Consider the following 41,369-nt stretch of genomic DNA (forward strand, 5'->3'; position numbering starts at 1 on the left):
CTACTACCTCAAAGAAGGCCTCCGGCTGGTCTTCAAGCTGCCCCGCGACGAAGCCGCCGAGGCCCTGGACAAGTGGGTCGGATGGGCCCGCCGCAGCCGGATCCCGTCGTTCGTGAAACTTCAACGCTCCATCGTTAAGCACCGGGCCGCGATCCTTGCATCGATCGAGCACGGCCTCTCCAACGGCCGCATCGAATCCGTCAATACCAAGATCCGACTACTCACCCGAATCGCCTTCGGCTTCAAATCGCCCGACGCCCTCATCGCCCTCGCCATGCTCANGCCCGACGCCCTCATCGCCCTCGCCATGCTCAGCCTCGGCGGCCACAAACCCGCACTCCCCGGCCGGGTTTAACCCACAGAAGCAGCAGGAGAGCCAGAATCTCCGTCGATTTCGTTCAAGGAGAGTCGCTGTAAGGCCCCAAAAACCCCAATCGGCGAACCCTCATCGCCCACGGCGGCGGGACTCACACAGCGGGAAGCTAGAAGACGTCCGGGCTCGGCGTGCTCGATTGGCGGATCGACACGTCGGCGTGCCGGTCGAAGCGGTAGCCGACCCCGCGCACGGTGCGCACGATGTCTTCGTAGCGACCGAGCTTGGCGCGCAGGCGACGCACGTGCACGTCGATGGTGCGCTCATTCGGCGCGTCTTCCTCGTCGGAGGCGTTCCACAGCTTGGCGATCAGTTCGGCGCGCTCGATGGTGCGGCCTTCGCGGAGCACCAGGTACTGCAGCAGCTCGAATTCCTTGTAGGTGAGCGCCGCGGTCTCGCCGTCGAGGATGACTCGCTTACGGGAGATGTCCACCACGACGCCGCCGAGTGCGCGGTCGGGGTCGTCTGTCACAGTGCGGTGCCGGGCCAGCGCAGTCGGGTCCTGCAGGGCGAGGCGCACGACGTCGACGTCGCGTCCACCGGCTCCGGCGGGCGCCAGTGCGACGGCGGCATGAGTCTCCGCGGTCGGCGCGATGGTTCCGGTGAGGGCTTTGAGCGCCTCGACGATGCGGCTGAGGCTGGTCCCGGCCGCGGCGGCCGTGGCCTCGTCGATGCCGACGTAGAAAACGAAGCCGCGGGCCTGAGTGCCCTCGGGCACGGCGCGGATGCGGGGTGCGGCGGGCGTCGGAACGGCCTGGCGTACGAGGCGTGCGGCCTGGGCCGAGCGGGCGGTGTCAATGTGGGCAAGCGACATGAGAGTAATCCTTGGCTGGGGTACTGCAGGTGAACCCGACGCTGAGGAGCTGTTCCGGGTTCGAAAAAGTGCGGCCGGTGAGGCCTGGAGGGAGCGAGAGAGGCTCCGGAATTCAACCAGCCGGCCGCGTGAAGTCAGCGGGGCGGGAACTCGGCGAGGTGTTCGCTGCTTAGCGGGACATTCGGCAACACGCACAGCAGCTGCCGGGCATCATCATGCCGGCAGTCCCGGGGGCCTCGAAGGAGGTCTGGGGGCGTGCGCTCGTTGTCATAGTTGCGAGTAAAGCCCACTGTTACGGCGTGTGTCAATTCTGCAACCAAGGATGACGCCGTGTGACACGCATCACGTTCGGTGGCTCCGCGGCGGATCGGAGAATCCACTGCGGATCGCGAAAGCATGAAAGTTTCCATGATGAAATTCAATTTCATCAAAGATTCTTGAATATGCCGGGTACTGGCGCCCGGCATGTCGCAGGACCTGCGGTGTCCGCCGCCCGGCGGAATTGGTGCTCGCTAGAGCTAGACCAAACCGTAGAGGCGGTCGCCGGCGTCACCGAGGCCGGGAACGATGTATCCGTGCTCGTCAAGCTTGTCGTCGACGGCACCGAGAACGATGGTCACTTCGCGGCCCTCGAGGGCCTTCTCGACCGCGGCGAGCCCCTCAGGCGCGGCGAGGATGCAGATGGCCGTGACATCGACGGCGCCGCGGTCGAAGAGGAACTGGATGGCTGCGATCAGCGAACCGCCCGTGGCCAGCATCGGGTCGAGCACGAAGCACTGGCGGTCGGAGAGGTCGTCGGGCAGGCGCTCCGCGTAGGTGGCGGGCTGAAGGGTCTCCTCGTTGCGGGCCATGCCGAGGAAGCCGACCTCTGCCGTCGGTAGCAGTTTGACCATGCCCTCGAGCATGCCCAGGCCGGCGCGGAGGATCGGCACGACGAGCGGCTTGGGGTCGCTGATCTGCACGCCGCGGGCCTCGGAGACCGGGGTCTGCACGGTCACGTCTTCGACTCGCACGCCGCGGGTCCCCTCATAGGCGAGGAGGGTCATCAGCTCTTCGACAAGTGACCGGAAGATCGGCGACGGCGTGTTCTTGTCTCGGAGTACCGTGAGTTTGTGGGTGATCAGGGGGTGGTCGGCTACGTGGACTCGCATAGGCTCAATCTACTAGTCGGGAAGGGAACGTAGATGGGCGAGGTCGATCGCCGGCACAGCGAATGGATGCGGCTCGCGCTCTGCGAGGCCCGCGCTGCCCTCGAAACGGGGGATGTGCCCGTCGGTGCGGTGGTGCTGGACCCGTCCGGCCGTGTGATCGGCCGCGGACGCAACGAGCGCGAAGCGCTGCAGGATCCCACCGGCCACGCCGAGATCGTCGCCATCCGTCTCGCTGCCGCGTCCCTGGGGGACTGGCACCTGACCGGCTGCACCCTGGTGGTGACGTTGGAGCCCTGTGTGATGTGCGCGGGCGCGATCCTGGCCGCACGGGTGCCGGTCGTGGTTTTCGGAGCGTGGGACGAGAAGGCCGGCGCCTCCGGATCGGTCTACGACGTGCTGCGTGACCGCCGGCTCAATCACCGCGCTGAGGTCTACGCCGAGGTCGACGCTGACGAATGCGGGGAACTGCTCAGGGCGTTCTTCGCGGACCCAGCCCGTCGAGCCATTCGCTGAACATGGACCGGGAAGCGTTCTGCATACCGCTGGAGTAACGTTCGCGTTCGCGGCGCAGGTCGCCCACGTCGAAGCCCTCGGCGGCCACCTCCGCCTCCGAGGCCGCCAGCCACACCTCGTGCATCTCCTCGGTGACCTCCGGGTGGAACTGCACGGCCAGCGCCCAGTCTCCGATCCCGAAGGCCTCATTGCCGTACTGGGGGGACCCGGCGAGCCGTGTCACCCCGTCGGGCAGGTCGAACGTGTCGCTGTGCCACTGGAAGACGGGTACGCCGCTGACGTGCCGCAGCGGGGAGGTCGCCCCGGCCTTCGTGGGCTCCACGGAACGGTAGCCGATCTCGTTCGTCGGCCCGCGGTAGACGCGGGAGCCCAGGGCGCTCGCCATGAGCTGCGCACCCAGGCACACGCCGAAGACGGGCAGAGAGGCGCCGAGCCGCTGCGTGAGCAGGTCGATCTCGGCGTGCAGCGCGGGGAACTCGTCGGCCTCGTAGACCCCCATCTCGCCGCCGAGAACGACCAGCAGGTCGGCTTCCCGCGGGTCGAGGGCGCGCACATCCTCCTTGAGCGTGTCGACGTAGCGAATGGAGTAACCGTACTCCCGCAGCACCGGTTCGAGGTTGCCGAGGTGGATCGTGTCATCGTGGCGCAGGACGACCGCGGTGCGGGTCACTCGCTGCCTTTGATGACGATGGTGTCGGTGGGCGGCGTGCGGCGGTTGGGGTCGAAGAACAGGCCCGGCTCGAGGTAGATGACGCGGGCCGCCGGCACGGCCTCGCGGATGCGGGTTTCGACGGTGCTGATGCCCGCTGCCACATGGGAGAAATGGCTGTCGGCCTCGAAGGCGATCCTGGCGGCGACGAGCAGTTCGTCCGGGCCGAGGTAAAGGGTCTTGAGGTGGATGATCTTGCGCGTCTCCGGACCGGCCAGGATGGCACGCTCGATGGCCGCGGCATCCGTTTTACCGGCGCCTTCGCCGACGAGGAGGCTCTTGGTCTCTACGCCGAGGACCACGGCGACCAGGACGAGCAGTACGCCGATGAACAGGGTGCCGATGGCATCCCAGACGGGCTCGCCGGTGATGATGGTGAGGCCGACGGCGAGGAAGGCGAAGACCAGGCCGGCGAGAGCGGCGATGTCTTCGAGCAGCACGACGGGCAACTCGGGCGCCTTCGCGTGCCTTACGAACTGCACCCAGCTTTGGTTGCCGCGCACGAGGTTCGATTCCTGGATGGCGGTGCGAAGTGAGAAGGACTTGAGGCCCATGGCGACCAGCAGCACCGCGATGGGCAGCCACGGCACGTCGAGCGGGTGCGGGTCCTGCAGCTTCCGCACACCCTCGTAAAGGGAGGAGACGCCGCCGACGGAGAACAGGATGATCGACACCACGAACGCGTAGACGTAGCGTTCCCGGCCGTAGCCGAACGGATACTCCTTGTCGGCTTCCTGCTTGGCCTTGCGACCGCCGACGAGCAGAAGCACCTGATTTCCGGAGTCGGCCAGGGAGTGCACGCCCTCGGCGAGCATCGAGGAGGAACCGGAGAATGCCCAGGCCACGAATTTCGTGATCGCGATCCCCAGATTGGCGAGGAGTGCCGCCACGATTGCTTTTTTCCCGCCAGAAGTGCTCATGGGGCAATCCTAGAATGCACACCAGACGGACCCGGCACAGGGGGCGAAAGTAGACTCGTCGGATGACTTCGACTGCAACCACCACACTGCCCGCCATCGCGTTCCTCGGCGCCGGATCGATGGCGAGGGCCGTTCTGACCGGGCTGCTGAACCCGAATGTGACCGTTCTGGGCGGCATCCGGGCAACCAACCGCTCCACGGCGAAGGCCGACGAACTCGCAGGAATCCCCGGCGTCACCGCCTGGGCCACCGCCGACGAGCCCACGGCCAACCGCAAGGCCGTCGCCGGCGCGCGCATCGTGATCGTCGCCGTGAAGCCCGTCATGGTCCTCGACCTGCTGGCCGAGATCGCCGACAGTCTCGAACCGGGCACGCTCGTCATCAGTGTCGCCGCCGGCGTCACCATTGCCACGTTCGAGGCGTCGCTGCCCGAATCCGTGTCAGTCATCCGCTCGATGCCGAACACGCCGGCCCTCGTCGGCAAGGCCGTCACCGGGCTGAGCGCCGGCACGCGGTCCAGCGACACCGATCTCGAGCTCGCGAGGTCCCTCTTCGGCACCGTCGGCGACGTCCTGGTCGTGCCGGAGGAGAAGCTCGATGCCCTCAGCACCATCTCCGGGTCAGGTCCGGCCTACGTTTTCTACCTGATCGAGCAGCTCACCGCCACGGCGATCGCCAAGGGTTTCACCCCGGAGGAGGCCGCGGTCATGGTGAACGGCACCTTCCTCGGTGCGACGAGCCTGCTGGTGGCATCCGACCTGTCCCCGACGGAACTGCGCCGCCAGGTCACAAGCCCGAGCGGCACCACCGAGCGTGCCGTGTGGGAGCTGGAAAAGGGCGGGATCAAGGACCTGTTCGACCGGGCGACGGATGCCGCACTCGCCCGGGCCCGCGAACTCGCCGGCCACTAGACCTCCAGGCCACGAGAACTCCAGGCCCCTAGAACTCCAGCGACGCGAACCGCTCGATGTCGGACTCGGTGCCGGAGACGATGATCAGGTCCTGGTCGGTGATGACCGTCTTCTCGGTGGCGTAGGTGAAGGGGCGGTCGGGGCTCTTCACGCCGACCACGGTGACGTTGTACTTGCGGCGCAGCCCGGATTCGGTCAGGTTCAGGCCCCGGATCGGCTTGGGCGGGATCATCTTGACCAGGGCGAAGTCGTCGTCGAATTCGATGAAGTCGAGCAGGCGTCCGGAGACGAGGTGCGCCAGGCGTTCGCCTGCCTGTGCCTCCGGGAAGACGACGTGGTTCACCCCGATGCGCTCGAGGATCGTGCCGTGCGACTTGGAGATCGCTTTCGCCCAGATCTGCGGGATCCCGAGGTCGACCAGATTCGCCGCGATCAGCACACTGGCCTCGACGGACGAGCCGACGGCGCAGACGGCGATCGAGAATTGCTGCGCGCCGATCTGGCGAAGCGCTTCCAGGGAGGTGGCGTCGGCCTGCACCGCGTGCGTGACGCGTTCGGACCACTTCTGCACGAGGACCGCGCTGTCGTCGACGGCGAGCACATCCCGTCCGAGCCGGTCGAGTTGCCCCGCGGTGGCCGCGCCGAACCGGCCGAGGCCGATCACGAGCACCGGTGCGTCGTGTTTGAAGCGGTCAGCCAACGATGGGTCTCTCTTCCGGACGGGAGAACAACTGCCTGCTCTGGCTCGCGGCGAGGGCAGCCGCGAGGGTCACTGTACCAATCCTGCCCATGAACATGGTTGCCGCCAGCACATACACTCCGGCCGGAGGCAGTTCGCCGGTCAGGCCCGTCGACAGGCCGCAGGTGGCGAACGCGGAGATCACATCGAAGAGCACCTGGTCGAACGGCGCGTTGGAGATCTGCAGGATCAGGATGCTGGACACGGCAACCGTCGTGGCGCCCCACAGCACCACGCTGACCGCGAGCCTCAGGATGTCGCTGGGGATCCGGCGGCCGAACGCTTCCATCTGGCTTCGTCCGCTGGCCTCGGCGAAGGCGGCGAGGAAGAGGATGGCCAGGGTCGTCACCTTGATGCCGCCGGCGGTCGACGCGGAGCCGCCGCCGATGAACATCAGCATGTCTGTGGCGAGCAGGCTCGCCCCCTGCAGGTCGCTGATGTCGATGGTCGCGAAGCCCCCGGACCGGGTCATCATCGACAGGAAGAGCGACTGGAAGATCGTGTCGCCCACGTTCAGCGACCCGAACGTCTTCGGGTTGTCGAACTCGAGCGCGATGTACACGGCAACGCCGGCCACGAGCAGCACCACGGTCGTGAAGAGGGTCAGTTTCACGTGCAGCGACCAGCGTCTGGGGCTATGCCAGCCCCGGGCGAGGGCGTAGATCACCGGGAAACCCAGGCTGCCGAGGAAGGCGCCCACCATCAAGGCGCTGAGGAACCAGTAGTCGCTGGCGAACGGGGCCAAAGCTCCGACGTTGGGGGAGAAGCCGCTGTTGGTGAACGCCGTGGCCGCGTAGTACACGCTCTGCCAGAGCGCCTCGCCGACAGGTGTCCCGACCGCGAGGATACGCGGAAAGAGCAGGATAGCCACGACCAGCTCGATTACGAAGGCGCTGATCGCGACCGTCACGAGCAGGTTGCCGACCTCGCCCAGGCGAACGGCCTGTCCTTCATTGACCGGTCCGGCATGGATGCGGGAGGGGTTTGTGTCACTGGCGGCCATCAGCCGGGCGCGCAGGCCCAGGCGCCGGGAAATGACCATTCCCATCAGGGAGGCGAGGGTCAGCACGCCGACCCCGCCGATATTGACACCGACCACCACCAGGACATTGCCGAAGGCCGACCAGTGCGTGGCCATGTCCACCGTCGCTAGGCCGGTCACGCAGATCACCGACACCGCGGTGAAGAGGGCGTCGTGCAGCGGGGTGACGATGCGGTCTGCCGTGGCGATGGGCAGGGAGAATAGGAGGGTGAACACCAGGACCAGCGCGGTGAAAACGAGGATGGCGAATCGGGACGGCGAGCTGCGGACCAGACCGTCCACTGAGTCTCGCAACCAGGCGTACCAACTGGTGGGACGCGGTGCGAAGGCGGAGTCCGCCATCCGTGTCTGCACTGAAACCTCCGACTTGCTCGCGACGAACGGCCGTCGACATGGTATCCCCCACCGGGAATGAGTAGCCTTGAGGCATGGCAGACATCTTCGGCGTGGTGGCGGATTCGACCCGACGCGAAATTCTACGCATTCTCCTCGAGCGATACAACCAATCGAACACGGCCGGCGGAGAGCTGAGCGTGTCTGACATCGTCGACAAGCTCGGCCTGAGCCAGCCAACCATCTCGAAGCACCTGAAGGTGCTGCGCGAAGCGGGCCTGGTGGGCGTGAGAGAAGCCGGTCAGCACCGGTATTACCATCTTGACTACGCGCCGCTCGAGGAAATCGAAGACTGGCTGATTCCCTTCCTCAGCGTCGACTTCGATGCCACCGCCGAGGAGCCGACCGAGGAGACCGAGGGCTTGAAGGTGGAACAGCGGGCATTCGCCGCGGCCATCGGAAAGGCCTTTGCGGAGACATCATACCAAATGGCGCATGCGGTCAAAGATGCGAAGCCCCGAAAATGGCGGAGAATCGACTAGTCGGCGGCGCTTGAGCGCCCGAATGCGCACACCGCGTCGGAGAGTGTTGTTTTTCCGGTAGACTGGTATCTACCGTGTCTGTCGCGAATCCCGCGGCGAAACCAATTCTTTTGTGAGGTCCGTGTGGGTTCTGTAATCAAGAAGCGACGCAAGCGTATGGCGAAGAAGAAGCACCGCAAGCTGCTTCGTAAGACTCGCCACCAGCGTCGCAATAAGAAGTAGACGGTTCTCGACCGTTTGAAATAGCTACCGGCGTAAGCGCTAGGCCCCTGGGGTCTAGCGCTTTTTGCTTGCCCGGGTGGCGGCCGTGATGCTGCCGCGTTTGAGGATCATCACCGGCCAGTGGCGGGCTGCGGCATAGCGGCGGAGCGTGGCATCCGGATTCACGACCACCGGATTGCCGACCAGGTCCAGCAACGGAATGTCGTTGTGGGAGTCGGAGTAGGCCCAGCAGACGGCCAGGTCGACACCGCTGCGCTCTGCCTGAGCGTTGGCGGCGACGGCCTTGCTGACACCGTGGCAGACACCCTCGGTGAGGCGGCCGGTGAAAATTCCGTCGACGGCCTCGAGCCTGGTACCGAGCGCGCCAGTGAGGCCCAGCCGTTCGGCGATGACGTCGGCCACCTCCTGGGCGGTCGCGGAGACGAGCCAGACCTCGCGCCCGGCCTGAAGGTGCGCACGGGCGACGGCGACCGTTTCCGGCCAGAGCCGCTGCAAGAGGCGGGCGTCGAAGATCTCCGTGCTGAGCGCGACGAGTTCGTCCCGGCTGTAGCCCACGACCACTTCCAGCGCGCGCTCCCGGATGCTCGCCAGGTGCATCCTGTTTTCGCCGACGTAGAGGAATCGGGCCTGTTTCCAGGCGAAGGAGAGCAGGTCCCGGCCGGTGACCAGTCGTCGCCGCCAGGCACCCACACCGAGGTGGTACAGGCTGGCGCCGCGCAGGAGGGTGTTGTCCACGTCGAAGAACGCGATTGCGGGGGCGATGGTGTCTTCGGACATGTGTGCGGTCAAGTCTAGTTGCGTGTTGCGTCGGCGAGCCAGCATAGGCTGGAGCAATGGCTACTGCACTCCTCACCCTGGTCGGCAAGCCCGGCTGTCACCTCTGCGATGACGCCCGGGATCTGGTCGGCAGCGTCGTGACCAAACTCGCCGACGACCCGTCCGCCCCCGACATCGTGCTCGAAGAGCGCTCGATTCTCGACGACGCCGAGCTGCACGCCCTGTACGTCGAGGACATCCCGGTGCTCCTGCTCAACGGCAAGGTGCACAATTACTGGCGCATCGATCCACTGCGGCTGCGCACGGCGCTTCTGGCCGTGCAATGATCCGGCACATCGTCTCCTGGCAACTAGCCCCGGCCGACCCGGTCCAGAAGGCCGCCGCCGCGGCCGGGATCGCGGTCCGCCTGGAAGGGCTCGTGGGCGTCGTCGACGAGATCCGCTCGCTGCAGGTGGGTTTCGACGTAGCCGGCGGCTCCAACTGGGACGTCGTGCTGATCGCCGACTTTGACGACCTGGACGCCGTCAACCGCTACCAGGTGCACCCCGCCCACCAGGCGGCGGGAACCTTCATCCGTTCCGTCGTATCGTCGAGGATGGCCGTCGACGTCGCCGTCTGACCGTTCGGCTACGGCCCGTTCGGCTACGGCTCGAGGCGCGTCGGGCCGCGGAACAGGTAGGTGACCTCGCGGATGCTGGCCTGGTGCAGCATCAGCATGAGTACCCGGGCGAGGCCCATGCCGAACCCGCCGTGCGACGGAACGCCGTAGCGGAAGAAGTCGAGGTAGCCCTCGATCTCCTCGGGGTCGACGCCCTTCTCCTTGGCCTGCTCGACCAAAATGTCGATGCGGTGCTCGCGCTGCGCTCCAGTGGAGATCTCGGTGCCGTTGAAGATCAGGTCATAGCTCTTGGTGATGCTCGCGTCGCCCTCGTGGCGCATGTGGTAGAACGGCCGGATGCTTGAGGCGTAGTCGGTGAGGAAGACGAACTCGTGGCCGAAGGTCTCGAGCACGTAGGCGGCGATCCGGCGTTCGCCTTCGGGGTCCATGTCGTCGTCATCGCGCGGGACCTCGTAGCCGCGGGTCTTGACGATCTCCTTGGCCTCGGCCAGCGGGATGCGCGGGAACGGTGTACTGGGCACGGTGACCTCGACCCCGAAGAGGGCCAGGACCTCGTCGCCGTGCTTCTCCTTGACGGCCGTGAATCCGGCGACAAGCAGCTCTTCGTGCAGCTGCATGACGTCTTCGTGGCTGTCGATCCAGCTGATCTCGGAGTCGACGCTGGTGAACTCGGTGGAGTGACGGCTGGTGAACGACGGGTCGGCGCGGAACGCCGGTCCGACCTCGAAGATTTTGCCGAAGCCGGCGGCCTGGGCCATCTGCTTGAAGAACTGCGGGCTCTGCGCGAGGTAAGCCTTGGTGTCGAAGTACTCCACCTCGAACAGCTCGGCGCGGGACTCGCTCGCGCTGGCCATCAGCTTCGGGGTGTGCAGCTCAATGAAGTCATTGTCGATCCAGTACGTGCGCAGTGCGTGCTCGAACGTGGTCTGGAGGCGGAAGATCAGGTTCTGCTTGGGCTGGCGCAGATCGAGGAAGCGCCAGTCGAGGCGCTTGTCAAGATTGGAGTCGGCCGCGATCGGGGTCTCGGGGATGGCGACCGTGACGACCTCGAGGGTCGCGAGCTTGATTTCGATGCCGCCGAGCTTGACGCGCTCGTCGTGCTTGAGCTCACCGGTGACGGTGACGAAGCTGCCCTGCGACAGGGTGGAGATGGTGGTGGCCGGTTCGTCGGCGACGACAATGCCGTCGGCATCCGTGGTGCGCGGGTTCACGAGCTGCACCGCGCCGGATTCGTCGCGCAGCACGACGAACTGCACCTTCTTCTGGTCTCGGACGGTGTCGACCCACCCGGACACCGTCACGGGTCCGTTGTCGAGGGCGGCCAGGTTCTTGATCACTATGCGCTCAGTCACCGGTCAAGTTTAGCCGCACGGCTCTCGGCGTATTCGCGGGTGCCCCCTCCGTAGACTGGGAACGTGGTAGCCAGACAGGTACATCTCGTGCGGCACGGTGAGGTTTTCAATCCCGAGCGCGTTCTGTACGGACGCCTGCCCGGATTCCGCCTCTCCGATCTGGGGGCTCAGATGGCCGAGGCGGCTGCCGCCGATCTGGTGGAGCGCGGGCGCCCCGTCGCCCGCATCATCTCCTCACCGCTGCAGCGTGCGCAGGAGTCGGCCGCTCCGATCGCGGCTGCCTTCACCCTTCCGGTCGACATCGACCCGCGCATCATCGAGCCGACCAATTTCTTCGAGGGCAAACGGATGCGGGGCACGGGCGGGGCCTTGCGCGATCCCCGCAGCTGGCACGCGCTGATCAACCCGCTGCGTCCCAGCTGGGGCGAACCGTTCGACTCGATCGCGAAGCGCATGCTCGCCGCGATCGAGGATGCCCGCAACTCGGTCGACGAGGGCGACGTCGTGCTCGTCAGCCACCAGCTTCCGATCTGGATGGTGCACCGCGCCCTGGCCCGGCAGCGTTTGCCGCACGACCCGCGCAAACGCCGCTGCGACCTGTCGAGCATCACAACCCTGTCCTGGCCCGGCGGCTTCCCCGACGAGACCGGCTACTCCAACCCTGCCCTGTCGCTGCAGGTCGGCGCCTCGGACGTAGGAGCCGTATGAACCTTCGTCCCCGCGCCGCCGTCACCGCTCTGGTTGCCGTGGCGCTACTGCTGACCGGCTGCTCCGCCGACCCGCTCGCCGAACAGTACCGCGAGGGCAGCAGTAAGGGCTTCATCGCCGGTGACGGCAGCTGGACCGAGATCCCGGCCGCCGAGCGCGGCGATCCCATCTCCTGGAGCGGCGCCGACGAAAACGGCGACCCGCTCTCCAGCGAGGACTACGCCGGCGAGGTCGTCGTGGTCAACTTCTGGTACGCCAGCTGCGCGCCCTGCCGGGCGGAAGCCCCGGCCCTGCAAAAACTCAACGAGGAATTCGCCGGCACGGACGCCCACTGGGTCGGCGTCAACGTGCGGGACCAGGCCGCGAACGCGACCGCGTTCAACGAGAGCTTCGGCATCACCTACCCGTCGGTGATGGACGTCGACAACGGGAGCATGCAGCTCGCGTTCAGCGGCAGCATCCCGCCCAACGCCGTTCCCACCACGCTGGTGCTCGACCGGTCAGGCCGGGTCGCGGCCCGCATCCTCGGTGCGATCTCGGAGCCCTCCATCCTCGAAACTCTCGTGCGCGACGCGATCGCCGAGGATTCGTAGGCGTGGACAACCCCTTCGGCGAGATCGTCTTCAGCGGCCAGCTCTACCTGGCCATTCCCATCGCCGTGCTGGCCGGGCTCGTCTCGTTCGCCTCTCCCTGCATCCTCCCGCTCGTGCCCGGCTACCTGGCCTACATCGGCGGCTTCACCGACGGCAGCTCGACCGCCGCGCGCGGCGACCGCCGGGGCCGCAACCGTCTGCTGCTCGGGGTCCTGTTGTTCATCCTCGGCTTCACCCTCGTCTTCGTGCTCACCGGTGTCATTTTCGGGGTTGCCGGATTCTGGCTGAACCAGTATCGAGATGCGATCACCCGCATCGCCGGCGTCGTGGTAATCCTGCTCGGCCTGGTGTTCGTCGGCCAGTTCGGTTTCGCGCAGCGCAGCGTGAAGGCAACCTGGAGACCGGGGATGGGCCTGGCCGGCGCCCCTCTGCTCGGCGCGGTCTTCGCCGTGGGCTGGACCCCCTGCACCGGCCCCACGCTCACGGCCATCAACTCTCTCAGCCTGACCACGGGCTCTCCCTGGCAGGGGGGACTGCTGGCCCTGTTCTACGCGCTCGGGCTGGGCATCCCGTTCCTTCTCATCGCGCTCGGCCTCAGCTGGGCGACCGGAGCCGTTTCCTTCCTGAAACGGCACGTCAGGGCTATCAACCTGTTTGGCGGTCTCCTCCTCGTTCTCATCGGCGTGCTCATGGTCAGTGGCGTGTGGAACGCCTGGCTCCTCGACCTGCAAGGAACGATCGGAAGTTATGTCCCGGCCATCTGACCATTACGACGCCCCGGCCTCCGCGGGAATCGTGCAACCGCACCTCGGCTTCGCAGGCTGGCTGCGCTGGTTCTGGCGCCAGCTGACGAACATGCGCACCGCGCTGTTCCTTCTGCTGCTTCTCGCGATCGCCGCCGTGCCGGGATCCCTGGTACCCCAGCGCAGCTCCGACCCGAACGGGGTTACCCAGTACTTCGCCGACAACCCCGACCTCGCACCGCTGCTCGACACGGTTCAGGCGTTCGACGTCTACTCGTCGGCGTGGTTCTCGGCCATCTACCTGCTGCTGTTCATCTCGCTGATCGGGTGCGTCATCCCGCGCACCAGGCACCACTACCTCGCGCTGCGGGCCAAGCCGCCGCGCACCCCCGCCCGCCTGTCCCGGCTGGCCGGCTTCACGGCGCGCATCGCTCCGGCCGGCACGGATGCCCAGGCCGCCGTCGAGTCCGCCCGCAGGCTTCTGAAGACCAGCGGCTACCGGGCGGCCGTCTTCGAGAATCGCGGGGAGACCTCGGTCTCGGCCGAGCGCGGCTACCTGCGTGAAACCGGCAACCTGGTCTTCCACTTCGCCCTGGTCGGCATCCTGATCACCGTCGGTTTCGGTGGCGGCTTCGGGTTTAGCGGCCAACGTGTGCTGGTCGAAGGGCAGACCTTCGTGAACACCCTGCTGGCCTACGACTCGTTCAACCCCGGCCGGTTCTTCAACGACACCAGCCTCACGCCCTATAAACTCACCCTCGACAACTTCGACGTCACCTACGAGGAGGAGAACCTCAAGGCCTACGGCCAGCCGATCGACTTCACAGCAGAGGTCACCATCACCCCGCGGGGTGAGGCCGCAGAGGCCAGCCAGGTGAAGGTGAACGGGCCAGCCCGCACCGGCGGCACCGACGTCTACCTGCTCGGCAACGGCTACGCCCCCACCCTCACCGTAAAGGACCCGAACGGGGTGGTCGTCTTCACCGACTCTGTGCCGTTCCTGCCGCAGGATGCCAACCTCACCTCCCTCGGCGTGATCAAGGTTCCCGACGGGCTCGCCGAGCAACTCGGCATGATCGGCTTCTTCTACCCGACCCAGGCCACCGCGGATTCGGGGGCCTTCTTCTCCTCCTTCCCTGACCTCGAATACCCGCTGCTGACCCTCAACGTCTACTCGGGAGACCTGGGGCTCGACGCGGGCGTGCCGACGTCGGTCTACTCGCTCGACATCGACAAGATGACCCAGCTCACCGGGGGCAAGACCGGCGTGGAGTCGATCGAGTTGAAGCCGGGGGAAACCCGGGAACTGCCGAACGGCCTCGGGTCCGTCACTTTCGACGACGCCAACCCGGGGGCGCAGAACGGGGACTTCTCTGGTTCGGTGCTGCGGTTTGCCTCGTTCGACATCCACCACGACCCCACCCAGCTCTGGGTGCTGTCCTTCGCCGTTCTGGCCCTGCTCGGCCTGCTGACGTCACTGTTCGTGCCACGTCGGCGGGTCTGGGTGAAGGCCGTGCCGGAGCAGGACGGCTCGCTGCGCCTCGAATACGCGGGTCTAGCCCGGGGCGAGGACCCGACCCTGGAATCCGCCGTCAGCGACCTCGCCGATCGGCACACGGACCTGCTGTTATCCTCCCAATCGGCCACCCCGGCATCCGAACAGAAATAGGCTGTCATCGTGAATCTCAACGAGCTCTCCATTCTGAGCCTCTACTCGGCCATGGCGGTCTACGCCCTCGCGTTCATCGCCTTTTCCTTCGACCTGGCCAAGCGCTCCGCGGCGGTCACCTCCGCCACGGCGGCAGACGCACAGGTGCGCCGGGCCGCATCAGCGCGCGCGGAAGCGGCCGGCGCGGCGGGCGGAACCACCACCCTCACCCGCATCAGCGCTCGCATCGCGAACGACGCGGTCACCCCCTACGGCCGCTCGGCCAGCCTGCGGGTGGGCGTCTCGCTCACCGTGCTGGCGTGGCTGATCCACCTGGTGTCGGCGGTGCTCCGCGGCGTGGCCGCCGAGCGCGTCCCGTGGGCGAACATGTACGAGTTCGCGATGACGGGCACCCTGCTGATCGTCTCGGTGTTCCTGATTGTGCTGACCCGCGCCGACCTGCGCTTCCTCGGCACCTTCGTCACCGGCATGGTGCTGGTGCTTCTCGGCATCGCGGCGCTGCGCTTCTACGTCGAGGTCGCGCCCCTGCCGCCGGCCCTGCAGTCGGCTTGGTTGGTCATTCACGTCTTCGTCGCCTCGCTGGGCACGGGCTTCTTCGCACTCGGTTTCGCCCTCTCGACCGTGCAACTCCTCCAGTTCCGGCGTGAGTCGCTCCTCGCGTCCGCGAAGAGCGGTCGGCTGCGGTTCCTGGCCACCCTGCCGTCGGCGGCCACGCTGGAGAACCTGGCCTATCGGGTCACCATCATCGGCTTCATCCTGTGGACCTTCACCCTCATGGCCGGCTCGATCTGGGCCGAACAGGCCTGGGGCCGCTACTGGGGCTGGGATACCAAGGAGGTCTGGACGTTCATCATCTGGACCCTCTACGCGGGCTACATCCACGCCCGCGCGACCCGTGGCTGGCGCGGATCACGGTCCGCCTGGTTGTCGATCATCGGCTTCGCCGCCGTCATGTTCAACTTCGGCATCGTCAACGTCTTCTTCAAGGGCCTGCACTCCTACTCCGGCCTCTAGACCAGGGGTCCTCGCTCCTAACGAATTCGACGGAGATTTCGGCCGGATCGCCGCCAAACAGGCCGAAAACCCTCTTCTTGCGCAGAATCTCCGTCGAATTGGTTCAGTCGGCGAGTAGCGCGTAGCAGCGGGTCAGGCGGGCCAGCCACCAGTCACGCCGCTCGTCCGCGGCTGCGTAACGCTCCAGCAGCTGCGGGTCGGGGGTCACCCGACGCACCGGGATGCCGCCGTCGACCGGCAGCAGCGGGTCGGTGGTGACATCCGCGGCAAGGAGCGACGCCGTGCCGAGTCCGCAGTCGAAGTTGAGTTCCGGAATCGCGGCGGCCAGGTGGGCGCCCATCGAGATGCCGACCGAGGTGTCGAGGGCGCTTGAGACCACGGCGGGCAGCCCGGTCTGGTTGATCAGCGCCAGGGCGGCGCGGATTCCGCCGAGCGGCGCGGCCTTGATCACGAGGATGTCGGCCGAACCCGTGCGGGCCACCAGCAGCGGGTCCTTGGCGCGGCGTACGCTTTCGTCGGCGGCGACGCCGACGTCGAGGTAGCCGGTGCGGCGGCGGATCTCGGCGAGTTCCTTGATGGTGGCGCAGGGCTGCTCCACGTATTCGAGGTCGAACTCGTTGAGGGCGTGGATGGCGTGCTCCGCCTCATCGACGTTCCACAGACCGTTCGCGTCGACACGGATGCGCCCCTCCGGCCCGAGCACACGGCGAACCATGCGCACGCGTGCCACGTCGTCGGCGAGGGTCTGACCGGGGTCGGCGACCTTCACCTTGGCGGTGCGGCAGCCGGGGAACCGGGCGAGCACGCCGGCGACCTCGTCGGCGGTGACCGCCGGCACCGTCGCGTTCACGGGGATGCGTCCCCGAAGCAGGGGCGGCGTGGCCTGCCAACCGAAATCGAGGGCGGCCCGCAGCCAGGTGGCAGCCTCCGCGTCGTCGTATTCGGCGAACGGGGAGAATTCCGCCCAGCCTTCCGGTCCCTCCACGAGCAGGGCCTCGCGGGTGTCGAGTCCGCGAAACCGCGTCGCCAGGGGCAGGGCGACGACGCGGGCAGTTCTGAGCAACTCAGCAAGTGGTGGCAGCATGTTCCCAGTGTGCCAGCCGGGGAGTCTCCCGGGGAACGCCGGTCAGGTCAGAGCACGTCCTGGTTGAACGCCGCGTCCACCTCGAGATCGATGTCCGGGCCGTTGTGCGGCTTGACGTTGAGAATTGCGAAGGGGATGCCCGGCGCGATCAGCAGGTAGGCGTCTTCGAAGCGCCCGCCGCCACTGTTCACCCGCAGCCAGTAGGGCTTCCCGGCCAGGAACGCGGTCTCAACCTCGGTCTGAATGGACTCCAATGACCGGCCGCCTAACGAGTACTCCGCGCCGCCGTAGACAATATCGACTCGGATCACGCTTCGTCCTTCACCAGTACTGTCGCGGGTCAATGTGGTTCCGGCACGAGCTGGAGGCCCCCGGAGGAATTGGCCGAAAGCATGAGGGCTTCGATCCATTCGCGGTTGAGGCTGGGGGAGCGCCCGCCGAAATACTTATAGGCCAGGGGTATCGCGGGATGCAGCCAGATCGTGCTGCGGCCGTCGCCGCCCTGGGGGTCGTCTCGCCACGTGAAATAGAAACACTCGCCGCGTCGCAACTTCGCCCCGATGACGACCTGGATATGGGCGAGGACCCGGTCGTCGAAATCTGCTGTCAGAGACGAGTTGTACGTGAGCTTGCCCATATATCCCCCGATAACAAAGTTCTAAGTGAGAATAGCGTGAAGTCGCCAGCACCGCTACGCTCCGTTCAGGGGGGACGGCCGAGGTTCAGTCCCGCAGGTACCGCTCGAGTCGGAGGACCTTCAGCAGGGCCAGTGCGCGCTTCTCGATCTGGCGCACCCGTTCCCGGGTCACGCCCTGAACGACGGCGATCTGGTCCAGCGTTTGGGGCGCGCCCCCGTCGAGACCGAACCGGGACATCAGGATCGACCGCTCCCGCGGCGGCAGGGCACTCATGTAGAAAACGATGTCCGAAGCCCGCATGGTGAGCACGGCGTGCTCCTCGGGCTGGGCCATGCCGCGGTGGACGGCTTGGCGGATCCAGCGGGTGGCGTGAGTGGAGAATTTGTAGCCGGTCATGAAGTCATATTTTTCGACGGCGCGGACGAGGCCGATGTTGCCGTCCCGCACGAGGCCCATGATGGGCATTCCGCGTCCGGAGTAGTGCTTGGCGATGCTGTCCACCAGGCGCAGATTCGCTTCGATGAAGTGGTTCTTCGCGCGGCGGCCGTCATGGGCAATCCAGGCCAGCTCGCGGGCCAAGGACGGGTCGTCGACTCCGTGGAACAATTTTTCGACGGCGAACAGCCCGACCTCGATGCGCTGCGCGAGGGTCACCTCGTCGATGGCGGTGAGCAGGGGCCCCTGCCGATGCGGCGCAGGTAGTCGCCGAAGGCATCCGTCGATGTGCTGTAGCGGGAGGGAGCGGTCGACGGAGCGGAGGTGAAATTCGCTGACGCTGACGCTGACGCCGGGGTCGGGGGCTGATTCGTGGCCGGTGGCGGTCGGGAGCTTGAGTGCTCCGGGGGCTGGGTCTCTTGCGTGGCCGTGCTCATCGCAGTGCCGTTCCGCTGGGTGCCGGACGGAGGGCGAGACTGGCCGTGGCGCGGTCAAAGGATGAGAAGTACGCTCGCTCCCGGGGGCGGCCGAAATCCGTCACTTCGAAGGCGTCGTCCACGCGCTGGATGAAGCCGACCAAGGCGGCCGGATCGCCGTCCGCGATCATCCGGTCGCTGATGCGCCATTCCGTGGGGGAGAGTTCGTTGATCCCGATATTTCTCGCGGGTGGGGTGGGGATCGTTTTTCGTGTGCCATTCTCGGCCATCACTGCCTCCGAGTATTTTTAATAGCTCAGTACACAGGGTGGAAACGACGGCCTCAAGGGGCTTGACTTTGCCGCTCAAACGGGGATGCCAACCAGCTTCCGAGAGGCCCACGGCCAGCCGCATTCCGGGGCCGTAGGCCCGCGTAGGCTGGGTGCATGATCGAACAGGTTTCCGAAATCTTCGACCCGACCCAGTGGCAGGAAGTCGCGGGCTTCGACCGCCTCACCGACGTCACGTACCACCACGACGTGACTGGGAGGATCGCCCGGGTGGCGTTCAACCGGCCCGAGGTGCGGAACGCGTTCCGCCCGCACACCGTCGACGAACTGCACGCCGCCCTCGAGGACGCGCGCGTCAACCCGCGCATCGGGGTGGTGCTCCTGACCGGCAACGGACCCAGCCCGAAGGACGGCGGTTGGGCGTTCTGCTCGGGCGGGGACCAACGCATCCGAGGCCGGGATGGCTACAAGTACGCCGAGGGAGAGACCGCGTCCGGGATCGACACGGCACGCGGCGGCCGGCTGCACATCCTCGAGGTGCAGCGGCTGATCCGGTTCATGCCCAAGGTTGTCATCGCGGTCATCCCCGGCTGGGCGGCCGGCGGCGGGCACTCCCTGCATGTGGTCTGTGACCTCAGCATCGCCAGCGCCGAGCACGGCAAGTTCAAGCAGACGGATGCCGACGTCGGCTCCTTCGACGCCGGCTACGGCAGCGCCTACTTCGCCCGCCAGGTGGGGCAGAAGACCGCGAGGGAAGTGTTCTTCCTGGCCCGCGAGTACTCCGCGCAGCGCGCCTTCGAGATGGGGGCCGTGAACGCCGTGGTGCCGCACGGCGAACTCGAGGTGGAGGCGCTGGATTGGGCCCGCACGATCCTGACCAAGTCGCCCACCGCCATCCGGATGCTGAAATTCGCTTTCAACGCCGTGGACGACGGCCTGGTCGGCCAGCAGGTGTTCGCCGGGGAGGCCACCCGCCTGGCCTACGGCACCGACGAGGCGGTCGAGGGGCGTGACGCGTTCCTGGAGAAGCGCGACCCCGATTGGGGTCCCTACGACTGGCAGTTCTAGGCGACCATGTTCCGTCGGCTGAGGGTGGTGCCGGTCGGTGACCCGCTCGACCTGATGACCCCGTTGCGCCTCGCGCTGGCCGACACCGGCGACGCCGTGCTGCCGGTACCCGGCCGGCAGGAGGCCGCCGGGCGGCTGAGCCTGGTGCGCGTGCCCCGTCAGGTGGCCGTGGTGATCGAGACGTCCGGATCGACGGGTGTGCCCAAGCGCGTGATGCTCAGCACCGACGCCCTGCTGAGCAGCGCCGCCGCCTCCAGCGTGCGCCTCGGCGGCTCCGGTCAGTGGCTGCTGGCCCTGCCCGTGCACTACATCGCCGGGGTGCAGGTGCTCGTGCGCTCGATCGTGGCCGACACCGTCCCCGTCGTGCTGCCGAGCGGCCACTTCGACCCGGCCGTGTTCGCCGCCTCAGCCGGGCGCCTCACCGAGCCGCTGCGGTTCACCGCCCTGGTCCCGGTGCAGCTGGCCCGGCTGGTCGCCGCGGCCGCAGACGACCCTCATCTGCTGGCCGCGCTACGCCGCTTCGACGGCATTCTGGTCGGCGGCCAAGCGCTGCCGTCGCTGCTCGCCGAGCGGGCCGTCGACCTCGACCTGCACGTGTTCGCCACCTACGGCTCGTCGGAAACTTCCGGCGGTTGTGTCTACAACGGCACCCCGATCGGCAACTCCGAGGTGCGCGTGGTCGATGGGCAGCTGGAGATCGCGGGCTCCGTGCTCGCCGAGGGGTACCTCGGTGACCCCCCGCGCACCAGCGACCGCTTCCTCGAGGTGCACGGGGGACGCTGGTACCGCACGGGTGACCTGGGCGAGGTGGATGCCGCGACGGGCCTCGTGCGCGTGCTCGGGCGAGCCGACAACGTGATCATCTCCGGCGGCGAGAAGGTGTCGCTCGACGCGGTCGAGCGGGTCGTCCGGTCGCTGCCGGGCTTCGGCGAGGCCGTGGCGGTGGGGCGGCCCGACGTCACGTGGGGCCAGGTCCCGGTGCTGGTCGTGCCGGCGGAACCCGGTGCGGAACCCGGTGCGGCCGGCCTCCCCGAGGACTCCCTCGAGAGAATCGGGGAAGCCGTGGCATCCGTGCTGGGCAAGGCGGCCAGGCCCGCGTGCCTCGTGTGGGTCGCGTCGATCCCGCAGCTTTCCACCGGCAAACCCGACCGTCTTGCCCTGGGCCGGATGATCGCCGATCTCTGAGCTGCCGAGCTACCGAGCCACCGAGCCACCGAGCCACCGAGCCACCGGCACGTACTATGAAGGCGTGGCACACGGAGCGCGGCCGGTCAGGCCCTCACAACAGCGATTGAATCCCTCGGCAGCGACCTCTTCGGCGGCCCGGAACGGGAGGTCGGGCAACCCGGCCCGGCGGAACGCCCCCGCCGGCCGCGGCCCGGCGCGAACCGGACCGGCCACGGCAGGAGACTGGGTCTCCGGAGCACGCCTGCGCACCCTCCCGCTGGCTATCGCACCGGTGGCCCTCGGCACCGGTGCGGCGATCGTCGTGAGCGGCCCCGGCGTCTTCCATCCGGTACGAGCGGTGCTCGCCCTGATCGTGGCCCTGTGCCTGCAGATCGGCGTGAACTACGCCAACGACTATTCCGACGGTATCCGCGGCACTGACGCCAACCGGATCGGCCCGGCCCGGCTGACCGGCGGCGGAGCCGCCCAGCCCCGTGCCGTACTCACGGTGGCCCTCGCATTCTTCGCGCTCGCCGCGCTCGCCGGCCTCACCCTGGTGGTGCTGACCGGTCAGTGGTGGCTGCTGCTGGTGGGTGTCCTCGCCATCATTGCGGCCTGGTTCTACACCGGCGGACGCAAACCGTATGGCTACTTCGGTCTCGGCGAGGTCTTCGTCTTCGTGTTCTTCGGCCTTGTGGCCACCGTCGGTACCACGTATGTGCAGGTCGGCACCGTGAACACCGAAAGCTGGCTGAGCGGTGTCGGGATCGGCCTGATCGCCATGGCCGTGCTGATGGTCAACAACCTGCGCGACCTGGAGCCGGACCGGGCATCCGGCAAACGCACCCTCGCGGTGCTGATCGGGAGCATGGCGTCGCGCGTCGTGTTCTGCCTGTTCCTGCTGCTGGCGTTCGCGATCGTCGCCTTCTTCGCGGTCTTCTACCCGCTGGCCTGGCTGACGTTTTTCGTGCTGCTGCTGGCGGTGCCGGCCGGGTTGATCACGGTGACGGCGACGACCTCGACCGAACTGGTGCTGGCCCTCAAGCTGACCAGCGTCTCGGCGTTGGCCTACGGGCTGCTACTAGCTCTCGCGTTCGCGCTGTAGGTCGGCATCGGCCGCCCGCGCATCGGCCCGGTCGAGGGCAGCATCCTCGGACACGGCGTCGGGGTGCGCCGGCTCCGTATCGGGGTGCCGCGCCTGGTAGAGGCCCAGCGCGACCTTCTCGCGAGGCTTCCGCAAGAAGATGAAGGAGAGCGAGGCTCCGATCACAGCGGCGGCGATCGCGGCAAGCCACCACTCGATCCGGAGGAAGAGCATCACGGCGAGCGGAACGGCGAACAGGAGCACGCGGAAGACCGAATAGGACACCCAGGCGGGAACAACATTCATGGCCACAGTTTAGATCGCCGGGCTGTGCGCTCACTCACCGATCTCACGGGTGGGAGCCATACACTGTGGAAATGGTTCGCCTGTGGTTCGCTCTTGGAGTCGTCGTCGTCGTCCTCACCGTCTACGCGCTGGTGGATTGCGCGCTCCTGCAACGATCCCGGGTTCGCGGGCTACCACGCTGGGTGTGGATGTTCGTGATCGTGCTCATTCCCGTGATCGGGCCGGTACTGTGGCTGCTGATCGGCCGCGGCCGTGCCAGCACGGGCAAGATCGTGCGATCGTTCGCCCCCGACGACGACATCGACTTCCTCAAGGGTCTGGACCGGGCCACGTCCGACCAGGAACGACTTCGTGCTCTCGAGCAGGAGCTTGCCGACCTCGACGCTCCGGATCCCCGGGACCTCGGTGCGGCAGGAACCACCGACACGACAGGAACCTCCGGCACGACCGGTCAGGGCGGTAAGGGCAGTCAGGCCGGCCAGAACGGCCAAGCCGGGTTCGAGCCGAAAAAATCCGAGCCGGGCGAAGGCGACCTGCCTGGCCGGCGGGATGCCTGACATCGCGTCGAGCGGTAGCCCGGCCTCAGACTTCAGCTTCTCTCTCCTGGGTGAATTCGTGCGTCTGGGCGTGCGCGACCTGGTTCTCAGCCCGGGCGCCCGGTCGCAGGCCCTTGCTTTGGCCGCCGCCGAACTGGAGCGGATCGGGCTGATCCGGCTGCACGTGCGCCTCGACGAGCGCGGCGCGGGCTTCCTCGCTCTCGGCCTAGCCGTCGAGGCCGGCCGGCCGGCGCTGGTCGTCTGCACCTCGGGCACGGCCGTGGCGAACCTCCACCCCGCGGTGCTCGAGGCGCACCACTCGGGGGTGCCCATGATCCTGCTGACGGCCGACCGGCCGAGCGAGCTGCGCGGCATCCGTTCGAACCAGACCACCGTGCAGCCCGGTCTATTCGGTGTGGCGACGCGCCTGTGCGTGGATGCGCCCGCACCGGAGGGTGCGGCCGGCGAGCACGCCGACGCCATTGCCCTGGCCCGACGGGCGACGGATGCCGCCACCGGCGCCACCTCGCTCGATCCGGGCCCGGTGCAGCTCAACCTGGCGTTCCGGGAGCCGCTGTCGGCGCCGGTGGCGCTGACTCCCGAAGCGATCTCCGGCCCGGTCGGACTCGCCGAGTCGGCCGCGGTGCTCGCCGCGCCCGTCGTGGACGCTTCCCCGACCGAACCGGTCTTCCCGGTCACGGGCGGACCGCGTACCGTGGTCATCGCCGGCACGGGCGCCGGCCCCGAGGCCGAGGAATTCGCGCGTACCGGCGGCTGGCCGCTGCTGGCCGAGGTGTGCAGCGGCGCCCGGTTCGGCCCGAACCTCGTCTCCGCCTACCGCGAGTTGCTGCTGGCCTCCGACCTCGGCGGGCGGGTCGAGCGCGCTGTCGTGTTCGGTCACCCGACGCTCAGCCGTGAGGTGCCGGCCATGATCGTCCGCGAGGGTGTGGAGACCATTGTGGTGGCTCCCACCGGCACCGAATGGTTCAACCCCGGAAACCGGGTGCGCGTATTCGCCCGCGCCGCCGCCCCAGACGCCGTGGCCATCGCAGCGGCCGGCAGCCCCGAGGGGCGGGAATGGCTGGGCCGCTGGGTGATGTCCAGCCGGCACCTGTTGGCCGCGGGAGCCGCCCGCGAATCGATCCCGATCGGTGATCGCGGAATCACCCGCGAAGAGCTGGCCGCCATGCGCGCGCCGGTCACCCGGCCCATGCTCGTGGACGCCGTCTGGCGCGCCTCCTGGCCGCACGACCGTCTCGTTTTCGGTGCCTCCCGGTTGGTGCGGGTGGCCGACCGCCGCGTTCCCGGCAAGAAGATCTCCGTGCACTCCAACCGCGGCCTGGCCGGCATCGACGGCACGGTCGCCACGGCCGTCGGCATCGCCCTGGCCAGCCAGACCGGTCCGACGCCGCAGTCCACCGGCGTCACCCGCCTGGTGGTCGGCGACCTCACCCTGCTGCACGATGTCGGGTCGCTCTTGCTCACCCCGGGGGAGGCGCTGCCGCGGCTCCAGATCATCGTCGGCAACGACGGCGGCGGCACCATTTTCGACGGTCTGGAGGTGGCGGCATCCGCCCGCGCCGACGCCATCAACCGGGTTCTCTTCACCCCGCAGCAGGCCGACGTCGCCAACCTCGCCGCCGCCTACGGCTGGTCATACGGTCTGGCGGCCACCCGAAGTGACCTCGAGCGCGCGCTGACCGCGCCGCATGCGGGGCCGAGCATCCTCGAGGTTCCGCTGGTTCGCTAGGTTTGCCGGGGCGTCTGCGGGACACTGATTCTGCAACGAAGGGTGCACCGTGGCTGAACGCAGTGAGCAGGAATTCTGGGCCGGGGAACCGAGGGCGTTGCTGCGGGTGACGCCGGGGTTCCGGCTCGCGGGCGTGGACCCCGCCTCGACGCCCGGCTTCGACGGGGTGGAGAAGGACAGCGCGGATGAAGCGCTGGCCTCCGGGGCCGGCGTGCTGTCGGACCTGCAGGAGATGCTCTTCGCGAACAGCCGGTCCGGCGACCCGCGCCGCGTGCTCCTCGTGCTGCAGGCCATGGACACGGCCGGCAAAGGCGGCATCGTGCGCCACGTCGTCGGCGCTGTCGACCCCCAGGGCATCCGTCTGTACGCGTTCAAGGCGCCCACGGAGGTGGAACGGTCCCACGACTTCCTCTGGCGGGTGCGCAAACGGCTGCCCGACGCCGGCTTGATCGGGGTCTTCGACCGTTCACACTATGTGGATGTGCTGGTCGGCCGCGTACGCGCGCTGGCCCCGACGGCGGAGATCGAGGAGCGCTACGGCCTGATCACCCGGTTCGAGCAGGAACTCGTCGACGCCGGCACGACGATCGTCAAGGTCATGTTGCACATCGGCTCCGACGACCAGAAGGAGCGCCTGGCCGAGCGGCTGGAACGCGCGGACAAGCACTGGAAGTACAACCCGGGCGACATCGAGGAACGCATGCAGTGGGCCGCCTACCAGGAGGCGTACCAGCTCGCCCTCGAACGTACGTCGACCGTTGCCGCGCCCTGGTTCGTAGTGCCGGCCGAGAAGAAGTGGTACGCCCGCCTGGCCGTGCAGCACCTGTTGATCGACGCCCTGCAGCGCCTCGACCTGACCTGGCCGTCCGCGACCTTCGACGTCGAGGTCGAGAAGGCTCGCCTCGCCGCGACCTGAGTGTGTTCGTTCGGTCGAGACTGGCCCGCGGAGCGGCCACTCTCGACCGGAGCGGGGATCCTCGCTGAGCGGAGTCTGCGGAGGCTTCTCAGCCGAAGGCCTCCACGACGGGGCGGAACTTCATGCGGGTTTCGGCGAGCTCGCGCTCGGGCTCGGAGTCCAGCACGATGCCGCAGCCAGCGTAGGCCGTGACGCTGCCGGCGGGGCTGACCTGGGCGCAGCGCAGGGCGATTGCCCACTCGCCGTCGCCGTCGGCGCCGACCCAGCCGACCGGGCCCGCGTAACGGCCCCGGTCAAACGGCTCGAGTTCGCGGATCAGGGCGAGCGCCGTCCCGGTGGGCGTGCCGGCGACCGCGGCCGTCGGGTGCATGGCGGCGATCAGGTCGAGCGAGTTCGATCCGTCGCTCAGGGTGCCCTCGACATCCGTTGCCAGGTGCCAGAGGTTCGGCAGCTTCACGGTGAACGGGATCTCGCTGGTGATGAGGTGAGAGGTGTGCGGGCGGAGCGAGGCCAGCACGCTCTGCACCGCGAAGGCGTGTTCGTCGCCGTCCTTGGCGGAGGTGGCCAGCTGGAGGGCTGCCTCCAGGTCGGAGGCGGCATCCGCGCCCCGCGACATCGTGCCGGCGAGCACGCGGGCGTTGACCTCGCCGTGGTCGGCGCGGATGAGGGTCTCCGGGCTGGAGCCGACGAGGCCGTCGACCGCGTAGGTCCAGCAGTCGGGGTAGCCCAGCGCCAGCTCGCTGACGGCGCGGCGCAGGTCGGATTCTGCTGGCAGCCGCCCGACCAGGTCGCGGGCCAGCACGACCTTGTTGAGGTCTCCGGAGGCGATGCGGGACACGGCTTCGCCGACCGCGTCGCGGTACCCGGCGGGCGGTAGCGCGCCCGGCAGCAGGGAGATGCGGTATTCGGTGCCGAGAGGACGGCGAGCCAGGGGAATCTCCGGCGGCGTGGTGCCGGTCGGCCAGATGCGCGTCACCCAGCATCGGCCGTTGTCGCGCCCGATGACGACCTGCGGCACGATCAGCACGCTGGTCTGGGCCGAGGAGGCGTCGAAGGCGAAGGCTCCGAAAGCGAGCAGGCCCGTGCCGGTGCTTTCGATCGGGTCGGACACGGTGGCGGCGGCCGCGACGTCGCGCCAGGCGGTGGCGGCATCCGTCAGCCGGGTCGCTCCGGAGAACTCGAGCCGCAGGGCCGTGCCGATGCCGGCCAGACCCTGGTTGCGCCGCATCCAGAGCAGCGGTGCTCGGGTGTCGAGCAGAAGAATCAGTTGGCGGATGTCGGCGATGGGGGTGGTTTCAACCGTTAGAGCCTGAGCATTCACCTGCATAGCCTATGCCAGAGGCTGTGGAGAGCCCGGCGTGTCCGCGGGCAATCTAGACTGTGGGAGTGAGTAGAGCAGACCTCAATAAGCAGCCCGAGCAGGTCGCTGCCATGTTCGATCAGGTCTCCACCCATTATGACCGCACGAATGCCGTTCTCTCGGTAGGGAACGCGGCCCTGTGGCGGATGGCCGCGACCCGCGCCGTGAACCCCCGGCGCGGCGAACGCATCCTCGACATCGCCGCCGGAACGGGCACGTCCAGCGTCGCGCTGACGAAGACGGGCGCGCACGTTGTGGCCGCCGACTTCTCGGAGGGCATGATCGCGGTCGGCCGTTCACGCCACGCGGACAATCCGCAGGTCGAGTTCGTTCAGGCCGATGCCACCGCGCTGCCGTTCGCCGACAACGAGTTCGACGCCGTGACCATCTCGTTCGGCCTGCGCAACGTGGTCGAGCCCAAGAAGGCCCTGGCCGAGTTCTACCGGGTGACCAAGCCTGGGGGGCGCGTCGTGATCTGCGAGTTCTCCACGCCGCCGTTCGCACCGATCCGGCTGGGCTACTTCGCCTACCTCACTCGCGTGATGCCGATGATCGTAAAGCTCGCGTCCTCCAACGCGGAGGCGTACGACTATCTGGGCGAGTCGATCGCGGCCTGGCCGAATCAGCAGACCCTCAGTGCCTGGCTGCGGGAGGCGGGCTTCGACGCCGTCGCCTACCGCAACCTGACCTTGGGTATCGTGGCACTGCATCGCGGCATCAAGCCGACGGATGCGTCAAACGCACCGTCTTGAATCCTCCCAGATCCGATCGTTAGGCTGACAGAGTGAAACCGAGCATGCCCCTGTTCCGTCGCGGCTCATCCGTGACGAGCCAGCTCGGCCTCAGCGATCGCATTTTCTCGACCGCCCAGGACCGTGGCCTCGCCGCGGGCATCGACGGGGGAATCGACCAGGTCGAGGCCAGTCTGCTCGCCGAGGTGACCTTTGCCGACGAGATCGCGAACGTCACCAGCCGCTACCTGCTCAACGCGGGCGGCAAGCGCGTGCGCCCCATGCTGGCGCTACTCACCGCCCACCTCGGCAGCGGCAACCACGCGGACGTCATCACCGCGGCCACCGCGATCGAGATCACCCACCTGGCCTCGCTCTACCACGACGATGTGATGGACGACTCGGACAAACGCCGCGGGGTGCCGAGCGCGCAGACCGTGTGGGGCAACTCGGTGGCGATCCTGACCGGGGATCTGCTCTTCGCCCGCGCCAACCAGCTGATGGCACGGCTGGGCGAACGGGCCATCCGTTTGCAGGCCGACACCTTCGAGCGCCTCGTGCTCGGCCAACTGCACGAGACCGTCGGTGCACAGCCCGGCCAGGACCCCGTGGAGCACTACATCCAGGTGCTCGCCGACAAGACCGGGTCGCTGATCGCGGCGGCCGCCCAGGCGGGCATCATCTTCTCCGACGCCCCCTCCGAGTTCGAAAAGCCGGTGATCGCGTTCGGCGAGAAGATCGGCGTCGCCTTCCAACTCATCGACGATGTGCTTGACCTCTCCCCGCAGCCGGAGGAGACCGGCAAGGTGCCCGGCACCGACTTGCGCGCCGGGGTGGCCACCCTCCCGCTGCTGCGCCTGCGCGAGCGCGCCCCGCACGACGACGACGCCGCCGCCCTGCTCGAACGCCTCGAACGCGACGTGATGGCCAGCAACGGCGTCGCGACCGCTGCGGCGGACTCCGCGATCACCGCGCTGCGCGAGCACGACGTGACCGGGCAGACCCTCGCCGAGGCGCACGGCTGGGCGCATGACGCGGTCGAAGCCCTCGCCCCGCTGCCGGACGGCTCGGTCAAGAAGGCCCTCACCCGTTTCGCCGACACGATCGTTGAACGATCCAGTTAGACGATCAAGCTAGAAAGGCTTCCATGACCAAGTTGCGATTGGCCATTGTCGGCGCGGGACCTGCGGGTATCTACGCCGCCGACATCTTGCTCAAGGCGGAACGGAACTTCGAGGTTTCGATCGACCTGTTCGACCACCTGCCGGCACCCTATGGACTTGTGCGCTACGGCGTCGCCCCGGACCACCCCCGGATCAAGGGCATCATCACGGCCCTGCGCGATGTGCTCGACCGCGGCGACATCCGCGTCTTCGGCAACGTGCGGTTCGGTATCGACATCACCCTCGACGATCTGAAGAAGCACTACAACGCCGTCATCTTCGCGACCGGGGCCGTGCGCGACGCCGACCTGGACATCCCGGGCATCGACCTGGACGGGTCCTACGGGGCCGCCCGGTTCGTGAGCTGGTTCGACGGGCACCCCGACGTGCCGCGCTCCTGGCCGCTGGAGGACCAGGAGGTTGCCGTCATCGGCAACGGCAACGTGGCGCTCGACGTCGCACGTATGCTCGCCAAGCACGCCGACGACCTGCTGAGCACCGAGATTCCGACGAACGTCTACGAGGGACTCAAGGCATCGCCGGTGACGGATGTGCACGTGTTCGGCCGCCGTGGACCGACCTCCGTGAAGTTCACCCCGCTGGAGCTGCGGGAACTCGGCGACCTGCCCGATGTGGACATCGTCCTCTACGACGAGGACTTCGACTACGACGATGCCGCGCGGGACGCCGTGGCCAGCAACAAGCAGGTCTTCGTGATCGACAAGGTTTTGAACAAGTGGCGGGAGCGCCCGGCCGGCACGGCCAGCCGCCGCCTGCACCTGCACTTCTTCGCCAAGCCCGTAGAGATCGTCAACGACGGCGAGGGCCGGGTCGGCGCCATCCGTTACGAACGCACCACCCCCGATGGGCAGGGCGGCGTCGTCGGCACCGGCGAGATCCGCCAGCTCCCGATCCAGGCCGTCTACCGCGCCGTGGGTTACTTCGGGTCGCCGCTGCCGGGCGTTCCCTTCGACAGGAAGCACGGCGTGATCCCCAACCGGGAGGGGCAGGTTCTCTGGAAGGGCGACCCATCGTTCGGATCGAAGAGCGCCAACACGCAGCTGTACGGCGTCTACGCGACCGGGTGGATCAAACGCGGACCGGTCGGGCTGATCGGGCACACGAAGTCCGACGCCATGGAGACCGTGCGGCACCTGATCAACGACCTCGGCAACTGGTGGCGCCCGGAGTCGCCCTCGGAGCAGAGCATCGTGGACCTGCTCGACGAGCGAGGGGTGCAATACACGAACCTCGACGGCTGGCACCGGCTCGATCAGCACGAGCTCGCGCTCGGCTCCGACGAGGGTCGCGTGCGGGTCAAGGTGGTTCCCCGCGACGAGATGGTCACGATTTCCCGCGGCGTGAGGTAGACGCGCGTGGCGCCCTGGCTGTCGATTGTCGCCGGTCTGATCGGCGCCGCACTCGGGGTTTTCCTGACCGGGATTGTCGAACGGATGTTGCGCATCCGCCGCCGCTTCGCCTGGCCGGTGCGTGCCGCGGTGACCGTGTCGACCGGCCTGCTGGTCGCCCTGGTCGTGTGGGAGTTCGGGGTCGGGTGGGAGCTGCCGGCGTATCTGTACCTGGCACTGATTGCCGTGGTGCTCAGCGTCGTCGACATCAACGAGAAGCGTCTGCCGAACGCGTTGGTCTACCCCTCGCTGATCGTGCTACCGATACTGTTGACGCTCGCGGCGGCGGCATCCGGGGCCTGGCAGGCCCTGCTCGGGGCCTTCCTTGGCGGTGCCGCGCTGTTCGCGTTCTATCTCGTGCTCGCCCTGATCTCGCCCGGCGGCATTGGCATGGGCGACGTGAAGCTGGCCGCCGTGATCGGCCTTGCGCTCGGCTACCTGGGCTGGACCCCGTTTCTCGTCGGTGCTTTCGGCGCCTTCCTGATCGGCGGCCTGGTCTCGTTGGTTGCCCTGACGCTTCGCCGGGTGACCCTGCGGGGCTCCATCCCGTTCGGGCCGTCCATGCTCGCCGGGGCCTTCCTGGGCGTGCTGTTTGCCTGAATTTTCCCCCCCGGCGGGGGCCAGGACGTTCGCTGAAACGGGGCTACGGTGACGCTGTCACCGACCCTACGGCGAGTTCGCTTCACCCGAGGAGTACCTGTGTACCCGAATCTTCCTGCCCGCGGCGCGCCCGGAGACACCTCCCGCGCGGTTCCCTGAGCCACTCGAACTGACCGGCCCGAACCCGAATGACGGCCTCGCTCGCGACAAGCCCACGTCGCGGGTCATTGTCACGCCGCTTTCGGATTTCATCTAGCGCTCATTCAGCTACCCCTAAGACAGGGACCCCCCCTTTTGGGGCGTAGTGAGGTTTTCTCGACGAACGTAGCTTGTGGTCATTCGCTCGGCCGACCTGGCCGGCCCACACAGAACGGAAAACCCGAGATGAAGTTCTACACCAAAATTCAGGCCCTCATGAACAGCCTGCGCACCGACGAAGAGGGCGCCACCGCAGTGGAGTACGGCCTCATGGTCTCGCTCATCGCCGTCGTCATCATCGGCGCTGTCGGCGCAATCGGCCTCGCCCTGACGGGGATGTTCAATGGCGTTGCGGTCGACCTCGGCGGCACCCCCGGCTAACCGACGCGTGCCCGGCGGAACATGATCCGCCAGAACCCCGTGCGCCGGCGGTGGCTTGCCAAAACGAGCCGCCGCCGCCCGCACTCACCCCCGACTTTCACCCGCAACGCCAGGCCTACCCGAAGGGGCCACCAAATGATGCGTTTCCTCCATCGACGAGGCGAACGCGGCGCTGCCGCCGTGGAGTTCGCGCTCGTGCTGCCCATTCTCCTGCTGCTGGTGCTCGGCCTCATCGAGTTCAGCCGGCTCTACAACATTCAGATTTCGCTGTCCAATGCGGCCCGCGAGGGCGCCAGGAACATGGCGATTCACAACAGTCAGTCGACGGCCAAAACCGCGGCCATCGCCGCCGCCCCGTCAATCAGCCCGAGCATGTCGGGCGGCCAGATCTCGATCACGCCCGCGGCGTGTGCCGCCAACCAGGCCGTCACGGTCACCATCACCTACAGCGTGTCACTTCTGACCGGTTATTTCGGCACCACGCTTCCCCTGACCGGCAAAGGAGTCATGCTATGCGGTGGTTGAATCGTGGGCTCCGTTCCGAGCACGGTGCGAGCGCTGTGATGGTCGGTATCCTGCTCGTGCCTCTGCTGGGGTTCGTGGCGATTGCAGTCGATGTCGGGGCCCTCTACGCGGAGCGCGCACAGCTTCAGAACGGCGCGGATGCCGCCGCCCTCGCCGTCGCCCGCGACTGCCAGGACGGTGTCTGCACCGATCCGGCCGGCGCCGCCGCGCGCTTCACCAACGACAACGCGAATGACGGCGCCGCCAACGTGCTGGCACCGAGCATCAGCATGGCTAGCAAGACCGTGACGGTCTCCGACAGCACCCGCGTCGCCGGCACCAATGCAGGGGCCATCAGTCACCCCTTCGCCCGGTTCATCGGCGTCGACCCTACGACCGTGGGCGCGACCGCCACGGCGCAGTGGGGCGGCCCGGGGTCCGGCCCCGTGCTCGCGCTCGCGCTGTCCTGGTGCGAGTTTCAGGAGTCGTTGGCGGCGTCGGGCAAACATGTGACCATCCGCACCGACACCAACAAGATCTGCAAGCACGCTCCCTCAGAGGAAGTCATCCCCGGGGGATTTGGTTGGCTTGACAACGCCAACGCCTGCGTGGCGATCGTCAACTTGAGTCTCAACCTTGACGCGGCCGGGCAGCTCTGGGTGGGCAGCGACGCCGGCGGGAGTGTGAACACCGACTGCAAGTCGAAGCTGGAAAGCCTCAAGGGCACGACGGTGCTGGTGCCGATCTATGACCGCGTTCGTGGCACGGGAACCAACGCCGAGTATCGCATCTTCGCCTTTGCCGGGTTCACCATCACCGGCTGGAACTTCCCGTCCACCAAGGTCCTCGATCCACTGGCCCCGCTCTGCCCCGCCGCAGCCCCAACAGCTCCCAAGGCTCCCAAGGACCCCAAGGCCCCTAAACCCTGCGATGAAAGCGACAAGAGCAATAACTGGAACGGCATCCAGGGCTACTTCAATAAATGGGTCTCCATCGACGGGGCGTTCGGACTGGGCGGGCCTCAACTCAACGCAACCAGCGTCAACCTAATCAAGTAGGAGCTGCAATGAAAACCCGACTCATTGGCGCGATCCTCGCGATCGTTCTGGCCATCGTTGGCACCGTCGTGCTCACCGGTTACGTGAACAGCGCCGACGCGCGAGCAGCCGACGGCGCCGAGTTCGTATCGGTCTACCTGGTCGCCGATGAGATCCCAGCCGGCACCGAGGCGAGCGCGATCACCGACCTCATCACCGCGAAGCAGATCCCGGCCCTCGCCGCGGTGCCGGGCCGGGTGACGAAGCTGAGCGACCTGGAGGGCCTGGTGGCGGACACCGCACTGATGCCCGGCGAGCAGCTGCTCGAGTCTCGCTGGGTGACGCCCGCCACGCGGGCGGCCAGCGGAGACGTCGCACTGCCGGAGGGAATGCAGGCGGTCAGCATCGCCCTTCCCGTCGAGCGGGTGGTCGGCGGCACGATCAAGCCGGGCGACACCGTCGGCGTCGTGATTTCCGCCACCATCAAGGGCGCTGACGGCGCCGAAGACACGCCAATCAGCAGGCAGGTCTTCCACAAGGTGCTCGTCACCGCGGTACGCGAGGGAACCAGTACGCCCCCTGCCGACGGAGCGGACGCGGCAGCCGAGGCAGCCGAGACCGTCATGGTCACTCTCGCTCGGCCGACCGCAGATATCCAGAAGTTGGTTTGGGGCAAGGAATTCGGCAGCGTGTGGCTCACCATCGAGCCGAAGACGGCTGATGAGACCGGTTCAGCGGTCGTCGACGGAAGCGTCGTGTTCCAATGAGCCGCCCACGACTGAGCCCCTGGCGTGACGGGGTGCTGGGGTCGGTAGCGCAGACGGCCTCGGCCGTCGGACCCGGCGACGAAGCCCGGGATGGCAGCTCGGGCGAGATCGGGCTAGCGGATGTCACCGCACTCGACGACCGGTCGGCAGCCGATGAGCAGGAACCGTCCACCCTCGAACCCCCCACCCTCGATCCGCCCACGACCGAGGAGACTCCGGAGCCGGAGGTCATCCCGCGCCAGACCATCGCGGTGGTGGCCGCCAAGGGCGGTGTCGGCAAGACGACGATCGCGACCAACCTGGCCGTCGGCCTCGCCAAGCTGGCCCCGCTGTCGGTGGTGCTCGTCGATGCCGATGTGCAGTTCGGGGACGTGGCCATGGCCCTGTCGCTGACACCCGGACGCTTCCTGCCGGATGCCGTCACCGCCGTCGCGGCCAACGACGCCATGGTGCTCAAGGCCTACCTCACCCCGCATCCGGACGGCTACTACGTCGTGTGCGGCGCGGAGTCGCCGGCCGACGGGGACCGGGTCACCGGCGAGCAGCTCGGTCACCTGATTCGCCAACTCGCCGGGATCTTTCGGTTCGTGATCATCGACACGGCGCCCGGCCTGGGTGAACACGCGTTGGCCGCCCTCGAGGCTGCCACAGACGCCGTATTCCTCTGCGACATGTCCGTGCCGGGTGCACGCGGCCTGCGCAAGGAGCTCGCCGTTCTCGCCACCATCGGCATCATGCCGCCGGCCCGTCATGTCGTGTTGAACTTCGCCGACCGGGTGAGCGGGCTGAGCGTGAAGGACGTCGAGGCAACGATCGGTGTGCCGGTGGACGTCGCCGTTCCCCGATCGAGCCTGGTGACGCTGTCCACGAATCGTGGCATTCCGCTGCTCCAGAACGGAAAGAAAAATCCAGCGTCGGCTGCCCTCACGGACTTGGTGCGCCGATTCGACCCCAGCGCGTCACTCAAACGCGGTCGCTTGCATCGAAGGGTGGTTGTCGCATGAAACTGACCGACCGAGTGGAGGCGGCACGCCGCGATGGTCCACTGCACAAGCTCGACAAGAAGACCGGCAACGGCAACCTCTCTGCATCGAGGGCGGTGACGGACGTTGCCCTTCAACCCTCCACCGAGGCCACAGCTGCACCGGAGGCAGAGGCTCCCGCTCCGGAACCCGCGCCCATCCCGGTGCCGCCGCTTGACCCACTGGCAGAACTCAAGGAACGGGCGGCACAGGAACTCTTCGGTCGAATCGGCACGCGCCTGAACGATCCTAATTTGAGTGAGGAACAGCTGCACTCGTATGCCAGGGCCGAACTCGGCAGCATCGTCGCGGCCGAACAGGTTCCGCTCAGTCCGGAGGAGCGCACCCGGCTGATCGCCGAGATCGGTGCCGACGTGCTCGGTTACGGCCCGCTGGAGGCACTGCTCGCCGACGTCGGCGTGACCGAGATCATGGTCAACGGCCACGAGCAGATCTTCGTCGAGCGTGACGGTCGCCTCAGCCGCAGCGCTGCCCGCTTCACCAGCGAGGCCCAGCTGCGCCGGGTGATCGAGCGCATCGTGTCGAAGGTCGGGCGCCGCATCGACGAGTCGTCGCCGCTGGTGGACGCGCGCCTCGCCGACGGCTCGCGGGTGAACGCGATCATCCCGCCGCTCGCAGTCGACGGCTCCTCGCTCACGATCCGCAAGTTCGCGCGCGAACCTTTCACCGTGAACGACCTGGTCGGCTTCGGCACGCTGAGCGCCGAAATGGCCCAGGTGCTGGATGCCTGCGTGAAGGCCAAACTCAACATCATCGTCTCCGGCGGCACCGGAACCGGGAAGACGACGCTGCTCAACGTGCTCTCCGCCTATATCCCCTCCAATGAGCGCATCATCACCATCGAGGACGCGGTGGAGCTTCAGCTGCAGCAGGACCATGTGATCCGGCTGGAATCCCGGCCGGCCAACATTGAGGGTAAAGGCGAGATCACCATCCGTGACCTCGTGCGCAACTCCCTCCGGATGCGGCCGGACCGAATCGTGATCGGCGAGTGCCGCGGTGGCGAGAGCCTGGACATGCTGCAGGCGATGAACACCGGGCACGAGGGATCGATCTCGACCGTTCACTCGAACTCGCCGCGCGACGCGATCGCCCGGCTCGAAACCCTCGTGCTGATGGCCGGAATGGACCTGCCGCTGCGCGCCATCCGAGAGCAGATCTCGTCGGCGATCGATGTGATCATCCAGATCACCAGACTCAAGGACGGCACCCGTCGGGTCACGCACGTGACGGAGGTCCAGGGCATGGAGGGTGACATCGTCACCCTGCAGGACGCCTTCGTCTTCGACTACAGTGCCGGCGTCGACGAGGCCGGACGCCTGCTCGGCCACGCGGTGGCGACCGGCGTGCGGCCCCGGTTCGCCGACAAATTCCGGGACCTCGGAATTCCGTTGTCCCCGAGCGTGTTCCAGGCCAACCTCGTCACCCGGAGCCAGAGATGAATGAGCTGGCCCTCTACGGAGGAATCGCCGCCGCGCTGATCGCCCTGTTCGTGATCGTCTTCCTGGTGATCGCACCACCACGGCCCCGGGTGCCGCTGGAACGCCGTCGAGCGCCGGGCGCGGTGGACACGTCGACCCTCACCCGGGTGACCGACCGCACGGTCGAGGCCATCGAGGGGGCGATCCTTCGTCGCGGCCGCGCGCCGTTCACCGCGGAGGAACTGGAACAGGCCAGCATCCGGATGCAGCCGTCCGGCTTCGTGCTCATGGTGCTCTCGACGTCGACCGTGCTGGCCCTGACCGGCCTGCTCTTGGGAAACGGCACCTTCTGGGCGATACCGCTCCTGGCGACCTTCGCGGCGCTCGGCCCGATCGGCGCGAAGGCGTTTCTTCACGTGCGTGCGGGGCAGCGTCGCGCAAAGTTCGCGGAACAGCTCGACGAAACCCTTGCGCTTCTGGCCGGCGGCCTGCGGGCCGGTCACAGCCTGCTGCGGGCGGTGGACGCGGCCTCCCAGGAGACGCCGTCGCCGTCGGCGGACGAGTTGGCTCGGGTCGTGAATGAGACTCGCATCGGCCGGGACCTCGGTGATGCTCTCGACAACACCGCCACCCGGATGCGGAGCGAGGACTTCCAGTGGGTGGCGCAGGCGATCGCCGTCAACCGTGAGGTCGGCGGCAACCTGTCCGAGGTGCTCGACCGGGTGGGCCACACCATCCGGGAACGCAACGAGATCCGTCGCCAGGTGAAGTCGCTCGCCGCCGAGGGAAAGATGTCAGCCTGGGTGCTGATCCTCTTGCCGATCGGGGTGTTCACGTTTCTGCTGCTGACGCAGCCGAACTACTTCGCCGGCTTCTTCGGCAGCATCTGGGGCATCGCCGCCCTGGTCGTCGCCGCCATCCTGCTCGTCGCCGGCTCATTGTGGATGATGGCCGTCGTCAAGGTCAAGTTCTAGGAGAATCCAGTGCCTTCACTCATCGCAATGCTTGCCTCGCTGGCCGTTGCCGGCGGATTCGCGGTCCTGGTCGGCATCCTCGTCGGCGGTCGCGCTGGCAAGCCGATCACCGACCTCGGGGATGCAGGTCTAAACCTCGTCGGGACGACCGCAACGCGCGTCAGACGGGGTCGAACGATGCGCGAACTAGCTCCCCGAGGGTACCTCGGGATGCTCGACCGCAGGCTGGCGCTCGCCGGTCGGCCCCCGGCCTGGACCATCGACAAGATCCTCATCGCCAAGCCGCTCGCGGGCACCGCCGGTGCGCTCCTGGCGCTCCTGTGGATCAGCGGGGACCCGGTCCCGACGCGATTCGTGCTCGGTGCGCTCCTTGTGGTTCTGTGCTTCTTCGTGCCCGACCTTCTCCTGATCAGCCGCGGGCAGGAGCGACAAGAGAAGATCCAGAACGCCCTGGCCGACACCCTTGACCAGATGACGATCGCCGTGGAGGCCGGCCTCGGCTTCGAGGCCGCCATGGCCAAGGCGGCGACGAACGGCAAGGGGCCGCTCGCGGAGGAATTCATCCGCACCCTGCAGGACATGAGCATCGGCCGCACCCGAACGCACGCCTATCAGGCGCTCGGCGACCGCACCTCGTCATCGGACCTGCGCCGGTTCACCCGGTCGGTCATCCAGGCCGACACCTACGGCATCGCGATCGCGGACGTGCTCCGGGTGCAGGCCGGGGAAATGCGCCTGCGCCGCCGTCAGCGCGCCGAAGAGAAGGCGATGAAGATCCCGGTCAAGGTGCTCTTCCCACTCATCTTCTGCATTCTGCCGGTGCTGTTCATCGTGCTGCTCACCCCAGCCGTGCTGAGCATGATCGAAGCGTTCTCCTGAACCTCGCCGGAGCCGAACGCGCCCCTAACGAATTCGACGGAGATTCTGCTGTAAAAACACGCTTTGAGGCACTTCCGCGGCGAAATCGGCAAAATCTCCGTCGAATTGGTGAATGCAGGCGTGGGCCTAGCGGAAATTGACGAACTGCAGGGCCACGTCGAGGTCTTTGCCCTTGAGCAGGGCCATGGTGGCCTGCAGGTCGTCGCGGCTCTTCGAGCTGACCCGCAGCTCGTCGCCCTGGATCTGGCTCTTGACGCCCTTGGGGCCCTCGTCGCGGATGATCTTATTGATCTTCTTCGCATTTTCCTGGTCGATCCCTGCCTTCATCGAGGCCTCGATCCGAAACTCCTTGCCCGAGGCGAAGGGATTACCAGCGTCCAGGCTGCGCAGGGAGATGCCGCGCTTGATCAGCTTGGATTCGAAGACCTCGAGGATAGCCTTGACGCGCTCCTCGGAGTTGGCCTTCAGGAGCACCTTTTCGCCGCTCATCTCGATCGAGGCGCCGACATTCTTGAAATCGTAGCGCTGTGCGACCTCTTTGTGCGCCTGGTTGAGGGCGTTGTCGACCTCCATCGGGTCTACCTTGCTGACGATGTCGAACGTTGAGTCTGCCATGCCTGCAATAGTACCCAGTGGGTGCCTATTCGCCCGGCCGGGCAGTGCTGGAGCGCACGAGGAGCTCGAATGGCATGGGGGTGTTCAGGGACGAGAGCTGGTTCTGGCCCGGACGCAGCCGGTCCAGCAGGATCTCGACGGCCTTCTCGCCCTGCCCCTGCGGAAACTGGGCGATCGTGGTGAGGCCGAAGAAGTCCGCGAGTTCGTGGTCATCGATTCCGATCACGGACACGTCCCGTGGCACGACGAGGCCGAGGTCCCGTGCCGCAAGGATGACTCCGATCGCCATCTCGTCTGAGCCGGCGAATACGGCGCTCGGCCGACCGCGCGGGTTGCCAAGAAGTTGAATGGCCGCTTGGTAGCCGCTTTTCATCGTGAAGTCCGCAGGCCTGAACAATTCGGCAGCCGGAGTGATTCCGGCTGCCGTCAGGGCTAACTCATAGCCGACCCGGCGGTTGGTGGGAAGATGGAAGTCCCGGTCGACGTCCTCATTTCCGCCGATGTGTGCGATCCGTGTGTGGCCCAGGGAGAGGAGATGTTCCGTGGCGAGCCTGGCCACGGCAACATCGTCGATCGTGAGCGTGCGAACACCCTCGATCGGGCCGCCGACGCCGACCAGCGGCTTGTCGAGTGCGTGCAGGGTGGCGACTTCGGTCGTGGTCAGTTCGAGCGAAATCGCGATGACAGCATCCACTCTCTGACGCAGCAGGAAATGGTTGAACACGATGCGGCGCTCGCCTCCGCCGCCGGTCAGGCTGAACAGGGTGAGGTCAAAGCCGTTCTTCAAGAGGGATTTCTGCGCACCCTCGACAACGCTGGAGAAGAACCAGCGGTCAAGGAACGGAACGACGACACCGATGTTCTTCATCCGGCCGGAGGCGAGACTCGATGCCGTGGACGAGACGACGTAGCCGAGTTCCCCGGCGGATGCTTCGACCTTTAAACGGGTGGCAGGGGATACATGGCCGTTGCCGCTGAGTGCGCGCGAAACAGTGGCGGTAGAGACGCCCGCGTGGCGGGCGACGTCATCGATGCCTACCATGAGGTTCCTATCGGGAATGAAGTTGAGTCATCTCCGATCATATCCACCGTCCGATAGGTACCGGACGTGCCGATTTCTCACTGGGGACCAAAACCTTGTATTCTGACTGAGCGTCTCCGGTCACGTGTTTTGCACATGGTCGGGTGCGTACTGGCAAGTTACCCAAGTGGCCAAAGGGATCTGACTGTAAATCAGCCGTCTTAGACTTCGGGGGTTCGAATCCCTCACTTGCCACTCTCTCTTTCGCATCATTTAGCGTTGCACCATGACCACACGTGCCTCAGCCGGATTGCTTCGCCTCGCCCAGGACACCGCGCTCGCCGCGGGGCAAATGGCTGCCCGGCGGAGAACTGTCGGGGTGCAGGTCGCCGCGTCGAAGTCCTCCCCGGAGGACGTCGTGACCCTGGCCGACCGGGAAGCCGAGTCGCTGATTCGGGCTCTCCTGGCCGACGCCCGGCCCGATGACGGTTTCTTAGGAGAGGAGTCGGCGGCCACCCGCGGCACATCCGGCCTGACCTGGGTCGTGGACCCGATCGACGGCACCGTCAATTACCTCTACGGTTTTCCGGCCTGGGCGGTTAGTATCGCCGTCGTCGAGGGTGACCCCGATCCGGCCACCTGGACCACGCTGGCCGGCGCCGTCTACAACCCGACCGGTGACGAGCTGTTCACCGCGGCAGCAGGTGACGGGGCATGGCTGGGCGTCCGCCGGCTGCAGGTGCCGACGGACGTGCCGCTGTCGCTGGCGTTGCTGGGCACCGGTTTCTCCTATCGCGCGGCCGAAAGAGAGCGGCAGGCGGACGTCGTGCGGGGCCTGATCGGCGAGGTACGGGACATCCGTCGCATCGGGTCGGCCGCACTCGACTTGTGTTCGGTTGCCGCCGGGCGGTTGAACCTCTATTACGAGCGCGGGCTGAGCCCCTGGGACCACGCGGCCGGCGCGCTGGTGGCGCGCGAGGCCGGCGCTCGAGTCGGTGGCTTCGGAGCCGACCGTGAGGGTATGGGCCTGCTCATTGCCGGGGCTCCCGACCTTTATCGGGTCTGCCAACCCCTTCTGGCCAAACTTTTCGATGACTTCATGGCCGACGCGGAAGCGTAGGCGACTGAACCGCTTCGAACGAGACGGATGCCGCGGAAACACCGGTGACCGACGTGCTCGTGGCGGCCCGGGGAGATCGCCGGAAACGGAGGCAGTGCCCCTTTTTCGGGTGTCATTCTGCTTCGAAGAGTAGGGATAACCGGCCTCCGGGCGGTAGCCTGTACTGATTCGTTACTTTGGTTGAGGCCAAGACGACTATCCTCATTTGTCCAATGCGCCGAAAGAACCGATCCTTTGCTCCCTCACTCCTCTAGCTCGGCTGCCTCGGTGCCGGGTGTGAGTGACCCTGAAACGAAGCCCCTCACGCGTCGCGAACTGCGCGAGCGCGAGCGGATGTCCGTCCCGGTGCTGGACATTCCAGGCTCCGCGGTCACCGACGCGCCGACCGCCGCCGATCCCGCTAATGCCGGGCCGTCGACGCCGGACCTCGACCTTCTGGTCGCCGCGAGCCTCGCTGAACCCGAATTCGAGTCCGTGACGATCGCTGACTCGGACCGCCTGATCGCCGCGCCGGCCGCCGCCGACGCTCCGGTCTCCGACGTGGACCGGCTGCAGACGGCCATCTCCGCCGTCACGACGTCCACGGAGATCCCCTTCCCCACCCGGGCGCAGCGGCGCGCGGAACAGCCCGCCTCCCGCCCCCGCCGCGCATCGGCCCGGGAGCGCCTGGCGCCCGCCGTTCACCCGGCCGCCGCCACCGCGCCGGCACCCC

Annotated in this window: 49 protein-coding genes and 1 tRNA gene; 33 read left to right on the plus strand and 17 right to left on the minus strand. The window is 67.3% G+C overall.

All coding sequences use genetic code 11. From position 1 onward, the window contains the following. On the plus strand, positions 1-355 hold a 355-nt coding region (locus tag E3O28_RS00865), incomplete at its 5' end, for a transposase (RefSeq protein ID WP_166784691.1). Between the two features lie 127 nt (positions 356-482). Here the strand turns inward: E3O28_RS00865 and E3O28_RS00870 are convergent. Together E3O28_RS00870 and upp are read right to left on the minus strand one after the other, a co-directional pair. Then, positions 483-1,187 carry a winged helix-turn-helix domain-containing protein gene (locus E3O28_RS00870; RefSeq protein ID WP_134415026.1) on the minus strand — a complete coding sequence of 235 codons (705 nt, stop codon included), beginning with the start codon at positions 1,185-1,187 and terminating at the stop codon, positions 483-485. 518 nt (positions 1,188-1,705) lie between these two features. After that, positions 1,706-2,338: a uracil phosphoribosyltransferase gene (gene upp, locus E3O28_RS00875; RefSeq protein ID WP_104100677.1), complete on the minus strand. Its 633-nt coding sequence runs from the start codon at positions 2,336-2,338 to the stop codon at positions 1,706-1,708. A gap of 33 nt (positions 2,339-2,371) precedes the next feature. Between upp and tadA the strand changes: the two genes are divergently transcribed. Next, positions 2,372-2,851 carry a tRNA adenosine(34) deaminase TadA gene (tadA, locus tag E3O28_RS00880; protein WP_134415027.1) on the plus strand — a complete coding sequence of 160 codons (480 nt, stop codon included), beginning with the start codon at positions 2,372-2,374 and terminating at the stop codon, positions 2,849-2,851. Here the strand turns inward: tadA and E3O28_RS00885 are convergent. After that, entirely contained in the window at positions 2,808-3,521 is a 714-nt protein-coding gene (locus tag E3O28_RS00885; protein ID WP_134415028.1) for a glutamine amidotransferase, read from the minus strand. The two genes, tadA and E3O28_RS00885, sit on opposite strands and share 44 nt — an antisense overlap. Then, complete coding sequence (locus E3O28_RS00890) at positions 3,518-4,480, minus strand: cation diffusion facilitator family transporter (RefSeq protein ID WP_134415029.1); 963 nt, start codon at positions 4,478-4,480, stop codon at positions 3,518-3,520. Before E3O28_RS00890 ends, E3O28_RS00885 begins: the two co-directional genes overlap by 4 nt. A 62-nt stretch (positions 4,481-4,542) precedes the next feature. Here E3O28_RS00890 and proC point away from each other — a divergent pair, with 62 nt between their 5' ends. Then, positions 4,543-5,391: a pyrroline-5-carboxylate reductase gene (gene proC, locus E3O28_RS00895; RefSeq protein WP_104100681.1), complete on the plus strand. Its 849-nt coding sequence runs from the start codon at positions 4,543-4,545 to the stop codon at positions 5,389-5,391. A gap of 28 nt (positions 5,392-5,419) precedes the next feature. Here proC and E3O28_RS00900 read toward each other — a convergent pair whose 3' ends face one another. Both E3O28_RS00900 and E3O28_RS00905 read right to left on the minus strand, forming a co-directional pair. After that, a complete protein-coding gene (locus tag E3O28_RS00900) occupies positions 5,420-6,091 on the minus strand; it encodes a TrkA family potassium uptake protein (RefSeq protein WP_134375427.1) in 672 nt (223 codons plus the stop codon). Then, complete coding sequence (locus E3O28_RS00905; protein ID WP_134415044.1) at positions 6,084-7,514, minus strand: potassium transporter TrkG; 1,431 nt, start codon at positions 7,512-7,514, stop codon at positions 6,084-6,086. Before E3O28_RS00905 ends, E3O28_RS00900 begins: the two co-directional genes overlap by 8 nt. 86 nt (positions 7,515-7,600) lie before the next feature. On the opposite strand from E3O28_RS00905, the gene E3O28_RS00910 reads away from it, so the two are divergent. Continuing rightward, entirely contained in the window at positions 7,601-8,047 is a 447-nt protein-coding gene (locus E3O28_RS00910) for a metalloregulator ArsR/SmtB family transcription factor (RefSeq protein ID WP_104100684.1), read from the plus strand. A 123-nt stretch (positions 8,048-8,170) separates the two neighbouring features. Continuing rightward, positions 8,171-8,269 (plus strand): AURKAIP1/COX24 domain-containing protein, encoded by a 99-nt coding sequence (locus tag E3O28_RS00915; protein ID WP_003792170.1) that lies wholly within the window; start codon positions 8,171-8,173, stop codon positions 8,267-8,269. 54 nt (positions 8,270-8,323) lie between these two features. Here the strand turns inward: E3O28_RS00915 and E3O28_RS00920 are convergent, their stop codons facing one another. Next, positions 8,324-9,046, minus strand: coding sequence for an HAD-IB family hydrolase (locus E3O28_RS00920; RefSeq protein WP_166784692.1), 723 nt, complete (start codon positions 9,044-9,046; stop codon positions 8,324-8,326). A 56-nt stretch (positions 9,047-9,102) separates the two neighbouring features. Here E3O28_RS00920 and E3O28_RS00925 point away from each other — a divergent pair, with 56 nt between their 5' ends. Beyond that, the gene (locus E3O28_RS00925; RefSeq protein WP_104100686.1) at positions 9,103-9,372 is read left to right on the plus strand and encodes a glutaredoxin family protein; all 270 of its coding nucleotides are present in this window, start codon (positions 9,103-9,105) and stop codon (positions 9,370-9,372) included. Further along, positions 9,369-9,665 (plus strand): Dabb family protein, encoded by a 297-nt coding sequence (locus E3O28_RS00930; protein ID WP_104100687.1) that lies wholly within the window; start codon positions 9,369-9,371, stop codon positions 9,663-9,665. Before E3O28_RS00925 ends, E3O28_RS00930 begins: the two co-directional genes overlap by 4 nt. Positions 9,666-9,688: 23 nt before the next feature. On the opposite strand, the gene aspS is transcribed toward E3O28_RS00930, so the two are convergent. Continuing rightward, a complete protein-coding gene (gene aspS / locus E3O28_RS00935) occupies positions 9,689-11,017 on the minus strand; it encodes an aspartate--tRNA(Asn) ligase (protein WP_166784693.1) in 1,329 nt (442 codons plus the stop codon). Between the two features lie 63 nt (positions 11,018-11,080). On the opposite strand from aspS, the gene E3O28_RS00940 reads away from it, so the two are divergent. From E3O28_RS00940 to ccsB, 5 genes are read left to right on the plus strand one after another with little or no spacing between them, the layout of a single operon-like run. Next, positions 11,081-11,725: a histidine phosphatase family protein gene (locus E3O28_RS00940; protein ID WP_104100689.1), complete on the plus strand. Its 645-nt coding sequence runs from the start codon at positions 11,081-11,083 to the stop codon at positions 11,723-11,725. Further along, positions 11,722-12,318, plus strand: a complete 597-nt coding sequence (locus E3O28_RS00945; RefSeq protein WP_104100690.1) for a TlpA disulfide reductase family protein — start codon at positions 11,722-11,724, stop codon at positions 12,316-12,318. Before E3O28_RS00940 ends, E3O28_RS00945 begins: the two co-directional genes overlap by 4 nt. 2 nt (positions 12,319-12,320) lie before the next feature. Then, positions 12,321-13,082, plus strand: coding sequence for a cytochrome c biogenesis protein CcdA (locus E3O28_RS00950; RefSeq protein WP_134415030.1), 762 nt, complete (start codon positions 12,321-12,323; stop codon positions 13,080-13,082). Then, positions 13,066-14,730: a cytochrome c biogenesis protein ResB gene (locus tag E3O28_RS00955; protein ID WP_134415031.1), complete on the plus strand. Its 1,665-nt coding sequence runs from the start codon at positions 13,066-13,068 to the stop codon at positions 14,728-14,730. Before E3O28_RS00950 ends, E3O28_RS00955 begins: the two co-directional genes overlap by 17 nt. A gap of 51 nt (positions 14,731-14,781) precedes the next feature. Continuing rightward, positions 14,782-15,744: a c-type cytochrome biogenesis protein CcsB gene (gene ccsB / locus E3O28_RS00960; protein ID WP_104100780.1), complete on the plus strand. Its 963-nt coding sequence runs from the start codon at positions 14,782-14,784 to the stop codon at positions 15,742-15,744. 103 nt (positions 15,745-15,847) lie between these two features. Here ccsB and E3O28_RS00965 read toward each other — a convergent pair whose 3' ends face one another. The 5 genes from E3O28_RS00965 to E3O28_RS16115 all read right to left on the minus strand — a co-directional run bounded on the left by E3O28_RS00965 (position 15,848) and on the right by E3O28_RS16115 (position 18,607). After that, positions 15,848-16,828 carry an o-succinylbenzoate synthase gene (locus tag E3O28_RS00965; RefSeq protein ID WP_134415032.1) on the minus strand — a complete coding sequence of 327 codons (981 nt, stop codon included), beginning with the start codon at positions 16,826-16,828 and terminating at the stop codon, positions 15,848-15,850. Between the two features lie 47 nt (positions 16,829-16,875). Further along, positions 16,876-17,139, minus strand: coding sequence for a hypothetical protein (locus E3O28_RS00970; protein ID WP_104100694.1), 264 nt, complete (start codon positions 17,137-17,139; stop codon positions 16,876-16,878). 29 nt (positions 17,140-17,168) lie between these two features. Further along, positions 17,169-17,465, minus strand: coding sequence for an ATP-dependent DNA ligase (locus E3O28_RS00975; RefSeq protein WP_104100695.1), 297 nt, complete (start codon positions 17,463-17,465; stop codon positions 17,169-17,171). Positions 17,466-17,550: 85 nt separating this feature from the next. Next, positions 17,551-18,120, minus strand: coding sequence for a sigma factor-like helix-turn-helix DNA-binding protein (locus tag E3O28_RS00980; protein ID WP_166784694.1), 570 nt, complete (start codon positions 18,118-18,120; stop codon positions 17,551-17,553). A 214-nt stretch (positions 18,121-18,334) separates the two neighbouring features. Continuing rightward, complete coding sequence (locus E3O28_RS16115) at positions 18,335-18,607, minus strand: hypothetical protein (protein ID WP_166784695.1); 273 nt, start codon at positions 18,605-18,607, stop codon at positions 18,335-18,337. A 156-nt stretch (positions 18,608-18,763) separates the two neighbouring features. Here E3O28_RS16115 and E3O28_RS00985 point away from each other — a divergent pair, with 156 nt between their 5' ends. The 3 genes from E3O28_RS00985 (at position 18,764) to E3O28_RS00995 (ending at position 21,947) form a co-directional block, all read left to right on the plus strand. Beyond that, positions 18,764-19,675: a 1,4-dihydroxy-2-naphthoyl-CoA synthase gene (locus E3O28_RS00985; protein WP_104100698.1), complete on the plus strand. Its 912-nt coding sequence runs from the start codon at positions 18,764-18,766 to the stop codon at positions 19,673-19,675. 6 nt (positions 19,676-19,681) lie between these two features. Next, a complete protein-coding gene (locus E3O28_RS00990) occupies positions 19,682-20,860 on the plus strand; it encodes an AMP-binding protein (RefSeq protein ID WP_206750110.1) in 1,179 nt (392 codons plus the stop codon). Between the two features lie 244 nt (positions 20,861-21,104). After that, the gene (locus E3O28_RS00995) at positions 21,105-21,947 is read left to right on the plus strand and encodes a 1,4-dihydroxy-2-naphthoate polyprenyltransferase (RefSeq protein WP_241972957.1); all 843 of its coding nucleotides are present in this window, start codon (positions 21,105-21,107) and stop codon (positions 21,945-21,947) included. Here the strand turns inward: E3O28_RS00995 and E3O28_RS01000 are convergent. After that, positions 21,924-22,232, minus strand: coding sequence for a DUF4229 domain-containing protein (locus E3O28_RS01000; protein WP_134415035.1), 309 nt, complete (start codon positions 22,230-22,232; stop codon positions 21,924-21,926). The genes E3O28_RS00995 and E3O28_RS01000 overlap by 24 nt on opposite strands. Positions 22,233-22,303: 71 nt before the next feature. On the opposite strand from E3O28_RS01000, the gene E3O28_RS01005 reads away from it, so the two are divergent. Genes E3O28_RS01005 through E3O28_RS01015 form a run of 3 tightly spaced genes read left to right on the plus strand, consistent with a single transcriptional unit; the run spans position 22,304 to position 25,434 of the window. Continuing rightward, entirely contained in the window at positions 22,304-22,789 is a 486-nt protein-coding gene (locus tag E3O28_RS01005; RefSeq protein WP_134415036.1) for a PLD nuclease N-terminal domain-containing protein, read from the plus strand. Continuing rightward, positions 22,782-24,518: a 2-succinyl-5-enolpyruvyl-6-hydroxy-3-cyclohexene-1-carboxylic-acid synthase gene (menD, locus tag E3O28_RS01010; RefSeq protein WP_134415037.1), complete on the plus strand. Its 1,737-nt coding sequence runs from the start codon at positions 22,782-22,784 to the stop codon at positions 24,516-24,518. Before E3O28_RS01005 ends, menD begins: the two co-directional genes overlap by 8 nt. Before the next feature lie 49 nt (positions 24,519-24,567). Then, on the plus strand, positions 24,568-25,434 hold the full coding sequence (locus E3O28_RS01015; RefSeq protein ID WP_134415038.1) for a PPK2 family polyphosphate kinase: 867 nt from the start codon (positions 24,568-24,570) through the stop codon (positions 25,432-25,434). Between the two features lie 88 nt (positions 25,435-25,522). Here the strand turns inward: E3O28_RS01015 and E3O28_RS01020 are convergent, their stop codons facing one another. After that, a complete protein-coding gene (locus E3O28_RS01020; protein WP_233191371.1) occupies positions 25,523-26,755 on the minus strand; it encodes an isochorismate synthase in 1,233 nt (410 codons plus the stop codon). Between the two features lie 65 nt (positions 26,756-26,820). Between E3O28_RS01020 and ubiE the strand changes: the two genes are divergently transcribed. The 12 genes from ubiE to E3O28_RS01080 all read left to right on the plus strand — a co-directional run bounded on the left by ubiE (position 26,821) and on the right by E3O28_RS01080 (position 37,901). Beyond that, positions 26,821-27,546, plus strand: a complete 726-nt coding sequence (gene ubiE / locus E3O28_RS01025) for a bifunctional demethylmenaquinone methyltransferase/2-methoxy-6-polyprenyl-1,4-benzoquinol methylase UbiE (RefSeq protein WP_104100704.1) — start codon at positions 26,821-26,823, stop codon at positions 27,544-27,546. Positions 27,547-27,590: 44 nt separating this feature from the next. Beyond that, positions 27,591-28,649, plus strand: a complete 1,059-nt coding sequence (locus E3O28_RS01030) for a polyprenyl synthetase family protein (RefSeq protein WP_134401040.1) — start codon at positions 27,591-27,593, stop codon at positions 28,647-28,649. 23 nt (positions 28,650-28,672) lie between these two features. Continuing rightward, positions 28,673-30,058 (plus strand): FAD-dependent oxidoreductase, encoded by a 1,386-nt coding sequence (locus E3O28_RS01035; protein WP_134415039.1) that lies wholly within the window; start codon positions 28,673-28,675, stop codon positions 30,056-30,058. Positions 30,059-30,064: 6 nt separating this feature from the next. Continuing rightward, a complete protein-coding gene (locus E3O28_RS01040) occupies positions 30,065-30,697 on the plus strand; it encodes an A24 family peptidase (RefSeq protein ID WP_241972953.1) in 633 nt (210 codons plus the stop codon). A gap of 384 nt (positions 30,698-31,081) precedes the next feature. Further along, positions 31,082-31,276, plus strand: a complete 195-nt coding sequence (locus E3O28_RS01045) for a Flp family type IVb pilin (RefSeq protein ID WP_104100708.1) — start codon at positions 31,082-31,084, stop codon at positions 31,274-31,276. Positions 31,277-31,456: 180 nt separating this feature from the next. Continuing rightward, positions 31,457-31,801, plus strand: a complete 345-nt coding sequence (locus E3O28_RS01050) for a TadE/TadG family type IV pilus assembly protein (RefSeq protein ID WP_241972954.1) — start codon at positions 31,457-31,459, stop codon at positions 31,799-31,801. Next, positions 31,789-32,838: a TadE/TadG family type IV pilus assembly protein gene (locus tag E3O28_RS01055; RefSeq protein ID WP_134415040.1), complete on the plus strand. Its 1,050-nt coding sequence runs from the start codon at positions 31,789-31,791 to the stop codon at positions 32,836-32,838. Before E3O28_RS01050 ends, E3O28_RS01055 begins: the two co-directional genes overlap by 13 nt. 8 nt (positions 32,839-32,846) lie before the next feature. After that, positions 32,847-33,584, plus strand: coding sequence for a Flp pilus assembly protein CpaB (gene cpaB / locus E3O28_RS01060; RefSeq protein WP_166784696.1), 738 nt, complete (start codon positions 32,847-32,849; stop codon positions 33,582-33,584). Beyond that, positions 33,581-34,588, plus strand: a complete 1,008-nt coding sequence (locus E3O28_RS01065) for an AAA family ATPase (RefSeq protein ID WP_104100710.1) — start codon at positions 33,581-33,583, stop codon at positions 34,586-34,588. Before cpaB ends, E3O28_RS01065 begins: the two co-directional genes overlap by 4 nt. Further along, entirely contained in the window at positions 34,585-36,069 is a 1,485-nt protein-coding gene (locus E3O28_RS01070) for a CpaF family protein (RefSeq protein WP_134415042.1), read from the plus strand. The genes E3O28_RS01065 and E3O28_RS01070 overlap by 4 nt, the downstream gene beginning before the upstream one ends. Then, positions 36,066-37,022 carry a type II secretion system F family protein gene (locus E3O28_RS01075; RefSeq protein WP_241972955.1) on the plus strand — a complete coding sequence of 319 codons (957 nt, stop codon included), beginning with the start codon at positions 36,066-36,068 and terminating at the stop codon, positions 37,020-37,022. Before E3O28_RS01070 ends, E3O28_RS01075 begins: the two co-directional genes overlap by 4 nt. 9 nt (positions 37,023-37,031) lie before the next feature. Then, a complete protein-coding gene (locus tag E3O28_RS01080; protein ID WP_241972956.1) occupies positions 37,032-37,901 on the plus strand; it encodes a type II secretion system F family protein in 870 nt (289 codons plus the stop codon). A 126-nt stretch (positions 37,902-38,027) separates the two neighbouring features. Here E3O28_RS01080 and E3O28_RS01085 read toward each other — a convergent pair whose 3' ends face one another. Both E3O28_RS01085 and E3O28_RS01090 read right to left on the minus strand, forming a co-directional pair. After that, positions 38,028-38,516, minus strand: coding sequence for a YajQ family cyclic di-GMP-binding protein (locus E3O28_RS01085; RefSeq protein ID WP_104100714.1), 489 nt, complete (start codon positions 38,514-38,516; stop codon positions 38,028-38,030). 25 nt (positions 38,517-38,541) lie between these two features. Next, positions 38,542-39,558 (minus strand): LacI family DNA-binding transcriptional regulator, encoded by a 1,017-nt coding sequence (locus tag E3O28_RS01090; RefSeq protein WP_104100715.1) that lies wholly within the window; start codon positions 39,556-39,558, stop codon positions 38,542-38,544. 152 nt (positions 39,559-39,710) lie between these two features. Here E3O28_RS01090 and E3O28_RS01095 point away from each other — a divergent pair. The 3 genes from E3O28_RS01095 to E3O28_RS01105 all read left to right on the plus strand — a co-directional run. Continuing rightward, positions 39,711-39,792, plus strand: a tRNA-Tyr gene (locus E3O28_RS01095). 31 nt (positions 39,793-39,823) lie between these two features. Next, positions 39,824-40,657, plus strand: coding sequence for an inositol monophosphatase family protein (locus E3O28_RS01100; protein ID WP_134415043.1), 834 nt, complete (start codon positions 39,824-39,826; stop codon positions 40,655-40,657). A 276-nt stretch (positions 40,658-40,933) separates the two neighbouring features. Further along, a partial coding sequence (locus tag E3O28_RS01105) for a hypothetical protein (RefSeq protein ID WP_198411518.1) occupies positions 40,934-41,369 on the plus strand: 436 nt, incomplete at its 3' end.

This window comes from Cryobacterium sp. TMT2-14, assembly GCF_004402465.1.
Taxonomy (GTDB): Bacteria; Actinomycetota; Actinomycetes; order Actinomycetales; family Microbacteriaceae; genus Cryobacterium; species Cryobacterium sandaracinum.

Excerpts from the sequence above, each read along its gene's own strand:
- E3O28_RS00870 (WP_134415026.1), bottom strand. The coding sequence starts at position 1,187 with ATGTCGCTTGCCCACATTGACACCGCCCGCTCGGCCCAGGCCGCACGC.
- upp (WP_104100677.1), bottom strand. The coding sequence starts at position 2,338 with ATGCGAGTCCACGTAGCCGACCACCCCCTGATCACCCACAAACTCACG.
- tadA (WP_134415027.1), top strand. The coding sequence starts at position 2,372 with ATGGGCGAGGTCGATCGCCGGCACAGCGAATGGATGCGGCTCGCGCTC.
- E3O28_RS00890 (WP_134415029.1), bottom strand. The coding sequence starts at position 4,480 with ATGAGCACTTCTGGCGGGAAAAAAGCAATCGTGGCGGCACTCCTCGCC.
- proC (WP_104100681.1), top strand. The coding sequence starts at position 4,543 with ATGACTTCGACTGCAACCACCACACTGCCCGCCATCGCGTTCCTCGGC.
- E3O28_RS00905 (WP_134415044.1), bottom strand. The coding sequence starts at position 7,514 with ATGGCGGACTCCGCCTTCGCACCGCGTCCCACCAGTTGGTACGCCTGG.
- E3O28_RS00910 (WP_104100684.1), top strand. The coding sequence starts at position 7,601 with ATGGCAGACATCTTCGGCGTGGTGGCGGATTCGACCCGACGCGAAATT.
- E3O28_RS00920 (WP_166784692.1), bottom strand. The coding sequence starts at position 9,046 with ATGTCCGAAGACACCATCGCCCCCGCAATCGCGTTCTTCGACGTGGAC.
- E3O28_RS00925 (WP_104100686.1), top strand. The coding sequence starts at position 9,103 with ATGGCTACTGCACTCCTCACCCTGGTCGGCAAGCCCGGCTGTCACCTC.
- E3O28_RS00930 (WP_104100687.1), top strand. The coding sequence starts at position 9,369 with ATGATCCGGCACATCGTCTCCTGGCAACTAGCCCCGGCCGACCCGGTC.
- E3O28_RS00945 (WP_104100690.1), top strand. The coding sequence starts at position 11,722 with ATGAACCTTCGTCCCCGCGCCGCCGTCACCGCTCTGGTTGCCGTGGCG.
- E3O28_RS00955 (WP_134415031.1), top strand. The coding sequence starts at position 13,066 with ATGTCCCGGCCATCTGACCATTACGACGCCCCGGCCTCCGCGGGAATC.
- ccsB (WP_104100780.1), top strand. The coding sequence starts at position 14,782 with ATGGCGGTCTACGCCCTCGCGTTCATCGCCTTTTCCTTCGACCTGGCC.
- E3O28_RS00965 (WP_134415032.1), bottom strand. The coding sequence starts at position 16,828 with ATGCTGCCACCACTTGCTGAGTTGCTCAGAACTGCCCGCGTCGTCGCC.
- E3O28_RS00975 (WP_104100695.1), bottom strand. The coding sequence starts at position 17,465 with ATGGGCAAGCTCACGTACAACTCGTCTCTGACAGCAGATTTCGACGAC.
- E3O28_RS16115 (WP_166784695.1), bottom strand. The coding sequence starts at position 18,607 with ATGGCCGAGAATGGCACACGAAAAACGATCCCCACCCCACCCGCGAGA.
- E3O28_RS00985 (WP_104100698.1), top strand. The coding sequence starts at position 18,764 with ATGATCGAACAGGTTTCCGAAATCTTCGACCCGACCCAGTGGCAGGAA.
- E3O28_RS00990 (WP_206750110.1), top strand. The coding sequence starts at position 19,682 with ATGTTCCGTCGGCTGAGGGTGGTGCCGGTCGGTGACCCGCTCGACCTG.
- E3O28_RS01000 (WP_134415035.1), bottom strand. The coding sequence starts at position 22,232 with ATGAATGTTGTTCCCGCCTGGGTGTCCTATTCGGTCTTCCGCGTGCTC.
- E3O28_RS01005 (WP_134415036.1), top strand. The coding sequence starts at position 22,304 with ATGGTTCGCCTGTGGTTCGCTCTTGGAGTCGTCGTCGTCGTCCTCACC.
- menD (WP_134415037.1), top strand. The coding sequence starts at position 22,782 with ATGCCTGACATCGCGTCGAGCGGTAGCCCGGCCTCAGACTTCAGCTTC.
- E3O28_RS01030 (WP_134401040.1), top strand. The coding sequence starts at position 27,591 with ATGCCCCTGTTCCGTCGCGGCTCATCCGTGACGAGCCAGCTCGGCCTC.
- E3O28_RS01035 (WP_134415039.1), top strand. The coding sequence starts at position 28,673 with ATGACCAAGTTGCGATTGGCCATTGTCGGCGCGGGACCTGCGGGTATC.
- E3O28_RS01045 (WP_104100708.1), top strand. The coding sequence starts at position 31,082 with ATGAAGTTCTACACCAAAATTCAGGCCCTCATGAACAGCCTGCGCACC.
- E3O28_RS01055 (WP_134415040.1), top strand. The coding sequence starts at position 31,789 with ATGCGGTGGTTGAATCGTGGGCTCCGTTCCGAGCACGGTGCGAGCGCT.
- cpaB (WP_166784696.1), top strand. The coding sequence starts at position 32,847 with ATGAAAACCCGACTCATTGGCGCGATCCTCGCGATCGTTCTGGCCATC.
- E3O28_RS01065 (WP_104100710.1), top strand. The coding sequence starts at position 33,581 with ATGAGCCGCCCACGACTGAGCCCCTGGCGTGACGGGGTGCTGGGGTCG.
- E3O28_RS01070 (WP_134415042.1), top strand. The coding sequence starts at position 34,585 with ATGAAACTGACCGACCGAGTGGAGGCGGCACGCCGCGATGGTCCACTG.
- E3O28_RS01075 (WP_241972955.1), top strand. The coding sequence starts at position 36,066 with ATGAATGAGCTGGCCCTCTACGGAGGAATCGCCGCCGCGCTGATCGCC.
- E3O28_RS01085 (WP_104100714.1), bottom strand. The coding sequence starts at position 38,516 with ATGGCAGACTCAACGTTCGACATCGTCAGCAAGGTAGACCCGATGGAG.
- E3O28_RS01090 (WP_104100715.1), bottom strand. The coding sequence starts at position 39,558 with ATGGTAGGCATCGATGACGTCGCCCGCCACGCGGGCGTCTCTACCGCC.
- E3O28_RS01100 (WP_134415043.1), top strand. The coding sequence starts at position 39,824 with ATGACCACACGTGCCTCAGCCGGATTGCTTCGCCTCGCCCAGGACACC.